Source organism: Halobacillus sp. K22, from assembly GCF_052246795.1.
Classification (GTDB): Bacteria; Bacillota; Bacilli; order Bacillales; family Halobacillaceae; genus Halobacillus.
This window is the reverse complement of the sequence record NZ_JBQQCN010000022.1, coordinates 1-56012: the sequence shown is the minus strand read 5'-3', so window position 1 is coordinate 56012 and position 56012 is coordinate 1. Positions and strand designations below refer to the sequence as shown.

The following is a 56012-nucleotide window of genomic DNA, read 5'->3' as shown; positions in this document are numbered from 1 at the left end:
GTTGTTGTTTTTCCATGTGCTTCATAACCTGCTGGACCCATGCCTGCCATGATTGGTAATTGTTGTTCAAATGAGATCACCCCCCTGGTTTATCTTTATGCACGATAAAATAGACTATGATATGGAAAGTGGAACAAGAGATGGACCTTCTGTTTCCGGAATCTCTACTGTTCCTTCTGCAGGCAGAGCAGCCGGCGCAGCAGTTTTAAAAGCTCCCGTATTATATAGATCAGCTTTGGCTTGAATGACTCCTGAACTGCCGATTTGAACGATCGATGAATTAGCCACAGTGCCAATACGCAGTACATGAATGCAGATAGACTGGTGAACGGTAATGTTCATGAAGCATCCTCCTAGGTATCGTTAATTAAGGATTGGTCAATGACTTCCTGATCATTTACATAGGTGTTGGAGCGGTTAATATCAATTTTTATTCCATTTCCTGTGTTGAATGATCCGCCGCCAGCAAATGTTTTTACCCAGGCCTGTGGGGCCATATTATACACGTCGCCAATGTTGAATATACTGGAACTGGATATGGACGTCACATTTACGGCTCCTACTTTTGCCGGCATCGAAAAACTCCTTTCTTTATTTTATGAAACGCAATTGTCTAAATAACAGAATAAAAGTAAAATAAAGCTATTAGGGGGAATAAACATGAAATCGAAGGCTTCGCCATTAGGTGAATCAGAACGATTAAACTGGATTGATGCTGCACGCGGACTTGCGATTTTAGGTATCTTTATGGTGAATGTGCCAGCCTTTAACGCTCCCTATTTCTTATACGGGGGAGCAGCTCAGGCCTGGGATTCATCACTGAGCCATACCGTACAGGCGGTCATTGATATCTTTTTCCAAGCAAGTTTTTATACATTGTTTTCTTTTATGTTTGGATTTGGCATGCAGATGATGAAGGATCGGCTGGATGAGAAAGATCTTGATTATCGTCCAATTATTTTTAAACGATTGATCGTTTTGATCGGCTTTGGCTTGATCCACGCCTTTTTAATCTGGCATGGAGACATTCTCCTTTCTTATGGGGTACTTGGACTTTCTTTGTTTGCTTTTTTCCATCTAACGAAAACCGGGCTCCTCTTCTTGGCTTATAGTATGCTTGCGTTTCTTGTCCTGCCATTTACTTTTGCCCTCTATTCAATACGCGGCCAGCTGCGGGGAATTGTAGAACAGCAATCAATCAACGAAGCTATAACAAACTACGGGACGGGAAGTTTATTCGATATATGGCAGCAGAATACTTCTGACTGGCTGTATGCCAACCATGTTGCTAATCTGCCATTTTTAGCACTTAGTCTGCTTCCCATGTTTTTATTGGGTTTATATGTGTGCCGCAAGCGCTGGCTCCATGAACCAACGGCTCACCTGGGGAGTATTAAAAAAGTGTGGCTCATGACAGGTGTCCTGTTTCTCATTTTTAAAGCAGGCCCCTATCTTTACGGGAATCCTGAGTGGTTTGGAGTCATGCAGGACAGCGTAGGAGGCACAGCCTCAGCCATATTTTATGTGCTGTCGGTTACGTTATTATTCCGGACAAAAGCTGGGGCAAGGCTTTTACATCCATTGACTTGGGTTGGAAGAATGTCTCTATCCAATTATATTCTTCAATCGCTTGTATGCTTTGTCCTTTTTTATTCGGTTGGGTTTGGTCTTTACGGACAGGTGCCGCCGATTATGAGCGTAATAATTGTAGTGGTGGTTTACACGTTGCAGATCTTCGCAAGTAAAGCATGGCTTAAGAGGTACCGTTATGGTCCGCTTGAATGGCTGTGGAGAACATTAACTTACGGGAGGAAACAACCGTTAAAACGTAAACAGCCAGCTGCTTCTTAAAAAGAGGGGGACACACCATGAAACGTGAAGAGCTCATCAAAGAAAGCAAGGAATGGGTAGAGGAACGCATTATATCTGAAGATCAAAGGGAACAGTTGCTGGAGCGTTATCCTGCCCGGCAGCATAAACCTCTGCTGCTGACGTTTGCGGCCATCTTTATAGGTCTTGGATTTCTAACATTTATCGCTTCCAATTGGTCCGCCATTTCGGATATCTTTCGAATGGCCATTATTATCGGGAGTTTACTTGCCTTCTATATTACAGGTGAGCAAACCTACAGGAAGCATTCTAAACGCTTAGGGGAAAGTCTGATGATCATTGCCCTCATCATATTTGGGGCCGGTATCTTTTTAACTGGGCAAATGTATCATTTTACTTCATTCAGTGCGCTGCCATTCTTTATCTGGTCCATCGCCGCCTTCAGCTTGTACCTCTTGTGTAAAGAAACATCTTTCTTTATAGCTGCGGTTGTTCTTACTACGGTGGGCCAGGTCTACAGTGGCGTCACTTATGGTGAATTTCACATTTGGACTGGATTACTTTTTATCCTTGGTCTAGGGTGGTTTACGGTACGTGGTCGAAGGACGGATTATTCGGTTTGGTTCGGAGCGGGTTACTTGATTCAAAGTCTCGTTTTTGTGCTTAGCAGCGGCTTTCCTTATTACTGGCTGATTAATTTGATCCTATTTCTATATTTATTTGATGAGGCAGCGGCTGGAAAAGGGAAGCTGCGCGTGCTTAAAACGTTCAGTGTCATTTCAGTCTTTTTGCTTCTGGTTTTTCAAGTCTTCTTTCTCGGTGAAGGTTTTGTAGAAGTAGAGACGGATTCTTCCTTCTATTTCTTCATCGTATGGGCCGTCTTTTTCGTAGGAGCTGTTGTCCGTTCCGCGATGAGCTCTACGAATTATTACTGGATTGATCTTTTATTATTCTTGCCGGTCTTTCGCTTTGATTTCGCTGATGGTCTGTCGCTCGGGATCTTGTTTGTCTATTCCTTATTATGGCTAGCATCAGGCTACCAGCAGAGTGTGGCACGCTGGGTAAACAAAGGAACAGCCGCGCTTCTGGCTACTACCTTTATAGCTTATTTCCAGCTCGCATGGGATTTCATGAGCCGCTCTCTTTTCTTTTTTATCGGAGGAATTCTGTTGTTTGCCCTCAGTTTCTTTCTTGAAAGGAAGCGAAGACGCATGAGTAAAGGAGAGGTAACGCCATGAAGCGCATTTGGTTTTATGTCATTGTCTTCTTGCAGGCTGTGTTTCTCATGCTGATGTCCATGTCTTACTATACAATGGACACGTGGGGAGAATCCATCCGGTTAAAAACGGCTCCTGTAGATCCGCGCGACCCTTTTTATGGTGATTATGTAACATTAACGTATGAAGTGGAACAGGTGCCTGAAGGTAAATGGAATGGTTCCGCAGATACAGGGTCTGGAGAAAAAGTTTATTTGCTTCTCGAACCTGGTGAAAATGACCTTTATACACTTGTTCAGGCCTCCGCTGAAAAGCCTGACGCGAGTGGGGAGGAGGTAGTTCTTCCAGCTCGTTACGAGTGGCATGATCCTCAAAGAGGAATATATATGGTGGATATTGGCTTGGACCGGTACTTTATTGAAGAAGGAACGGGACAGCAATATGAACAGAACAGAGAAGATATGATTGTTGAAGTCGTCCTTGCTCCCTGGGGCCAGAAAAAGATTGATTCGGTAACAACCTCAGAATAAACAATGAGCGCTTTTCCTAAATGGAAGAGCGCTTTTTTTAATCAGATATTAGGGTTAAATATGAAGCGTGCCAGGTGAATCTGACCAAAACCCAAAGATTTCAACAAGTCTCCATTAAGTATATGGCTTATTCAAGTATAGGGCCGTTTACTGTAAGACTCGAATTCGAGATATTGAGTTAGAGCGAAGGTCCTGCGGGGGACGATTCGCTTTCCGTGGGCATGTGGTAAGCTTCCTCCCGGGATCTTACCTATCATGTTCATCCCACAGGAGTCTTCATCGTCCCCCTCCGGACCTTGCGATAATTGTGTGTCTCGAACTTCTTTGGAGTAGAGCAATATTACGAGAAAGAGATAACATTCTGAACACATTGGTTTTGTTACGTTACCACGTGAATGACCCTGCTATAGAAGCATTTGAGGCAGATTTACCATGTCTTATTTTTCCTATAGAAGGGTCCGTTCGCCAGATATCGCTGGGTGGGTTGGGAAATGACGAGACTCCCGTGGGAGAAGGAGCTAGGCGAGACCCCACAGGGAGTGATAACGACTGAGGAGGCTTGCCAGTTCCCCCACAGGAAAGCGAGTTATTTCCCAACCCACCCCTAGCCTTCTTTCCATAACGGACCCAATATATCTCGAAACTGAGTCTTCCACAAACGGGAGCTTTACTGTAAGATTGAAAAGGAGATTTAATACAGCTAAGAAAAAAGCCTGCAGAGAAAATTTTCTCTGCAGGCTTTTGGGTTTTATTGACTAAGAACTTCTTTAATTTGCGTAATTGCCCAATCAAGATCCTCTTTTTCAATAATAAGAGGAGGCCCGAAACGAATGACGTTTTCGTGTGTTTCCTTGCAAAGCAGTCCCTTTTCTTTTAAATCTTCACAGTAGCCGCGAGCAGGTTCTGTCATTTCAACACCAATGAACAATCCTTTACCACGAACTTCTTTGATCTTAGGATTATCGATCGACTGCAGTTCTTTCTTCATGTATTCGCCGAGTTCCAGAGAGCGTTCGGCCAGTTTTTCTTCTTCAATAACATTCATTGAAGCGACAGATACAGCGCATGCTAAAGGATTTCCGCCAAAGGTAGAGCCGTGAGAGCCCGGGTTAAATACGCCCAGCACTTCTTTATTCGCGACTACACAGGAAATAGGGAATACTCCGCCTCCTAGTGCTTTGCCGAGAATTAGCATGTCAGGACTTACATCTTCCCAGTCGCAGGCAAACATTTTACCGCTTCGCCCAAGACCTGCCTGGATTTCATCAGCTATGAACAGGACATTGTTTTCCTGACAAACCTCATAAGCTTCTTTCAAAAATCCTTCTGGAGGGATAACAATACCCGCCTCACCCTGGATCGGTTCAAACAGGAATCCAGCTGTATTTTCAGTGATGGCTTCTTTAAGAGCTTCTACATCGCCGTAAGGAATTAATTTGATGCCTGGAAGCATCGGACCGAATCCTCGTTTGTATTCTTCTTCTGAAGAAAGGGATACGGCTGTCATCGTCCTTCCGTGGAAGTTCCCTGTACAGGCGATGATTTCGGCTTGATTGTCTTCCACTTTTTTAACATCGTACGCCCACCGTCTAGCTGCCTTAACAGCAGTTTCGACAGCTTCTGCTCCGGTATTCATCGGAAGAGCCATTTCCTTATTGGTAATTTTACAAATCTTCTCATACCAGGGTCCGAGCTGGTCATTGTGGAAGGCTCGGGAAGTTAAGGTTACAAGATCGGCCTGGTCTTTTAAGGCCTGAATAATTCGTGGATGGCGATGCCCCTGGTTCACTGCAGAGTAAGCGCTTAGCATATCCATATAGCGGTTACCTTCTGGATCCTCTACCCATACACCTTCCGCTTTCGATACAACGATCGGAAGTGGGTGATAGTTCTTGGCACCATATTCTTGTGTTTGATCAATGATTTCTTGACTGTTTACTGACATGATATCCCTCCAATTACATTTCAATCTTTTATTATTATAACAGGTTTAATTTATTATTCTCACCCTCCCAAGGTACTTATTGGTAGGAAATTTTGGCGAACTCGTGCTATTATATCCGTAGATTCATGTTAAAGGAGGAAGAACATTGGCACATCTACATATTACCTCATGGGTAATCGCATTTGCTTTAGTGGGACTTGTTACAACATTTGCCCGGAGCGGAAATGAAAAAGGGGCAAAAATATCCCATATGATTCTGCGGGCGGATTACTTATTGATCCTTTATTCAGGAGGGTCTCTCTTTGCAAGCTACGCTAACTATGGCGGACTGATTATTTTTAAGGTGCTTGTCGGCTTATGGACGATTGCGGCTATGGAAATGGCATGCGTGAAGTATAAGAAAAAGAAACCGGCTGCTGTCTGGTGGGCACAGCTGTTAATAGCAGGAGCCATTGCGATTATTCTAGGCTTTGGATTCCTTGGAGCAGGCATACTTCCTGCTTAATAAAAAAAGCGGCAAGCCTTGTACAGGCTTTGCCGCTTTTTTTGGGGGGATTTTCTACTGTCCTAGAATGAGCTCCGCTACTTGGGGGGGTAACGGCTGATATCCTTTATCAACTATAATGATAATCATTCTCACTTGTGTTGTCAAGCAGAACTTTTTAATAAGCGCGAAGCCTCTTTCATATAGTAAGTTATGATGTGTTTTTTCTGCGTCAGCTTACTCAAAAGGATGGTGAAGCTTAATGTGCGGCATTGTGGGTTGGATTGATGATAAAAATAAAGTGCAGAATAAAGCCCCTCTTTTGGAGCGGATGGCCGATACCATCCGGCACCGCGGTCCAGATGATTATCAAACGTGGCTGGATGGCCCGGCAGCTTTCGGACACCAGCGTCTAATTGTTGTGGACCCAAACGGCGGGAAACAGCCGATGGTTCGGGAGGCGCATGATGAAAAGTATGTGCTCTGCTATAACGGTGAGCTATATAATACGGATGAAGTGCGAGATACATTAAAAGCGAAAGGCTGGTCGTTCCGATCTCATTCGGATACGGAAGTTGTACTTGTCAGCTATATGGAGTGGGGCAGAGAATGCGTAGAGCGATTGAATGGCATCTTCGCTTTCAGTGTTTGGGAGAAAAAGAGAAAACGTCTGTTTTTAGCCAGAGACCGGCTCGGAGTTAAGCCATTGTTTATCCGTCATCAGCCGGATGGTTTGATGTTTGCTTCTGAGATGAAAGCCATCCTTGCGCATCCGGAAGTAGATTCAAGAGTTGGAGCGGAAGGGGTTCAGGAAATCCTGACACTTGGACCTTCGAGAACCCCGGGGCACGGAATTTTTGAAACGCTGCAGGAACTGCGTCCGGGTCACCGGGCCACTTGGGAAAAAGGAAAGCTTTCGATCGAACGCTACTGGAATGTGCAAAGTGCCGAGCATACGGACAATTGGGATGAAACGGTGGCACGCGTCCGGGAATTATTTATTGATGCCTCTGAACGCCAGCTCGTTTCTGATGTAACACTAGGTACCTTTTTATCGGGCGGAGTAGATTCAAGCGCCATTACGGCCGTAGCCGCTGAAAAATACAAGAATGAACAGAAAGGTGCCCTGCAGACTTTTTCGATTGATTATAAAGACCAGGAGAAATTCTTTAAGAAAAGCTCTTTTCAGCCGGATCGCGATGAAGCCTATATTAAGAAAGTCAGCAGTCAGCACCAGACCCGTCATTACGTGATGGAAGCGACCCCCGAAGATTTAATCACGCGGCTGAAACAGGCCGTCACGTTAAGGGATCTGCCAGGGATGGCCGATGTCGATTCATCATTATTGTGGTTCTGTGAAAAAATAAAAAATCATGTAACGGTTGCTCTATCAGGGGAATGTGCCGATGAAATCTTTGGAGGGTATCCCTGGTTTTATAGAAAAGAGGATCAGGAGCGGAAGGGGTTTCCGTGGATCCGCTCCTTAGATGAACGGATGCATTTAGTGAAAACGGATGTCAGTGAGAGCTTGGATATGGAAGCATACATGATGAAACGTTACCAGCAGACAATTGATGAAACACCGGTTCTTAAAGGGGAAGACGAAAAAGCAGTAAAACATAGACAGATGTCTTATTTGAATATGAACTGGTTCATGCAGACGCTGCTTGAGCGCAAGGACCGGATGAGTATGGGGGCAAGTCTTGAGGTCCGTGTGCCTTTCAGCGATCACCGTTTGGTTGAATATGCATGGAATGTTCCGTGGGACATGAAATTTCACGGGAATCAGGAAAAAGGTTTGCTGCGGGAAGCGTTACGCGGGATTCTGCCCGACGAAGTGTTATTCCGTAAGAAAAATCCATATCCAAAAACCTTTCATCCAGCCTACACGAAAGCTGTCTGCGCGTGGATGAATGATATATTGGCCGATGCGAATGCGCCACTATTTGACTTGTTTGACCGCAAGAAAGTCAGGAAGCTGAATGATTCAGAAGGCAAGGCGATTGGAGCCCCGTGGTTTGGTCAATTAATGACAGGTCCCCAGCTAATCGCCCATCTCTGTCAAATTAATTACTGGCTCAAAACCTATCACGTACGTTTGTAAAAAGCTACAAAATCTCAGAGTTGATCTTACAGTAAAACGCACGATACTGGAAGATGTGATTCGAGATATTGTTTATGTGGAAGGTCCTCCGGGAACGATTTCGCTTTCCGGCCCTGAACGACGCAGGGTCGTTCGACGTTGCCACACGATGTGGCGTTCTTAGTCGAACCTCCTCTTTCGTGGTAAGCTTCCTCGGGCTTAACAGCCCTGCGGGATCTTACCGATCATGTTCATCCCACAGGAGTCTACATCGTCCCCCTCCGGACCTTGCCAAATCAGCAATTCGAAACCACTTAAGATACCTTAATGATGCACAAAGAGGGGCATAGGAGCATGAGGCATTTTCATGCTATAAAGATGGGGAATAGGCTGTTATAGAAGCATTTAATACCAGCTCTTATGAAAGGGTCCGTTATTCTACTTGGGCTGGATTGGTGGGGAAATGGCGAGACTCCCATGGGAGAAGGAACTAGGTGAGATCCCGCAGGGAGTGAAACGAGCGAGGAAGCTCACCGTTCCCCCATAGGAAAGTGTTCAAATGTGCAATCACCCCGAAAGACACGACCAGCATAAGCCGAGCATCAAAAGGATGGAGGTTTTTCCGTCCGTTGATGAACGGCTTATGTCTCGAGTGGCTGGGTGATGGAACAAGACGAGTCATTTCCCCACCAATCCTATACCTATTAAGTAACGGACCATGATTTATCTCGAACCCGAGTCTTAAAGTAAACAGCCCGATGGTTGAATAATTCTTTTTTAAAATTTTATACAGACTCAAATTTTACAACCGCATGGCTTGAGCAGCCGTGCGGTTATTTGTGTGGAGATGCCTGTAAATGTGACCATTGTATGTATTATGGTGAATTGATGCCGAGTACAATTGACGGGGAAGGGCCGGAAAGGATAATCTAAGAGAGTTACCTTTATTAGAAAGAAAGGAGAGCGGCCATGAGAAAAGTAATAGCTGGGCTCCTGTTAATTCCGTTATTTCTCTTTTTCGCTTCTCAAGCTGGAGCAGCGGAAACAGAAGAACGTCAATGGCAGGATGAAAGCGTGTACTATATATCGATTGATCGATTTATGAATGGAGATAATTCCAACGACACGGTAGAAGAGGAAGCTTACCACGGCGGTGACCTGGAAGGAATTATTAAGCAGTTGGATTATATTAAGGAAATGGGTTTTACTGCAATTGAGATTTCGCCCATTATGGCTAATCAGGACGAGGGTTACCATGGGCAATGGATTAATGATTTTCAAGCTGTAGATGAACATTTCGGTACTATGGAGAAAGCCGAGGATCTGGTCGAAGCAGCACATGAGCTGGACCTTAAGGTGATGTTTGATTTTGTGGTTTCCCATACAGGCAGCGATCATCCCTGGAGAGAGGACCCGGATAAAAACGATTGGTATTCAGAAGCTGAAACATCCTATCCTGAAGCTTGGAGAGAGAACATGGCCTTACTAAATCTGGACAACCCTCAGGTTCAGGATTACCTTCTTGATACAGCGGAGTTCTGGGTCAAGGAAACAGGAGTAGATGCGTTTCATTTACATAGTGCTGTTCCTTTATCCAGTGAGTTCTATTCGAAGCTGGAAGAACGTGTGCAATCCGTACAAGACGGATTTAATTTGTTTACGGAAAGTGTAAAAGGCGACAACGATTCATCCGTTTCCTTTCAGACAGTAACGCGAGAGACATTTCAATCTTCCGGAACGAGCCTCGAAGACCTATATACGGTTTGGGAAGAAAATGTCGAACATAAAGCGGAACCGTACGAGACGCTTCGTTACATTGATGGACCTTCAACCGGACGCTTTACCCATCTGGCTGTAGAAGAGGGGCAGAACCCCATCACTCGCTGGAAGCTTGCCTTAACGTATCAGTTCACGATTCCAGGCATACCTGCCATGTATTTTGGTACGGAACTTCCCCTGGATGATGGCGGTGATCCGTCGACCATTAAAATGATGAACTTCAAAGCAGGGGACGAGCAGCTGAAACAGCGAATCGATAATTTAACCTCAATGAGAACGCAATTCCCTGCACTTAGACGCGGAGATTACGAAGAAATGTACAACGAAGATGGTCTGGCTATTTTTAAACGAAGCTATAAAGATCAGACGATGATCATTGCGATTAATAATGCGGAGGAAACGAAAGCCGCTGTACTGTCCGGTTTGCAAGACGGGCAGCAGCTGAGAGGTCTTTTGCATGATGGTATGGTACGACAGCAGGAGAATGGGGAATACCGGCTTGGGATGGAAAGAGAAACCGCAGACGTGTTTGTGGTAGAACGAGACGAGGGCTATAACTGGTTGTTTATTGGATTCGTCGGCGGCGTTCTTAGTTTGTTTGTAATTGCCGTAACAGTGATCAGCCTTAAAAATCGGAAAACAGAAAAATCTTAACCTCATCGCTCCTATTTTCCATGTGCAGGAAAATAGGGGCGATTTAATTTAGGATGTTGATTTCTTTCTTCTTCTTCTGATAAACCAAAATAGAAGAATCAGCCCGGCAAAAAGTACGAGAAATGGAGAGTAACCGAGGAGGAATACAACCAGCCAGGAGAAGAATTGCCCGACGTTGTGTATGGAGTTGGAAAATGCCAGCTTGGTTTCTTCCCAGATGCTTGTTGGAGAGGCATTCAGATTGGCTCCGGCTGCTGTTTCTTGAATGGACAACGTAATAGTAGAGAAATCGCTCTGATTCTCTAAATAGTTCATTTTCCCTGTTAATACTTCGATTTCTGATTGAACGCGCTCGAGGTCTTGCGATATCTTAATCAAATCTTCGGTGGCTTCAGCCTGGTCCATAAAGTTAAGCAGCCGCGACTCAATTTTTTCCTTAGCTTGCAGACGAGACTCTAAATCAACGTACTCCTCGGTTACATCGCGTCCGGATATATTTCTTGATAGAACTTCGCTGCTGATCTCCTCGAACCCCGCAAGCAGCGATTCAAAGTTCGGCTGCGGCACGCGGATACGAATATGACCCTGCCGTCTGCCCTGCTCATTTTTGTGAATATTGCTTTCTACCATATAAGCTTCCTGCTGGTCCATTTTTGTCTGAAGCTGCTGGTTAAACTGATCATAATCATTGGTCTCCACGTCCAATTGAGCTTCGTAGACCATCATGCTTTCCTCAGTATTTTGAGCAATACGGGCAGAATCGTTCTCCTCATTGTTTCCCCCTTGGGAAGGAGTTTCTGACAATCCATTGGACTTGCCAGAATCGGGACTGCCTTCATCTGATTGTTCTTCTGAGGTCTCCGCAAGATTATCCTCACTTTGACTGCAGGCTGCAGCAATAGCAAGAACAATCATCATGCTGAGTGCGATTTTGAATATCCTGATTATCATAAAAAAACCCCCTTTTTTAATGTAGTCGTTAAAAAAGGGGAAAGGTTACAAATAGTATTCTCTATTGAGGCGTATCATTTAAGAAAAACAAAGCAATGGTGCCGGGACCTGCATGAGCACCAACGGCAGAGCCGACCATTTCAAAACGGATATCTTCAGTTCCAAACTCGGAGCGGATCATATCCGCCAGCTGCTCAGCGGTTTCCAAGTCATCCCCATGGCTGATGCCGATGCGCTGATGTTTTAAATCCTTGCCGCGTTCCTTCATAAGTTCGATCATTCGTTTCCAGACTTTTTTGGAACCGCGAATTTTTTCAAGAGGTATAAGCTTACCATCTTCCATATGAAGCAGTGGTTTAATTTTAAGCAGGCTGCCGACAAATGCAGAGGCTTTGCTTACGCGCCCGCCGCGATATAAGTATTCCAGGTCCGCTACGGTAAAAACATGCTCCATGTGTGAAGCGTGATACTTTCCAGTTTCTAAAATATCGTCAAATGAATATCCATCTTCCGCAAGTTCAGCCGCTCTCATCGCCACGAGTCCACATCCCAGGGAGGCTGCTTTCGTATCGATTACTTCAAATTTAGCGTGAGGGTATTCGTCTTTAATTTCTTCCTCTACCATTTTTGCGGTTTGATATGTGCCGGATAGTTCCGATGAAAAAGCAAAATAAATAAAAGGCTGGTCCTTTTTCACATAATCAGTGAATGTTTCTCGAAAAGCCTGGGAGGTAACCTGTGATGTTTTGGGGGCATCTCCGTTCCGCATTTTTTCATAAACTTCACGGGGGGAGATGGTTTTTCCGTCTTCATATTCTTCTCCATTAATGGTCACTTTTAAAGGGACCATGGTTAACGAATAGCGTTCCAGAGTTTCAGGGGATAGATCACTGGCTGAATCACACATAATTTGTACGTTCATAAGATCACCTGCCGTTTTTATTCTTTCTTTAAGTTTAGGCATAATAGGAAAGATAGTCAAAGCAATTACTAGAAAACTTACGACGATTAAGGGTATATTTCGACGGAAACTTACACATCTTACTAATCTTTAACTTGATTTTGTCTCGTTACGGTGATAAAAAAGATAATAGACTACTCGTAGGAGGTTGCGGATTGTTCACAGTTGAGCTAAGAAGAATTATTATTGTGTTGTTAGGGGCAGTATTTAATGCTATTTCCCTGAACCTGTTTCTCATCGAAGCGAATGTTTACGCGAGCGGGTTCACCGGGGTTGCGCAGCTGCTTACCAGTATATTTAACGATTTTTTAGGTGTACCAGGAGTTAGTACAGGTCTTATTTTATTCATACTTAATATTCCAGTAGCGATTTTAGGCTGGTATAAAGTAGGGAAAGGTTTCACGGTGTATAGTGCTGTATCAGTAGCCTTCACCACTCTTTTTCTTGAACTAATACCAGTGCAGCAGCTTTCAGGGGATATAATCCTGAATGCCGTATTTGGCGGTGTCATCGGCGGCATGGGGGTTGGAATTACGCTCAAATGGGGTGCTTCAACAGGCGGTTTGGATATCGTCGCCATGGTGCTTTCTCGAATGAAGGACCGCCCGATTGGCATCTATTTCCTTGTGTTGAATAGTGCGATCATCGCGATTGCTGGTTTATTATATAAACCCGAAAACGCGCTGTACACATTATTGACGTTATATGTAACTACTCGTGTAATTGACGCTGTTCATACACGTCATGAAAAGCTTACGGCTATGATTATCACGTCAAAAGCAGCCGATCTGGAAAAAGCGATCCACTCCCAAATGGTTCGTGGTATTACAACCTTACCGGCCAGAGGTGCTTTTACACAGCAGGATAAAAATATGATGGTTATGGTTATTACTCGATATGAATTGTATGACCTGCAGCATATTATCCAGGATGTCGATCCTTCTGCCTTTACCAATATTGTGCAAACGACAGGTATTTTTGGTTTCTTCAGAAAAGATGACAAATAATTTGTAACATTTCTGTAATATGGTCGTCTAATCATGTAAATAGAAAAAAGGAGTGGCGTTATGAAACATATGTTAGCCATCTTAATGGGGATCATGATCATTACCATGACGGCCTGCGGAAATGAAGCAGAATCTGAATCGAAGGAAGCTAATGCAGAAGAACCAGAAACTGAGGAACAAGCAGAGGAAAAAGCGAAAGAGATCGAAGGATTCATTCAATCTTTGAATATGGAAGCGAACGTGGAGACATCAGGGGATACAGCCGAGTTTCAACTGTCTCTTGAAAACACGTCGGACGAGCCTGTAACTCTAGGGTTCACTTCCAGCCAGGAATATGAAATTCAGGTCACGAATACTGAAGGAGAAAGTGTTTATACCTTTTCAGCTGATAAAATGTTCACACAGGAAATGGTCAGTAAAGATCTAGCAGCGGGTGAATCTTTAACAGCTGAAGAAACTTGGACAGGCATTGAAGAACCAGGCGACTATGAGGCAACCGTAACGTACCTGGTGAATACAATCAATGAACAGCCTTTAGAGGCGGAACCTTTTCAAGTAACGAAATCATTTACCATCGAGAGCGTTGAGCAAGAAATAGATAGCAAACAGGAAGAAAAAGAAGCACCAGCTGAAGAATCAGAGGAAGAAACTCCGTTAGAGGCGGATCAAGAAAAAGAAACGAATGAGGAAGCAAAAACAGAAGAGAAGACAGTGAGTGCCGCGGAAGATGGTTTCCGTAATATCGAAGTGAGCGGCAAAGATGGAACGTACACGGTGACAGGGGAAGCCCTTGTTTCAAAAGGTTCATTTACTTACCAGGTTGAAGATGGTCATCATCTCCTAATCGAACCAGAAACAATGAAGGTAGGAAATGATTCCGAATGGGCACCTTTTACCCTGGAACTTTCCATTCCAAGAGAAGATTTACCTGATTTTGGAACGGTCACCCTTACACTTACAGCTAAGTCTGAAGGCACTGAAGATGAAACGAGTAAGAATATTGCCTTAGAAGAAATATCACAGAGTGAACTGGAAACTGAAACGGAAACAACGAAACGAGAGGTTAAGGTTGAGGGCGAAGCTTTCCGCAACGTAACGGTGGCTGGGGAGAATGGTACCTATACCATTGCAGGAGAAGCGCGTGTTCATGAGGGCAGCTTTAACTACACAGTGGAAGATGGCCATTTCGTATTGGTGGAACCTACATCTCTACAAGTAGCCGAGGGAGCACCTGCGTGGTCTTCATTTCAGATAGAGATTGATATTTCTAAGGAAGATCTGCCGGATTACGGCTCCTTGACTTTGACTGTATTTGAAGAAAGTGCCGAAGATGGAAGTCCTGAGCACGTGAATCATTTACTTCTTCAGAAATTTAATTAGAAAAGAGCCGTCACGAGCATCGTGGCGGCTTATTTTGATTAAACTCCTTAAAACTCTATCACTAATTTTTCATATAATGATTATTCAACTAAAGGGCCGTATACTTTAAGACTCAGTTTCGAGATATTTTGTAGAGATAGGGGCTCCAGGGAACGACTCGCTTTCCGCGGGCATGTGGTGAGCTTCCTCAGGCTTCGCCTTCCGGGATCTCACCGATCATGTTCATCCCGCAGGAGTCTTCGCCGTTCCCTTCCGCCCCTTTGCGATCATTGAGAGCTCAAAATTGTCTGCATAAACGCCTTCCAATGAACAAGGATCATCTATGATTCACATTGGTCTTTACGTGTGTTTAGCTGTAGAAACCCTGTTATATAAGCATTGGAAGCAGATGTGGCATGGCTTCTATCTCCTATAGCAGGGTCCGTTCACAAGAAATGGCTGGGTTGGTGGGGAAATAGCGAGACTCCCATGGGAGAAGGAACTAGGTGAGATCCCGCAGGGAGTGTAACGAGCGAGGAAGCTCACCGTTCCCCCATAGGAAAGCGAGTTATTTCCCCACCAGCCCTCTTCCAAATATAGTAACGGTCCCCATTTATCTCGAAACTGAGTCTTCCAGTAACGGGAGCTTATCTTTAACATTCAATGATTTAATTAGCCTCTCATTTGATGTAGAGGGCGGCTTGAGCTAATGGATCGCAGGGACCTATTCGACAGGGCCACGGCAGATCTCATCTCAAGCGTCCTCAATAAAAAAGTCCGCCACAATTTTATGTGGCGGACTTTTTAAAAAGCTATTAATACCCGTATTCAGCTAACAAACCTTCGACTTTAGGAGTCAATGATTCCCATTCAGCATTCGGCAATTTATTTACGGTAATAAAATTCTGGAAGCCGAACACGTTATCTACTCCATCAAAATTCATAAGATCGTTTAAAATTTTATGGTCACTTGTCTGTCCAGGCATAACAGATACACTGCCATCCCCTTGGAAAATCATTGAATCAGTCGTGAATTTACGAGCATTCGGATTTGGTGTTTCTTCTACTTTTACTGCCATTTCGCATCCTCCTCTATAACATCTTTACCTATTTTATCAGATATTCTTCAAACTCTAAACTCAAAGCTAATATTCCATTAATTTCATGAAAACTGTGTTACAATGAAAACACTTTTTAGGAGGTGTTTTATGGAAACGCGGCTCATTGACGTGTTGCAGCCCATTAAAGATAACGATTATCAACTGCCTGAAAATCAAAGTCTGCAGGAGTTAACGACGATGATGCTCCAGAAGATCGGTTCGGTTCATCCTGTACTGAGGGACGATCTGATCCATACCATTTTTACCACCTTTATTGCACGTGGGCACTATAGTCACGAACAATTAAAAAATATATTACAGTCCATTTTAAATAAAAACTACCTCTTTTACAGAATCGGTACATCTAAAAAAGAGGAAGATGCGGTGTTCAAACGAAGTTTTTCTGTGTTATTAATTCCTCCCATCATAGAAAAGCATCGGAAGACCCCATTTTTAAAAGAAGCAGAGGTCCACAGGGTTTGGCAAAACCTCAAAAAGTATATGCAGCAGGAATCGGATCACCGGGGATACGTAAAAGGGAAGGGCTGGGCGCATGCGATGGCCCATGCGGGCGATGCTCTCTATCATGTGGCTTCCTGTGATGAAATTACAAAAACGGAAATCCAAGAGATGCTGCCGATTATTCAAGCCCAGTTTCTGATTGATCACCCCTATTTATTTGACGAAGAAGAACGGATGGTTACTGCGGTAATGGTGATGTTTAAAAAAATCCAGCCTCAGGAGCGTGTCGAATGGCTGGAAACGCTTCTGTATGTACGAGAGAGCTGGCAGGACCCTAGGGAAGACATTATTATAAACAACAGCAAGCACTTCTTGAGAGCCCTTTATTTCCGTATGCTGGAAGGGGATCATCGGGAGCTTCGACAGGTTTTAGAAAACCTGCTCCGGGAACTTAGAAAACAAGAAGCGTATTAACGGATGTGGGGGAAGATGAATGATTCGCTGGGGATTTTGGATTGGTACGACTTCCGGACTCGTACTTGGTTTTTATATGTGGCTTGTCGAGTTAGTAACGGGTGAAAAAGTATATACCTTGCTTATGAATGTTGATTTTATTCCTGTGATTGGAAGTATTGAATGGCCGGTTGTCATTGAATGGCTCTTTCATTTAATTATTTCCTGGATCATTGGAGTGCTGTATGTTTATGCGTTTAGGCGCGTGCTGAAGGACACCAGTCGTAATCGCTGGTCGTTAGCTTTGATTTTAAGTGCCTTTGCGGCTACCAGTTATGTACCGCTTACGCTGCTTGCCATCAAGGAAACTCCGGCGTTAACGGATGGTGCTGCTATTTTTTATTGGCTAATCGGTCATGTGCTGTATGCTGTAGTTTTAAAAATGTCCTATCATCGTTCTTGATCCTTTTTAGAGCCCGGGAAATGAAGTTTCCGGGCTTTTTTCTATGAGTGAGGACTGATGAACCCTCGCTGAAGGTACATACCAGGAGCAGACGGAACTGAAGGAAATGTGAGAGGAGTAACGGCGCATGATCGATCAAGCGAAATGCCTGATTTTTGACATGGATGGCACCCTGAGGATACGGATCACTTCGAATACTACGCTCAGCTTCTGGAGCAGCGGGTATCGGCGCGTAATCGGCCTCACGTGAAACGGGAATATCGTAACGTTCTCAATGGGCGCCATCCTTTGCAAATTGGAAAGGTTTATGATCTCATAGAAGACGTGATTATAACTGTCGATCCCTTTTCTAATGAAGCGCAAAAGGTTGAAACATGGACGGGTGAGGTGTGGTCAAAAAGCCGCATGGAAAAAACATATCCTGAGCCGCTCACGTATGACTTTGAAAGACTTATTGCACTGGGAGACGGATGGTGGCTTCCTTATTCAATCGCGAGGCATTATGGGGTTTCAGGAGAACAAGCACGGGCATGTTATGACCAAACGAAAGATTATATGGTGTCTGAGCAGTTTTCGCTTACTAAAACTCAAGGTCTTAGAGAATCTTTACTTAAATGGAGGATAGAGAAGCGGTTGATTTTAATCACAAATAGTGAAGCTCACGATGTGGATCATATTTTAAATCGTATTGATTTGCGAGGTATTTTTCACGAACAGATTACTTCGTCTGAGAAACCGCACCGTACGATTGAACTGTTTCGAACCATTTTAAGAAACGTTGAATACTCGGCAGGTTCTATAGTATCAATAGGTGATAATTTCATGAATGAGATTGCACCAGCTCTTGAACTTGGGATGAAAGCCGTATGGATCCATCCAACTGAGTCTGAAATAAATCATAAGGATTTAAAAATCGTGAAAAGTTTAGAGGAGTGTACGGGCACATAAAAAAGATACAGCCATTCATCCATTGAAGCACGATTCAAAAGGAAGAATGGCTGTATCAAATTCAGAAAAAATTAGGGGGTACTTATAACATACCCCAATTTTTATGATTATAACTCCTGCTAAGGGCGGAGTTTTTAACATTTAAAGGGGGTAAAAAAGACCAGCCTGGAAATCCAGACTGGTCTTCATATGGTCTATCGCAAACTTTGATGGTGGTTCTCAAGCTGTTGTTCCAACTGCTGTAGCTCTTGTTTCTCTTGTTGAGAACATTGGCTATATGCAGATTGAATCGCTTGTTTAGCCGCTTGCATGTCTTCCTGGCTCATCTGTTGGTTACCATTGCCATCACGGTTTTGTGTGAAACGGTTAACGGCTTCACGTGCATTTTCAAAAAGGTTTCTGCCCATCATTTAAAACCCTCCTACCGTATGCTGATCAGATTCGATTTCTTTTCGTTTAGCGTCTGAAAGCCTTTTAGGCTCCATCTTGCTTTCGTCAAACTGACGAACTTCTGTCCAGCGTTCTTCGTTGCGATCTTTCTGTTTTTGCTGTTCCATGACAAGCCCTCCTGTCATAAAAAAAGCCTGAACGTTTTTCACGTTCAAGCTTAGTATGGAGAATTGCCTGTAATCTAACCTAGGAAAATGTTGACTTACATGGCTTTTTTATTAAGTTTTAAATATTCGGTCAGAAATTGTCCAATGCCATCTTCTTGATTGGAGTGCGTAACGTGCTTAGCCACACCTTTCAGTTCATCAATGGCGTTCCCCATAGCTACGCCGACACCAGCATAATCAATCATTTCAAGATCGTTGTCTTCATCCCCGAACGCAATGATACGATCCTTCGGAATATGGAAGTAGTGAGCGATCTTGTGGAGACCTACGGCTTTATTCAAACCAGCCCGGACGATCTCAATCACATGCCATGGAGCTCCCCATTTACGATGATCAATTAAAGAAGCGTGCACATCCAGTTCTTCACGGAGCATGCGAATCTTGTCTTCCTCCGGGTGGATTAATATGGAAGTAGGATCTTCTTTCAAATTCGACTGCAAACTTCCAATACTGATCGGGTTGTCATTTTTCGTTTGGAAAATGCTCATAATTTCTTCATCATGCTGATCCAGGTACACGTCATCCATGACCTCTGCCAAAATGTTTTTAACACCCAATTCTTGACAGGTAGCGATAATTTTATGGGCGGTTCTTATAGAAAGAGGGGAGTGAAGTGCATCCCACTTGTGATCAGTAGGGTGGTGGATTAAAGCGCCATTAAAGTTAACCATTGGCGTCTTAAGTCCTAATTCATGATAGAAATCGATGCTTGCTCGATGTGGACGCCCTGTCGCAATCACGACGATGTGTCCTTGATTGATAGCATCAAGCACCACTCGTTTTGTTTCAGGATTGATGATTTTATCATCGGTTAGGAGTGTGCCGTCCAGATCCAGTGCTATTAAATGTTGTTTGTCCATATCCTTCACCTCATTTGTATGTATAGTGTAGCGGTAAGGAAGGTGAGTTGTAAAGAATTCCCGCCTGTATCACCTAACACTTCCCAATTTAATTGGGCAGTGTTACGATTATACTATAACCCATAATTATTATAACTATTTAAATGGCACGTAAAGATTAGTTAGAAAGGAAACACGTTGATGATCGGAATTCAAAGGAAAACTTTAAAAGGCGTACCGACACTTACCGTTGTTGATTCAGCAAGACAGGACGAGCCGCTGCCTGTATTTATCTACTTCCACGGCTTTACATCAGCTAAAGAGCATAACCTTCCTCAGGCGTATTTACTGGCAGAAAGAGGCTACCGTGTCATTCTTCCGGACAGTGCCTACCACGGCGACCGTGATCAGGATCTGTCGAAGGATGAGCTGAACTTCAAGTTCTGGGATATTGTTTATCAAAATTTAAAAGAACTTCAAGATATAAAAGATGAACTTGATCGAGAAAACCTTATTAAGGACCGGCGGATCGGCGTCGGAGGTACATCCCTTGGAGGGATAACGACGAGTGCGGCTCTAACCATGTATCCGTGGATTCAGGCCAGCGCAGTCATGATGGGTTCTCCGAAACCAGTTGATTTTGCTAAGCAATTGGTGGATGAGATCGAGTACTTCGGGCTCCAGATTCCATTGTCACAGGAAAAAATGGATGAGCTTTTTGATTTTCTCGGAGCGATTGATCTTTCCAAACAAATGGACAAACTATATGGGAGACCTCTTTTCTTCTGGCATGGCGATGCTGATCCTGTAGTTCCATTTGAGCATTCATACGATTTCTATAACGAAGCGATCAAGTATTATAAAAATCCCGAGAACATCCGCTTCCTGAGAGAAGTCGGCCGGGACCATAAGGTAAGCCGCTTTGCGATCCTGGAAATGGTAAACTGGCTAGAATTAGTTCTATGATGGAATCGATTGGTTTATTCTGAGTCGATTTTTGTTTATAATAAAGTTTGAACACATGTGAAGGGGGAAAATTTATGAGTACAGCAACTGAAGAAAATGCGTTGGGTGCGCTTGAGAATGTCATTGACCCTGAACTCGGTATTGATATCGTGAATCTTGGACTTGTCTATGGCGTCGATATAGATCCAGACGGCAATGCGACCGTAACAATGACTTTAACAGCGATGGGCTGCCCGCTCGCCGCTCACATTGAGCAGGATGTCAAAGGCTGCTTAGCTGACCTGCCAGAGATCAATCAGGTAGCTGTTAATATTGTCTGGAATCCACCATGGACGAAAGACCGTATGAGCCGTTACGCTAAAATCGCATTAGGAATACCTGATTAATGAACTTGGCCCCTGCCGCATGATAGGCAGGGGTTTTTACATAAATAAGCAGAGGAGAGGGAACGACAATGAACCAGCAGATCCCAGTATTTCAAGTAGTAGGTTACAAAAACAGCGGAAAAACTTCCCTCTTATCTGATTTGATAGCCTATGGTGCTGAAAATGAAGAGCATGTTGCCGCTATTAAGCACCATGGCCATGATGTGCCTTTGAAGGTCATGCACCACGGAACAGACAGTTACCGGCTGCATGAGTCCGGTGCATTTATGACAGGAGTGGACAGTCCGGGGCGATTTCAACTGGAGCTTAACCACCCAGAAGGGTACCCGCTAGAAAAGCTTGTGTCCTTATATCGCTTTTTTAGTCCGGACTTAATCGTCGTGGAAGGATTTAAACAGGAAGCCTATCCAAAAGCGGTTATTATTAAAAGAGAAAAAGACTTAGATCTGCTCGAACTTGAAAATATCCGTCTGGTGGTTACGTGGGACAAGTCACTTACAAGTCATCTGGAGCTTCCGGTTTACAAGCTGGAGCAATGGAAGGAACAATTACCTGAAATCTACAAATTGGCGAAAGGAGCATGAAGCTTTGGGGAAACACTTTTGGATCTCAGACCAGCCTTTAGTAGTACAAGAAGTGGTGGATCTCGTAACCAGGAGAAACGCAGGGGCTATTAACACCTTCATTGGAACGGTAAGAGAATTTACTAAAGGAAAACGAACGCTTTATCTGGAATATGAAGCCTACAAGGCGATGGCGGAAAAGAAACTAGAAGAGATCGGTTATGAAATAAACGAAAGATGGCCGGAGGCAGAGACAGCCATCGCTCATCGAGTTGGCCGTCTTGAAATTACCGATATTGCCGTCATTATTGCTGTCTCCACGCCTCATCGTGCCGATTCTTATGAAGCAAGCCGATATGCGATCGAGCGGATTAAAGAAATCGTACCTATTTGGAAAAAGGAACATTGGGAAAATGGCGAGGAATGGATCGGCGATCAAAAAGAGACTAAACAGGGTATTCCTGCGAAGGGAGAAGCGGAGTAATGAATCAGATTTTATTTTTTGCAGGTCTTAGAGAACAGGCGGGGGAAGAGAGCATTGAGCTCGATGTAACTGGTCGTTCCATAGGAGAATTGAAAGAAACTTTATCGAGTCGTTATGCTATAGATAAAGTAAAAGAATCTATGGCAGCTGTGAATGAAGAGTTCGTTCAGGATGAAACGATCGTAGGAAAAGGAGATACCATTGCCTTTATTCCGCCGGTTAGTGGTGGATAAAAAAGTCAGCCCGCTACAGAAGCAGGGCTGACTTTTTTATCTTGTGAAAACGTTATGGCTGACTGTTCATAAACGACCTGGATAGTTGAAGACTCAGTTTCGAGATATTTTATGAGAGGAAAGGTCCTGCGGGGAATGATTCGCTTTCCGCGGGCATGTGCTGAGCCTCCTCGAGCTAACGCTCTCCGGGGTCTCACCGATCATGTTTATCCCGCAGGAGTCTTCATCATCCCCCTCCGGACCTTGCCAAATCAGAAGCTCGAAACGGCTTCAAACATCATATGCGTGATGAGGAATTAGACCGTGTGGTTTTCTACCCATTTTCAGGTGGAACTACCCACAATAGCCTGTCCTAAAAGCATTTAATCCAGATTAAGCAGGTGAATACTTCTCTTCTAGAAGGGTCCGTTCCCCCTAATAAAGCGAGTTAATTCCCCACCAGCCCTTCTCAATTTAATGCAACGGACCCAATTTATCTCGAAATTAAGTCTTCCACAAACGGGAGCTTAACTGTACAACCAAAAAGAGTTAAACAAAACCTTTTATTAAAACCATATGATGAGTAAGGTAATGCCGCCGACGATAAAGCAATAGAAGGCGAAATACTTCAGGTTTCCACGTGCCATAATGTTCATAAACCATTTTAAAGAAAGGTAGGAAGCGACAATAGAAGCAAGAAAAGCTGCAATGTAGCCAACCCACAAATTGTTTTGAGAAGCATCTGCGATGACTTCTTCCGCTGATAAAAGCATAGTGCCCAGACTTACGGGTATGTAAAGAAGGAAAGAAAATCGCAGGGCGGTTTCCTGTTTCATCCCGAGATACATGGCGGCCACAATAGTTGCGCCGGATCGGCTGATGCCTGGAATTAACGCAATAGCCTGAGCAAAACCTACAACGGCAGCATCCTTCCAGTTCAGCTGTCCATCCCCTTTTTGACCGCGCATATTTCTGATCAGCCATAAGGCCACACCGGTAATAATTAACGTAACTCCGACCGTTTGTGGTGTAGATAGTCCTTCAATAGCATCTCCCATCAAAATTCCTAAGACACCGGCTGGAATCGTCCCGATAATGAGATAAATGATAAAATCAAAATCATCTTTTTGTCGCTCATCTTTGGTAAGTACGTAGCCGATTCCGTTTTTGACTAATCGAACTAAGTCATTCCAATAAATAATAAAGACGGCAACTAAGGAGCCGAAATTCACAAGGACCTCGAAGTTTAATCCTTCAAAATCCATATCCAGGATGTTCTGTACTAGGACCAGATGTCCGCTTGATGAGATTGGAATAGGTTCTGTGAATCCTTGAAAAATCCCCAAAAATAAATATTTAATCAATAGCCAGATTGCTTCCATCATACTTCCTCCTTGATCCCTTTCCTTATAAAAAAGCTGTGTTAACCTTTGGTGCCTGAGTTTAATTAAACAGTTTGTCTGCTATAAAGCCTCATAGGCAAGGACTCGATTCCGGAATGTGGTGGGGAGAAAGGGTCTACGGTCAAATGACTCCATGCACCAGCCACCATCTCTTCCCATACAGAATCTTACCCAACCTGGGGTTTATATGAAAAAACACAGCCATAAAAGGAACTTCTCTACTATACGATTACTTGATTTCTATGTGCAATAAGACAAGTTATTCATTTAAGTACTGTTTATTTGCATGAAAAAACGCTGCTATCATTAGACAGCAACGTTCAATGATGACCTATCTTCAAGCTTCGTCTTTAATGAGTCCCTCTCCAAGTATCACTGCCGCACCAGTAAAGATAAGTGTCATAATGACTACTTGGAAGAAACCGAAACTTCCTCCAGCCATGTTACTGACAACATAGGCCGTCATGAAGCTCAATAGAAGGGCCCAGATTAATGTCCATACAAACTTCATTCAATACTCACCTCAATCATACACATTCTATCTTTATACTATCAGAACTTCCTAAAAAAAGAAATAAGTATTCCTTGCTGTTCATGATTCTAAGCAGTCTTGAATAAACTGAAATGATGAAGGAGGGACGATCAATGCTTATAACCGTACACCCATGTTTTCATTGGATCGGGTATCATATGAGCACCTGTTTTTTACAAGAAGGCAAGCAAGTCATTGGAATTGACCGCATGGACGCGTCTCTAAGTGAACATTTATATATGTACGTAGGAAGAAATAGTAATTTTCAACATTTTTATTCAAAAGACGACAAAGAAAAACACTCGCAACCCACGGATGACGAACTATTGATCGAATACGCAGATCAATATTTGAGCGTAGAGAAGAAACAAGAAGGCCGAAGCTTTGTACAAGTTGAATTACCTCAGCTGTATGGAGAATGGATGGATCTCAGTCATAAGGGCATCGAGCAGGAAGAAGAGCTCTTTGAGTGGGTCAGGCAGTCAAATGCTGTCTATATCAGCGATTTTCTAAGCGAATTCATACCTTATGTACTGACACTTGAAGATGAAAGAAAACCCGAGTTTTATGAGGAAGTGCGTAATCCAGAAGATACGAAAAAGCGGGTGGAGAGCGTATGGAAGGCTTACCGGACGATGAGAAACCTATATTTGTAACGAAACTTTAATACTTACACATTTACTTTATAGAGCCCCCCCATGTAAAATAGTAGGGAATATAAGTGGTTTTTACTAGGAGTGCTTATTGTGAAGTGGGTCTATTTAGGATGTGTACTTTTAATCCTCCTCACCGGATGTAATCATATTGCTGGAAAAACGGACCATGCAGGGATGCTGGTGGAAACAACGATTGATGATCAAGCCTGGGGAGAACAAGGCTACGAAGGTTTAAAAGCGGTAGAGAAAGAGTACGGTGTCCATATTTCTTATAAAGAAGGCATTAATAGTTATACTAAAACGGTTCAAGCTGTAGAAGACCTTGTTAATCAAGGGGTTACAGTCATATTTGGTCATAGCCATGTTTATGGTAATTATTTCCAACAGTTGCATAAGCAGTATCCTGATGTTCAATTTATTTATTTTAATGGAGCTTTTACGGCGGATAACGTGACCAGTCTGAATTTCAGTGCGCAGGCCATGGGCTTTTTTGGTGGTATGGCAGCTGGAAGGATGACAGAAAACGATAAAATTGGAATTATTGCTGCATTTGAATGGCAGCCGGAAGTAGAAGGGTTTTATGAAGGTGTAAAATATCAAAACCCGCAGGCTGAAGTCGAGATCACGTTTACGAACAGCTGGGAAGATACAGCCAAGGCTCTGCGCCAGTATGAGCGTTTAGAAAATCATGGAGTCGATGTATTTTATCCGGCCGGTGATGTATTTAATCAAGCGGTGATCAAACAGATTAAGCGGGATGATCACTACGCGGTTGGTTATGTGAATGATCAATCGGAGGTAGGCGGAAAGGCTGTACTCACCAGTACGATACAAAAAGTAGATGCCGTTTATAAAATTGCTATGGAAAAGTATTTAAACGATAACCTGCCCGGTCGTCCGTTAATGTTCGACTTTAAAGAAGGTGCCATTGAAATGGGACCTTACAGCCCCGATATGCCCAAGGAGTTTCAACGGGAGATTGACCGAGCTGTAAAGCAGTATATTGAAACAGGATATTTGCCCAACCACCAAAACTCTGAAGCTAGATAAGGCTTCAGAGTTTTTTTGAAGGTTTTCAGTGATCGGCTGGAAAGTAGAAAGGAATAAAGCAATATCACTACTTTTTAAATTTATTAACCATAGGTTTAATGATTGGATAGATCGACTTCCACGTTTTATTTACTTCTTCCCACATCGTGCCCCAGTCAGCCTCTGGCTGTTCTTCTTTTTTCTCTTCAACTGGTTCTTCCGCTTGTTTCCGATTGGGACCTTGCCAGAATTGGTCAAACGGAGATTGAGATTTTTTTGACATGACATTCACCCCCTTAAACCTACTGTATGTCAGGCAGGTTTTCTCTTTGTGGGCGGCTCTTTTTTGGAAAAGCTTCTACTTGCAGAAAGCAAAGAGATGAATTAAAATTAGTACCAAGTCATAAGAATTGATATAAGAAATTAGACTTTACCTTTAAGGGGATGAATATATGAACGCAGGTATATTGGGTGTAGGTCACTACGCTCCAGAAAAAGTCCTTACCAACCAAGATTTAGAGAAAATGGTGGATACAAGTGATGAATGGATCCGGTCCCGCACTGGAATAGAAGAACGCCGTATCGCGGCAGATGGGGAAGACACTTCCCATATGGCGGTAAATGCCGCAAGAAGTGCTCTTGAGGATGCCAACATGGATGCTGAAGAACTGGATATGATTTTAGTGGCTACTGTAACTCCTGATCAGCCGTTTCCGTCGGTTGCAACTATGCTGCAAGAGCAGCTTGGAGCTAGAAAAGTAGCGGCTATGGACCTAAGCGCGGCCTGTGCAGGATTTATGTACGGTGTCATTACAGCTAAGCAATTCATTGAAAGCGGCGGCTATAAGAATGTCCTGGTTGTCGGCGTTGAGAAATTATCCAAGATCACGAACTGGGAAGATCGAAACACATGCGTACTATTCGGAGACGGAGCAGGCGCAGCAGTCATCGGACCGGTCAGTGACGGTAAAGGGATTATGTCCTTTGAACTTGGATCTGATGGAAGCGGCGGACCACACTTGTACCAGGATGAAACCTTGTTCATGAACGGTAGAGAAGTGTTTAAATTTGCTGTAAGACAAATGCCTGAGTCTTCTGTGAACGTGGTTAAGAAAATTGGCCTGAAAGAAGAAGATGTGGATTATTTAATCCCGCATCAGGCTAACATAAGAATTATGGAAGCTGCACGCGAACGCCTGGGGATTTCAGAGGATAAGATGGCTACTTCTGTGAAACGATACGGAAATACATCTTCCGCATCGATCCCAATGGCTTTGTCAGAAGAAGTAAAAGCAGGTAAAATAAAAGATAACGATTTAGTAGTACTTGTCGGATTTGGTGGCGGACTCACCTGGGGCGCCGTAGCTCTCCGATGGGGTAAGTAACCGAGGAGGAATACATTTATGGATAAACGACGTGTCGTCATTACCGGTATGGGAGCAGTCACTCCTGTAGGTAATTCAGTAGAAGAAATGTGGAGCAGTATCAAAAGCGGCCGATCTGGTGTCGGTGAAATTACGAAAGTGAACAAAGATGATTATCCGGTCAGCGTCGCCGCTGAATTAAAAGACTTTGATCCTTCCAGCTATATTGACCGTAAAGATGCTCGCCGTATGGATCCATTTGTTCAATATGCTATGGTTGCTTCTCATATGGCCGTAGAGGATTCAGGCTTGAAAATTACAGATGAAATTGCCAATCGCACCGGTGTGTGGATCGGCTCAGGAATCGGTGGAATGGGGACATATGAATCCCAATTTGAAACCTTCCAGAAGAAAGGCTACCGCCGTGTGAGTCCATTCTTTATCCCAATGATGATCCCGGATATGGCAGCTGGACAGGTATCCATTTCGCTTGGAGCGAAAGGAATTAACTCCTGTACTGTAACGGCCTGCTCTTCCGGAGCAAACTCAATTGGTGATGCTTTTAAAGTCATTCAAAGAGGTGACGCAGACGTCATGATCGCAGGCGGAACCGAAGCACCGATGAACAAAATGTCCTTCGCTGGTTTTGCGTCCGCGCGAGCGCTTTCTCTTAACGAAGATCCTAATACGGCAAGCCGTCCATTTGATAAGGACCGTGATGGTTTTGTCATGGGCGAAGGGGCAGGTATTCTAATTCTTGAATCCCTGGAATCAGCTAAACAGCGCGGAGCTAAAATTTATGGTGAGCTCACAGGATACGGCTCGACAGGTGACGCCTATCATATTACTTCACCAGCCCCAGAAGGAGACGGAGCTTCACGTGCGATGAAGCAGGCTCTGCAAGATGCAGGAGTGGAGCCGGAAGCGATCGATTATTTGAATGCTCACGGAACATCTACAGAGTTGAACGATAAGTTCGAAACATACGCTGCCAAGACCGTGTTTAAGGATCATGCGAATAAACTAGCCATCTCTTCCACGAAGTCTATGACCGGACATTTACTTGGAGCGGCAGGGGCAGTTGAGTCTGTCATTTCATTAAAAGCGATTAATGAAGGAATTCTGCCTCCAACGATCAATTATGAAACTCCAGATCCAGAGTGCGATTTGGATTATGTACCGAATGAAGCGAGAAAACAGGAGATTAATGCTGTTATGAGTAACTCTCTAGGCTTTGGCGGCCACAACGCAACTCTTATATTCCAAAAATACAATGATTAATATAGAGGAAGCCCCCGGTGTCTAAAACAGACATCGGGGGCTTTCTTTGCAGTTATTTTTCCTGATTATGAAAGAATTCATCTAAGTCTTCACGAGTCTTCTCCCGGTCGTGATTTAGAACGAGCCCTATCGGGTACGGCTTCCGTTCATTCCACACGTTGTCGCTCATCGGAATCCTGATCGTTTCAAGCTTCTTGGGAGGGTGAAGGAAGTAATTTTTGGCGGCTTCCAAATAAATACGGCTTCCAGCGTCCGAATCCACGTATGGCTGAATAGAGCCAATCAATCTCGGCACTTTCCAGAGACCTTCGATGGAAAGAAGCTTCTCTTTGAGTAAAGCAATAACTTTCTGCTGCCGTTCCACACGTCCGAAGTCACCCTCGCTGTCACTTCTGAATCGTGAATAAGCGAGAAGTTCCTCTCCGTCCAGCTGCTGCACACCTTCTTTAAGGTCAATGATGGTGTCCCCGCCTTCGGATTGATAGTTTAAATCCTTCTCAATAGTAACTTCCAAGCCCCCGGGAGCAATCGTATCGGCAATATGACTAAAGCCGCTGAAATCCACCAGTGCATAATGCTCCAGCTGAATATCGAAGTTTTGAGATATGGTTTTTCTCATCAGCTCCGGGCCTCCCAGCGCATAAGCAGCATTAATCTTGTTGGTTCCGTGCCCTGGGATATCTACATATGTATCTCTCATAATGGAAGCAAGTTTCATGGTCTGCTTTTCCGGGTGGTATTTAAGAATCATGATTGTATCCGTTCGGCCGGTCTCTGTGTTCCTCTGATCTGTCCCTAAAAGGAGAAGAGATAAGGCGCCCTCAGGATCCGGTTCTCCGTGGAAAGGATAAGCGGCCTCCTTCTGATAATCGTCTATAGTTATGTCAGGATTAACAGGAGCATTGTTTTGCTGACTTAATGCCTTTTGTCTGCCTGATAAATATTCATAAGCAGTTAAACCGGCGGTGAAAAGAAAGCATAGCGATAAGACGGCCAGGCTTACTTTTAATCTTCGTCTTCTGGCATCAATCGATCGATTTGAACGGGTGGTACTCAAGAGACCATCAACCTTTCCTACTTACTGTTCCAATCCTCCCTTAATTTACCTTTAAATGGCAAAGAAGTAAAGAGGAAGAAGGAAGTACGAATCAAGGTCATGTCAGCAGGACAACCCTCATACTATAGAACAGGAGGACAGGCCGGGAGGTTGTCATATGTGGTGGATTGTATTTTTAACAGGGTTTGGATTTGCTGTAGCTGGAGGGACCGTGACGATTACGTATTTAAACCTCATACCCGCAGGTCTCAGTTGGTGGGAATTTCTCATATTGATTCAGACCAGAGTGGAATGTTACTTGTTTCCCTTAGGAATTTTGTTCATAACGACGGCCATTATATTTATGAAAGATTAGTTTAGTAAATAATGGATCTAAAGAATAAAATAGCCATTATTGGTCATAATGTAACCTAAAGAGATCACTGAATGAAAGTGAGGGGCCGATATGCTATACATGCACGACTTATGGGTAAATTGGTTTGAAGGTGAAGAGAATGGATACAATGTCTGTCGATTCCATGAGTGGAGGAAGGAAGACGGAATTGAACTAGTGGATCAAATCCCACTCCTGCTTGTAACAAATGAACTATTTACCTTTATTGAAAATGATTTGCAGGATCTGCCGTTGTCTTTATTACAGGACATCCATAGAAAGACGTACATGAAAAAGAATCAAGACAGACAGACGGTTGAATATGCGGCCGTGGTAACAAACGGTGAAGACGTCCTTGTATTTGACACCCTTGGCTATACCCTGCCTGTTAAGAAAAGCCGATTAATTCCAAGACAAGAGCGTCTCGTATTTGAGATGGTCCAGGGTAAGAAACCAGCTTCCTATTCAATAGAAGAAAATGTATTGAAAGAACACCACATTCTTTCTCTCGACCCTGCGAAAATGGCAGGCCTGACCCGAAGAGAGAGGCAGTTAAAACAATTACTTATGATGGCGCTCGACCAATTGAAGAATTCCGATCACCCAGAGGAAATCAGATATTGGCTTACCGAGTGGGACCCAGATCAATATCCATACTTGAAGCAGATGACGAATGACGAAGCATGGGACCTCTTATATGAAGGAACGTGCAAGGGATGGACTTCTCTTCATGAAGAACTCTGTGAAAAAATCGTCAAAGGGCAACCCTTTTTTGAAACCATATGGCAAGGAGAAAACCAGCACGTCTCCCACAAAATAAACAGCCAGAATTGAGCGAGAGCACTCAATTCTGGCTTTTCTTCTGAAAACATACTTATTTTTTCTTTCTCACGCGGCCAAGCCCCATGGCTTTCTTCGCTTTACGCAGCATTTTATTGGCTTCAAAAGAAGCATTTTCAGCTCCTTTATCTAAAATATCATCCAGCTCTTCGGATTCTATCAACTCATAATAACGGTCCTGAATAGGTTTCAGGGTTTCCACAACAGCGGCTCCAACGTCCTGTTTGAAGACTCCATATCCTTCGCCTTCATATTTAGCTTCCAGCTCTTCAATGCTTTTGCCAGAGCAGATCGAGTAAATAGTCAGCAGATTGGATACTCCCGGTTTATTTTCCTTATCGAATTTAACAATGCCTTCCGAGTCCGTTACGGCACTTTTTACCTTTTTCATTATCTTATTCTCATCATCAAGCATTGAAATAAAGCCTTTTTGGTTTTCGTCAGACTTACTCATTTTCTTAGTTGGATCCTGCAAAGACATAATTCTTGCCCCTGTTTTTGGAATGCGGACCTCAGGGACAGTAAAGATGTCATTATACTTATTATTAAAACGCTGAGCCAGATTCCTAGTCAGTTCAAGATGCTGCTTCTGGTCTTCACCTACAGGCACAATGTCTGTTTGATAGAGCAGAATATCCGAAGCCATGAGAGGAGGATACGTCAAAAGACCTGAAGTTACGCCTTCCTTACCTCCAGCTGATTTGTCTTTAAACTGGGTCATTCTCTCAAGTTCTCCTATATAACTGACACATTGGAGCATCCATCCGAGCTGCGTATGGGCCGGTACTTCTGACTGAATAAATAACGTGGATTTCTCAGTATCGATGCCTGAAGCTAAATACAAAGCAGCGAGAGAGCGGATGTTATCCCTGAGTTTCAAGCGGTCCTGAGGTACAGTAATCGCATGCTCATCCACGATACAGAAATAGCATTTTTGATCATGCTGCATGTCTACGAAGTGCTTCATCGCTCCTAAATAGTTCCCGAGTGTTAATGTGCCGCTCGGTTGAATTCCTGAAAAAATGGTTTTCATTAATTTCACCTCATCATAAGTTTTTGGCTATAAAAAAAGATCATTCATCTCCTCCAATATGGAAGGGACGAATGATCCGCGGTGCCACCCTGATTACTTTTAAAATTAAAAGTCAACTTCATGATCGGTAACGCTGATCCTGCGTCGATAGAAGCTCCTAAGGCCCACTTCCTCCCACTGATCCTGACTGTTCGCAGCTTCCACAGTCTCTCTGAAAAGATTACAATGCCGAGTACTTTTCCTTATTCATAGCCTTTAGTTTTATATTGTAAGAATTAATATTATATCCGATAATTTTTTAATGTGCAACTAGCTAGAGATTATAGTAAAGTGCCAGTAAAGCCAGTAAACCTGCCGTTAACATTCCCCCATGAAAAAGGAAGAACTTCAGCCACGTACTTTCAATGGTCTGCGACGGAAGCGGCTTCTCTTTCCAGTCATCAAGATAATCCTTCTGTTTCGAAACGCGGTTGTAAAACCTTCTCATACTATACGTAATGGCATCGAAGAATCCTCCCCGGATCACCCATAGAAGAATCCCGACAAACAAATAGAAATAGGCAATATAGAAAAGCTGGTTAATAAAATGGAATAAATCATAGACAGGAGCCAAAAGGGCAAAAAGCAAGCCGACAAGCAGAAGATTGCCTGCGACACCCATCCATTTATTTCTTAGCACATTCACTGAATGTCACACCTTTCATAAAAACTCGTACATATTATACCACGACTTTACCTATGAAGGAATTGTAAATGGGATTAATAAACAGAAAATTCTGGGTTGAACAAATATTGAATGATATATTCACTTACTTTAACGTACAGCCGCATTAAACAAGGATTCTCTTTCCTTTGAGGTTCTTTTTTATACAAAAAAGCTTATAATTTATTAAATTCGACAACATAATATTGTAAAATAAACTAGGTAAAAAGTCACATTTTATGTTACAGAAAAGTAATAATGATGGGCTTCATACTATTTTTCAGAAAAAAAGGTAATGCAAAATAGTTAGAAAACTTGTATAATTCGTATTGTGGACAAAGCGCCACGATACTTTTAGAAAAATTAGGGGAGGTCTTTTCTACATGAAAAAGACAAATTGGTTATTGCTGGTACTAGCATTAGTACTAAGCATGTTCCTGGCTGCATGTTCAGGAGGAGGAAATGAATCCGGAGGAGATTCAGGTTCTTCTGAAAACGGCGGGGATTCAGAGAATACTGAAGAACAATCTTCAGGAGATAGCGAACAAGTACTTAACATTACGGACAGTGCAGAGATCCCAACAATGGATCCAGCACTTGCTACAGACGCAGTAGCTTTCCAATTCCTTGGTTCCACAATGGACGGGCTTTATCGTCTAGGTGAAGGTGGAAAACCAGAACCAGCAATTGCGAAAGACCACGAAGTAAGTGAAGATGCCCTTACTTGGACATTTAACCTGCGTGAAGATGCAACATGGTCAAACGGTGAGCCTGTTACAGCGAACGACTTCGTTTACGCTTGGCAGCGCGCTGTTAACCCAGATACAGGATCTGAATATGGTCCTTACATGATGGGTGGAGTTATTAAAAATGCAACTGCTATCGCTGACGGCGAAACACCTCCAGAAGAACTGGGAGTAAAAGCAGTAGATGATTATACGCTTGAAATTACGCTTGAAAAACCGATTCCTTATTTTGAATCATTAACTACTTTCGGTACATTCCTTCCATTGAACCAGAAGTTCGTTGAAGAGCAAGGAGAAGAATTCGCTCTTGAAGCTAATACTCTAGTTTCAAACGGTCCTTTCACAATGACTGAATGGAACCACGGCGAAGGCTGGACTCTTGAGAAGAACGAAGATTACTGGGATGCTGAAGCAGTTAAACTTGATAAAATTAATGTAAGTGTTGTTAAAGAAACTTCTACTGGCGTAAACCTTTACCAAAGCGGTGACATTGACCGTACGACTCTGTCAGCAGAATTCGTTGACCAGTACCGCTCTAATGAAGACTTCCAAGTTGAGAAAGAACCTACTTTGTTCTACTTGAAGTTCAACCAGGAGAACGAAATCCTTGGAAACGTTAAAGCTCGTAAAGCTATGCAAATGATCATTAACCGCGAAGACATGGTTAACGTTATCTTGAACAACGGATCTATCCCTGCTGTAGGTGATATTCCTGAAGATTTCGTTAAACACCCTGAAAGCGGCGAAGACTTCCGTGAAATCAACGGAGATCTTGTAGAAACTAATAAAGAAGAAGCTCAACAACTTTGGTCTGAAGCTAAACAGGAACTAGGTATTGAGAATGCTGAAATCGGCTACCTTGGCGGCGACAGTGACGTTGCTAAGAACCTTGATGCTTACCTTAAAGATCAGCTTGAAGAACTTGAAGGATTGACAGTCAACGTCCAGGCTGTTCCATTTAAAGAGCGTATTGACCGCGACAAGAACATGGAATATGATATCCAGAATGCTGGATGGGGACCTGACTATATCGACCCGAATACTTTCTTGAACATGTGGGTAACCGACGGTGGAAACAACCACACTGGTTATGCTGACGAAGAGTACGATGCAATGATTGAAAAAGCTAACAACGAGCTTGCTCAAGAGCCAGTTAAACGCTTTGAAACATTCCTTGAAGCAGAGAAGAAACTAATTGAAGAGGACGCTGTACTTGCTCCACTTTATCAGCGTGCATCTGCTAAGCTAGTTAAACCATATGTTAAAGGTGTCATTACTAACCCTATGGGACCTGACTACATCTACAAGTACGCTTATATTGAAGGTAAATAATAGGAATAACTATTCTAACCATATATAGGCTAGCTAATAAGGGAGAGAGTATATGTCCAAAAAGTTGGCGTATGCTCTCTTTTTCCCTGTAAAGAAAGTATTCTAATTATAGACAACTTTCAGTCTATTCAATAAAATTAAGTATAGTAGGTTTTAAATTCACAGGAGGTGTTCATATGACACGTTATATACTTCAACGACTAGGATACATGATTATAACGATGTTCTTGATCGCTACCTTTACGTTCTTCCTGATGAAATTTTTACCAGGTACTCCCCTAAGTGCTGCAGATAAATTATCAGAAGAGCAACAAGCGGTAGTGTTAGAAAAGTACGGATTGGATGATCCAGTTCCTGTACAATATTTCAATTATATGGTCAATCTTACACAAGGTGACCTGGGTATTTCTTTCCAGTTTGATAACAGGGAAGTAACCACGATTATCATGGAGCGTATTGGTCCGTCTATGACATTAGGTGTTCAAGCCATGATTGTTGGTACCATTTTAGGGGTGCTGCTAGGATTAGTGTCAGCAATTTATCATAATGGATTTTTGGATTATGGTTCGACATTCGTTGCCGTACTCGGAAAATCCATTCCATCATTCGTATTTGCAGGGATTCTGCAATATTACGTTGGTGTTAAGTTAGGCTGGTTCCCAGTTGCGTTATGGGGAACTTGGCAACATACCATAATGCCTACGATCGCCCTTGCGATCTTCCCGCTCGCCATCGCCGCTCGTTTTATGAGAACGGAAATGCTTGAGGTGTTAGGATCCGACTATATTACAACGGCCCGTGCAAAAGGAGTTAACAAGTTCGGTGTTGTTTTCAAACATGGTCTGCGAAATGCTTTAATTCCATTGGTTACTGTACTTGGACCACTAGCAATCGCTTTAGTGACGGGAACACTTGTAATTGAAAATATTTTCGCCGTACCTGGGATTGGTGAACAGTTTGTTAAAGCGATTAACACAAATGACTTTCCGATTATAATGGGTACCACGTTACTAATCGCGTTCCTTTTCATTTTCATCATCCTTGTCATTGATCTCCTTTATGGAATCATTGATCCTAGAATCCGACTGGCTGAAGGAGAGTAGTAACTTATGGATAACCACAAACCATCGAAAGAATTATTTGTACCCGTAGAACGACAGGAAAATGAAGGTGAAAAAATAGCCAGACCGAGTCTTTCTTTCTGGCAGGATTCTTTCATGAGACTGCGTAAAAACGTGGGGGCCATGATAGGTCTTGCAACATTAATTATTTTAATGCTTATGGCTATTTTCGGTCCTTACATGAATCAGTACGGAGAATTCGAACAGGATCTTGGACGAGCTAAAATGCCTCCAAAAGTTGAAGGTCTTGGCTGGCTCGGAATGGATGGAACCTTGTCCGCAACCATGTCAGGTGAAACCGTAGAAGAAGCGACCACAAATGCGAATATGCGTTTTAATAATGATGAAGAATTCATCAAAACATCTGTAGTCAGTGACGGTTCCAATGGAGAACCCGCACAGGTTAAAGCGGTATATGATGTGTATGCCGCAAAAGATATGAATGATCAGTCATTCTGGTTCGGTACAGACGGGCTTGGGCGTGACTTATGGACACGTACTTGGAAAGGTACTCGTATTTCCTTGTACATTGCATTATTAGCTGCAGCTATTGATATGGTCATTGGTGTAGCTTACGGAGGAATTTCTGCTTATTACGGAGGCCGTGTCGATAACTACATGCAGCGTATTATCGAAATTCTCATGGGTATCCCTAACTTGGTTGTTGTTATTCTCATGATCCTGATTCTGGATCCGGGGATATTATCGATTACCATTGCCTTGACGATAACCGGCTGGATATCGATGGCCCGAATTGTCAGAGGACAAATCCTCAAGTTGAAAAACCAGGAATTCGTATTGGCATCCAGAACCCTCGGTGCACCGGACAACCGTATATTGAGGAAGCATTTAGTGCCTAACGTTACGGGCTTAATTGTAATTAACACTATGTTTACGATTCCAAGTGCCATATTCTTCGAGGCTTTCTTGAGCTTTATCGGACTAGGGCTGCCTACTCCAATTGCCTCATTAGGTACCTTAATCGATGATGGATTTAAATCATTACAAATTTATCCACATATCTTATTGTTCCCGGCAATTGTAATTTCACTAATCATGATTGCCTTTAATGTCTTAGCAGACGGTCTTCGTGATGCATTCGATCCGAAGATGCGTGAATAGGAGGTAGGTGTAACAATGGACAAACTACTAGAAGTAAATAACATGCATGTATCCTTTGACACCTACGGCGGTGAAGTTAAAGCTGTACGTGGGGTTACTTTCGATCTGAAAAAAGGAGAAACTCTGGCTATAGTAGGTGAGTCAGGTTCTGGTAAATCAGTTACAACGAAAGCTCTGATGCAGCTGATCCCTAAACCGCCTGGCCGAATAAAAGAAGGAGAGATCCTTTTTGAAGGCAGAGATTTAACCAAGATGAGTGAAAAACAGATGCAGAAGATTCGCGGAAAAGAAATGGCAATGATTTTCCAGGATCCGATGACGTCCTTAAACCCTACGATGAAAGTAGGAAACCAGATCATGGAAGGGCTGATCAAGCACCAGAAAATGGACCGCGCACAAGCTCGCAAGCGTGTTGTCGAATTATTGGAGCTTGTAGGTATTCCTGATCCTGAAAGCCGTTTGAAACAGTATCCTCACCAGTTCTCCGGCGGAATGAGACAGCGTGTGGTTGTAGCCATAGCTCTTGCTTGTAATCCTAAATTATTGATTGCTGACGAGCCGACTACAGCTCTTGATGTAACAATTCAAGCTCAAATCCTTGAACTGATGAAGGATATTCAAAAGAAAACCGATTCGGCTACTATCTTTATTACTCACGATCTCGGAGTGGTAGCAAACGTGGCTGACCGTGTAGCGGTTATGTATGCAGGAAAAATCGTTGAAATTGGAACGGTAGATGATATTTTCTATAATCCTAAACATCCTTATACGTGGGGATTACTTGGTTCCATGCCATCTCTGGACAGTGCGGATGAGGAATTATACGCCATTCCAGGCTCACCGCCGGATTTGTTAGACCCTCCAAAAGGAGATGCGTTTGCACCTCGTAATGAGTACGCAATGCAAATTGACCTGGAGCAAGAGCCTCCGATGTTTAAGGTTTCTGAGACTCATTATGCAGCTACATGGTTGTTACATGAGAATGCCCCGAACATTGAGCCTCCTGCATCGATTAAGAAACGTATGGAGGGGATGGCTAAATCATCCTCAAGCAGTGAGAAAGGTGATCGCATATGAGTCAAGAAAAGCTGGTAGAGATTAAAAACCTAAAACAACATTTTAAGACAGGCCGCCACAGCGTGGTTAAAGCTGTAGATGGCTTAAACTTTGATATCTTTAAAGGTGAAACATTTGGTCTTGTGGGCGAGTCCGGTTGTGGAAAATCGACGACAGGACGTACCATCATTCGTCTTTATAATGCGACTGACGGAGAAGTCATCTTTAATGGTGAAAATGTTCACGGCAAAAAAAACCGTGAAGATTTGAAAAAGTTCAACCGTGAAATGCAAATGATTTTCCAGGACCCTTATGCTTCCTTAAATCCTCGTATGAAGGTAGAGGATATTATTGCAGAAGGTATGGATATCCATGGTCTGGCTAAAAACGATAAAGAGCGTAAAGCAAAAGTTCATGAACTTTTAGAAACGGTTGGTCTGAATAAAGAACACGCGAACCGCTATCCTCACGAATTCAGTGGCGGACAGCGCCAGCGTATTGGAATCGCCCGTGCCCTGGCTGTAGATCCGAGCTTTATCATTGCGGATGAGCCGATTTCTGCTTTGGACGTATCTATTCAAGCTCAAGTCGTAAACCTTTTGAAAAAGCTTCAGCAGGAAAAGGGACTGACGTATCTATTTATCGCCCACGATCTGTCCATGGTTAAATATATTAGTGATCGAATTGGAGTTATGTACTTCGGTAAATTGGTGGAAGTTGCCGATGCAGATGATTTATACAATCACCCGATTCATCCTTATACTCAATCTTTATTGTCAGCGATTCCGCTGCCTGACCCTGACTATGAACGTTCTCGTGAACGTTTTACGTATAATCCAAACAATCACGATACGAGTGAAGAACCAGAATTCCGTGAAGTACGTCCAGGTCACTGGGTGCTTTGCACAACCAAGGAGTTCGACTTCTACAAAAAAGAACATGCGACCAAAACGAAATAAGTGTTCTGAAAGAGAGATCTTGTCTATTAAGACAAGGTCTCTTTTTATTGATTAAGAGATGCAAAATATTCACATAGATCTTCCAGAAAAGCTCCCATTACTTGAAGACTCAGTTTCGAGATATTGGTTATGAGGAAGGTCCTGAGGGGGACGATTTCGCTTTCCGGCCCTGCACGACGCAGGGTCGTTCGATGTTGCCACACGACGTGGCGTTCTTAGTCGAACCTCCTCTTCTGTGGTAAGATCCCGGAAGGCTTCGCCTTCCGGGATCTTACCGATCATGTTCATCCCACAGGAGTCTTCATCCTCCCCCTCCGGACCTTGCGATATATGAAGCTCGAAATCATGCTTGTAACGCCCCAGATTATGATGGTGGAGATAAACTTAAAACCATGAGCGTGTATGTGTGGCTACTTCCCGCTATAGAAGCATTTGAGCCGGATCATACACCCCAATCGCATATAGAAAGGGTCCGTTCACTCTTCAATCATAGGGTGGCGAAGGAAACAAGGAGACTCCCGCGGGAGAAGGAGCTAGGCGAGACCCCACAGGGAGTGAAGCGACCGAGGAGGCTTGCCAGTTCCCCCGCAGGAAAGCGAGTTGTTTCCGTAGCCAGCCCCTCTCCATATTAGCAACGGACCAAAGATATCTCGAATTCGAGTCTTCAAATATCCGGCCCTATAGTTGAATAATATTTTCAAGAAATTAATAATAAAAATTAATTCAAATTTATATCTTATTCAACATTTATAAAAAAATCCGATAGTAAATAGAGAGTTAAAGAATATTTACATAAATTTCAATTAAGGGCTATTCTTAACAACTAACCTCTTATATAATGAATAGAGACTAAAATTTTAAATAGGAGCAGGATCAAATGGGGAAAACACGGAAATGGATGTTAATTGTTGCTAGTCTTTTACTAATCTCTTGTACTGTACCACTACATAATGTTGATGCTGCAGATGATGAAAAGAAAGAAGCCCTTATGCTTACGAAAAAGGAACTAGGTTTAAAGAAGCTGGATACCTCACAGACAGCTGCACGTTTTGTTTATAATTCCGGGCTCACGTTTGAATATCCGGATGCTGTAAGAGGCATATATGTAACCGGGCCTTCCGCCGGCGGAAAGAAAATGAGTGAATTAACGAAGCTGGTAGAGAACTCGGACTTAAATGCCATGGTAATTGATATTAAGGAAGATCACGGAAATATCACCTTTCAACCAGAAGAAGGCTCGCCGTATGCAGACATTGCTGAACCATTTATCGATGATCCCAAAAAAATGCTGAAAACACTAGAGGAGAAAGGGATTTATCCTATCGCCCGTGTAGTAGTGTTTAAGGATTCGATGCTTGCTGAAAAAAGACCGGACTTGTCCTATACGAAAAATGGTAAGGTATGGGTGAATGGAAGAGGAGAAGCCTTTGTTAACCCATTTTTAAAAGAAGTATGGGAATATAACCTGGATATTGCGAAACAGGCAGCTGAAATGGGCTTCCAGGAAATCCAGTTTGACTATGTGCGTTTTCCAGAAGGATTCGGAAATCGTGATGACAGCCTGGAATACGATCAGGGAGAATATGCTGATCTGGAAATGGAAGCCGTACAGAAGCGTGTGAAAGCTGTAACTGATTTTGTAGCTTTTGCTAATAAAGAGCTATCTCATTACGACGTTGATGTGTCTGTGGATATCTTTGGATACTCGGCTACAATACCAGAAGCTCCAAACATTGGACAGAACTTCTCTAAGATTTCTGAAAACGTCGATGTTATATCATCTATGATTTATCCGAGTCACTGGGGGCCGTATTTCGGGATATCCAAACCAGATACAGAACCTTATCGAGTCATTGATGAGTATGCTAAAGTAGAGAATGAAGTATTAAGTAAACTGGAGAATAAGCCGACTTCCAGACCCTGGCTGCAGGATTTTGAAGCTCCCTGGCTTTACTCAGGAGCGACTAAGCAGTATGGAAAAGCTGAAGTAGAAGCCCAAATCAAAGCTCTTGAAGAAAATGGGATCCATGAATATCTTTTATGGAATGCTACAAACAACTACACCTCAAATGTTGATTATACACCTATGAATTAATAAGGAAGAGTGCTGGATATCGGCACTCTTCGTTTATTTTTAAAAGATGCAGGGAAGCTTAATAAGTGGAGGATTTCCACGGATTTAACAATAGTCACAAACTTCTGTATAATGAAAGTAATTAATGAAAAGGGAGTAGATCAATGAATTGGTATGAAAAGCTGAATAAGTATTTTCCGGTAGAGGAAATGAAATCAAAAGAACACATGGAAGCACTGCTCAAAGAAAAAAGCGATATCTACTATAAGGATGAAAGTGATAAGCACGTATTAATGTATGCAGAATTCGATTCTTTCATTTTTATTGATTATGTATACGTTTCCACCGCAGCTCGCGGCCAAGGTCTTGGGCATAAACTTATTGAGAAAATGAAGGCTAAAAATAAACCGATTATTTTGGAAGTGGAGCCTGTAGACTATGATGAGACGGATTCCGAGAAGCGCCTTCGCTTCTACCAAAGAGAAGGCTTCAAACATGCTCAGTCCATAGGATACACGAGGCGCTCCCTCGCCACCAACGAAGTTAACCAGATGGAAATCCTTTATTGGTCCCCTGAAAATGCTTCAGAAGAAGAAATTTATGAACAAATGAAACGTATGTATACGGAAGTTCATACCTACAGAGATGAGGAGTTCTATGGTAAATCTTATCAACATGTAGATGAAGTTCTTCAAATGGATGAAAACCGTGGAATTGAAGATATTTTAGACGAACTTGATAAGTCTAAAAATTCTTAGATTTCATTACCCACCGATATACAGGTGGGTTTTTTCAATAAATGTTCACAATTGAAAAAAACTATATTTTTTTATGGATAATGTGGTTTAGAATATTGCAACCAGTGGTACATATTAGTTCAAGATGAAATAAGACGTTACAGGCTATGTTCCGATTTAGATAGAGATATGAAACAGTTGACACATGTGTTATAGTTGAAGTAGGTCAGATTATATTGATTGTAATTTAATAAGCAGTTCAAATTTTTACCATATTAAAAATATTGAGGAGTGAAGTTTCTGTATGGTCACACTTTATACCTCACCAAGTTGTACATCTTGCCGTAAAGCAAAGGCTTGGCTTGAAGAGCACGATATCCCTTATACGGAGAGGAACATCTTTTCTGAACCTCTTACTCTAGATGAGATTAAACAGATCCTTAGAATGACGGAAGACGGAACCGAAGAGATTATCTCTACACGTTCTAAAGTATTCCAAAAGTTGAAAGTTGATTTTGATCAACTGCCAATGCAGGATTTATTTGATCTTATTCAGGAAAATCCTGGATTGCTTCGCCGCCCAATCATTATTGATGATAAGCGTCTGCAAGTAGGATATAACGAAGATGAGATTCGTCGCTTCCTTCCACGCAGTGTACGTACGTTCCAATTGAAAGAAGCACAGAAATTAGTTAATTAAATAAACGTTAAAACTGTGGTCCCGAGGGTCACAGTTTTTGTTTTACTTATGTCCTTTCCTTTCGTTTATTGATAAGATAACCTGTAAACGTGACGGCGATTACAGCCAGGACAGGCATCCATGACTTTACGCCGGGATAGTTCATAATAAGGTCGGAAACCGAGTGATCCTCTATAATCATTTCGGCTGCCGTATAGGCAAGCAATCCTGCTCCGAAGTAGATGAGCAGGGGGAACTTGTCCATAAGCAGAAGAATAACCCGACTTCCCCAGATGATGATGGGAACGGAAATTAATAATCCAAATACCACAAGCGCAATATTGTTGTGAGAAGCCCCGGCAATAGCGATCACATTATCAAACCCCATGACGATATCAGCAAGAACGATGGTTTTGACAGCGGTCATTAAGTTATCTCCTGCATGTATATCCTGGTCATCATGAGTATCTGTTAATAATTGCATAGCAATGTAAAAAAGAAACAGTCCACCGACTAATTGAAGGTAGGGAATTTGGAGAAGATAAAGAGCAACAGCTGTAAGTAAGATACGAGCTGCGATGGCAAGGCCTGTCCCAAGAAAAATTGCCTTATTCCTTTGGTGCTTGGGCAGATTTCGACTGGCAAGGGCTATTACGATGGCGTTATCCCCGCCTAAAATGATATCAATACTGATAATAATTAAAATTGGTTCAAGCAATTCCCAGTTCATAGTAAATCCTCCCGCTTGTAGTGACAAAGCATGCAGAATAAGCTAAAATAGTAACCCAACCTCATGTAAATGAAGGGCCTTAAAAAAAGATATTCATTTTGGGTATGGTTATATGCTGAATTGAAGCAATTTGTTTTCCATTTGCCTTACACTGTCATACAATAGAAGTACATCAATCCTTCGTGCTACACAATTTGAAGGTTGAGGCTTTGACCTAACGGGTAAGGTTTTATAAGCATTAAAAAAAGGGTGAGTATTCCCTTCCCCCTTAATACTTGTTAAGAAGGGAGAGAAATTTCATGGAAATAGAACGTATTAATGAAAACACGGTTAAGTTTTATGTTACGTATCAGGACGTAGAACAGCGTGGGTTCGACAGAGAAGAAATTTGGTATAACCGGGAACGAAGCGAGCAGCTTTTCTGGGAAATGATGGATGAAGTGAATGATCAGGAAAACTTCCAGGCTGACGGTCCATTGTGGATTCAAGTTCAAGCCATGGATAAAGGTTTAGAAGTGATCGTTACGAAAGCACAAGTATCCCAAGATGGTCAAAAGCTCGAGCTCCCTAGTGACGAAGAAAATGCTATTGATGTACCGGTTGATGAAAAACTGGAATCTTTGCTTGACGATAAATTTACTAAATCTGATCAAAGTGATCAGAATGAAGAACAGGATACAGAGGACAAAGAACACCATGATGAACCGTTGACATTCACATTAAAATTCAATGAGTTTGAAGACGTCATTCAACTAAGCCACTACATGTCTCCTGAGGATTCCATGGATCAGCGTCTTTTCCATTTCGAAGACAACTATTATTTATATATTCAGTTCATTGATGAAAATATGAGTGATGAAGAACAAGAAAATATGTTGAGCCAAGTAATGGAATTCGGACATGAGTCTCCTGTTACGATTTATCGTTTAGAGGAATATGGCAAAACCATATTTGATGAACAAGCTTTGACTAAAGTTAAAGAATATTTTCCAGCTGATTAACGTTTAAAAGCACACCCTTACAAGTGTGCTTATTTTTTTTGTACATAAAGGAAAATTGTGGATGAATGTCGAATAATAGAGGAGGAGGTGAACTATTGTTTTACGCCGAGGATTCCTCAGGAACATTACAAACACTATTACACTTATCCCCACAACAGCTGCAGGCACCCCGAACCGATACCTACTATTGCCCTCATTGTAAAGAAGCGCTTTTGATCCGATCTGGGACAAAAGTAAAACCACATTTTGCGCATTTTCCAAGAAGTGAATGTGTTGCTAATCGTGGAGAGAGTGAAGGTCATGAAAAAGGAAAATGGGCTTTATATGAATGGCTCGTCCAACATAACTACGAAGCTAAATTAGAATACCCTTTACATGGTCTCGCTCAACGTCCGGATGTTTTTGTAACTATTGGCTCCAAACAAATAGCCGTGGAATATCAATGTACCCGAATTTCTAAAGAGGAAATGGTGAGGCGGACCACTCAGTATAAAGACCATGATATTTTTCCTTTCTGGATCGCAGGAAGCAAGCACCTGAGGCGATCGGGGAGCAGCGTTATCCACATGACCGAATTTCTTCGCAACTTACTTTATTCGTTTAACCACCACTATCACCTTTACTTTTTTGACTCCATGACTAACCGCATAACAATTGCTTCCAACTTGAGGAGCATCACCCAGCGAAAGATCTTAGCTGATCTTCAGTCCTATCCCCTTTCAAATATTCGATTTCCCCAACTGTTTCAAACCCCTCTATCCTCCTCTTTGCATGACTTCCTTCCCATGTGGGAAAAACTATTATATGGGTATCGAACTGTCTATCATCCACATGTGAGCAGACAAGAGCAGTCGTTTCGGGATGATTTATACAAACGAGGGTTACATTTTTCGCTGCTTCCGACACTTGCCTTCCTGCCTTCTAGGGGAGAAGTTTCTGGAACGGACGCGTCTTATATATGGCAGACAAATTTCCTGGTGAACCATTTCAGGGACCTTGAAATAGGATTACCAGTATTTTTTCCTGAACAGGCTGCTCTTTCCACGATTAATGGATATCAGCCGGATTTAATGAAAGAATATTCCTATCTGCTTGAAAGTCTGGGCTATATCGAGAAGACGGAGAATAGAGGGTGGATTAAGAAAAAACAAGTCGTATTTCATCATCATATGAGGAAGGCTCTCGAGGATGATCGAAAGACAATCGCTGCATTAAAAAAACTGGAAAGAATTAATATTTAAGAAGGGATTCACACCTGAATCGAGAATTGGTTAGGGTGACGAACTATCTGAAGGAGGATCACGATGGCTGCAACTAAACAATTACCAAAAAGAGAAGAGGTACCTGTAGAAAAAACGTGGGACCTTGAAGCTATTTTTGCTACTGACGAAGAATGGTATAAAGAGCTTAAAGAAGCAGAGGAGCTGCTGCCTGAATTGGATCAATATCGGGGAAAAGTGGGCGAATCTGCCGAGCAGCTTTATAATCTTCTCGATTTTCAAGATAAGATTTCCAATAAAATCGGGCTGCTTTTTACCTATGCTCATATGCGCAAAGACCAGGATACTACGAACTCCTATTACCAGGAGATGAATGCAAAAGCAGAAAGCTTATATACAAAAATCGCATCCGCAATGAGTTTTATTGTGCCGGAAATAATAGCTCTCCCGGAAGGAAAGGTTAAAGGCTTTATAAAGGAACATGAACCTCTGCAATTGTATGAACATACATTGGATGAGATTACCCGCCAGAAGGAGCATGTACTTAGCGAGAAGGAAGAAAAACTGCTGGCCGGTTTTTCCGAGATTGGAGCCAATCCATCGCAGACATTTGGAGCTTTAAATAATGCGGATCTTACTTTTCCAACGATCAAGAATGAAGAAGGGGAAGAGGTAGATCTAACGCATGGACGTTACGTCGGTTTTCTTAAATCAGATGACCGTGAAGTACGAAAGTCTGCTTTTGAAGCGATGTATGATACGTTTGGTTCTTTCAAAAATACCTTCGCATCAACATTGGGCGGCCATGTGAAGAAAAATAACTTTAATGCTCAAGTTAGAAATTACGAGCGCGCCCGTGAAGCGAAATTAAATAATAATAACATACCGGAAACGGTGTACGATAATTTAATTGAAGCCGTCAATGAGCGCTTGCCATTACTTCATCGCTATATTGAACTTAGAAAAGAAGTACTCGGATTAGATGAAGTCCATATGTACGATATTTATACGCCGCTCGTTAAAGATGCTGAAATGAAGGTATCTTATGAGGAAGCCAAGGAACTTGTGCTGAAAGGACTTGAGCCGCTCGGGGAGGAATATGTCAGCACAGTGGAAGAAGGCTTTGAGAACCGCTGGATTGACGTTGAAGAGAATAAAGGTAAACGGAGCGGTGCCTATTCCTCTGGTCACTATGGAACAAATCCTTATATTTTAATGAACTGGCAGGATAATGTGAATAATTTATTCACACTGGCTCATGAATTGGGACATTCCCTGCACAGCTATTATACGCATGCGAATCAGCCGTACCGTTACGGGAACTATTCCATTTTTGTGGCCGAAGTCGCTTCTACGTGTAATGAGGCATTGCTGAATGATCACATGCTGAAGAATACAAAGAGTGAAAAAGAGAAGCTATATTTATTGAATAACTTCCTGGAAGGTTTCCGCGGTACAGTATTCAGACAAACGATGTTTGCTGAATTCGAACATGAGATTCATATGCAGGCTCAAAATGGTGAAGCTTTGACAGCAGATAAGCTGACAGAGATTTACTATGATCTCAATAAGAAATACTTTGGGGACAATATTGTGATTGATGACCATATCGGCCTTGAATGGGCGCGTATTCCTCACTTTTACATGGGGTATTATGTTTATCAATACGCAACCGGCTATGCGGCAGCGACTGCTTTAGCCGATCAGATCCTTTCTGAAGGTGAGCCGGCAGTTGAACGTTATAAGAGCTTCCTGAAAGCAGGAAGCAGCGACTATCCGATTGAAGTGTTAAAGCAGGCGGGTGTGGATATGACCTCAAAAGATCCAATACTCTCTGCCCTTGATGTGTTTGAAGAAAAGTTGAATGAAATGGAAGAACTTCTTAAAAAATAAACCTATGAAAAACCCGCGTGATTCCAACAGGCACGCGGGTTTTCTAATGAAATCCTTTAAAAGTTTTTCTGTGATAAATAAAGGAGATGCAAAGATAAATGGTAATAAATAGAAGGGGGGAGGTAATGTACAAAGGATATAAACGCATTAACCCGAATAAGTGAAAACTGCCCAATAATAAGATGACAAAGCAGCAGGCAATGATTTTCCAAACTTTCATAGCTCTTCCTCCTTTGTTTATATGTATGACAGTTCTTAGCCGGGCTATGCTCACCGGGATAGTTTAGCTGAAAAGAAAAACCCTTAGATCCATAGGAATCTAAGAGTTATTAGGAGGATTCTTATGATCTAAACGCTCTTTTTTCCTCAGCTCAATAATTAAAGCAATGAAGCTAATAAAACCACCGATCGCAAACAAGTAAGAAAATATTAAATGATTAAAAACGGGTTCGCTTGTAAGTATACTGTTTACGCCCCAAAAACATACGATAAGGTTTCCAATTAAACCGGCCCCTATTCTTAGTTTACTCATTTTTGTCTCCTTCCTCATGATTCATTCCTATCAAGTAAGATTCTTATCCATTTAAAGATCGATTCATAAATAGAAAGCTGATGACAGCAAGCAGCAACCGTTTATTTTTTAACGAGAGCTCGTTCGATAACTCTACGATGTCGTTATCAACGTCACGGAATAACTTCGTGTATTCATGAGGGAAGCGGCCATTATAAAAATGCGCCCAGCGATGGCCATCTTCATCCGATAAGGAAAAATCACCGCTTGTTCCTGAGGCCTTTACGGAAAGAACGGACAGGTTTTTCTCGTCTTTAATTTCCCCTTTAACCTTAAAAAGACTTCTAAATTCTTCTTGTATATAAGTGCCTAAGTGATTTCCTTCCTTGTCATAAATGGTAACATTCGTTTCCTTAAATCCGTTTCGCCGAAAGGAAAAAAGTTTCTCACCTTCCTGTGTATAAAAGCTGTATGTACTCGGGATGAACGATAAGATAGATTTTTGGAAAAACACAATCGGGTGGCTCCACCATGGCAGTTTTTCCATTTTCAGCATGCCAAAATAGGCTCCGTTTTTTTCGAAAGCTAACAGCCGAGGAAGGCTGACTGCATCGGACTTCCATATGACGTGGTCGGACTCCATTAGTGAACCAGATGCTTCCGGTATCGACAGGGCTTTCACTTTATTATATTTGTGACGGCTGGATCCCGCAATCATCACCATAAAAATAACAGGGACAAGCAGGACAACTGCTTCCAGCCATTCTTGACTGGTTTCTGGAAGATTCCATACCAAATATCCTGCCATAACTAGTATAAGAACTCCAGTAAGGGAGTAGGCAAGTTTTTCTCTTCGTTTGTACATGTCAGCAATCATTGTTAATCCTTCTTTCTTCGCTTTTGTCGGGAGTATTCTCTACGTCATCTACCATCTGCTTGGCGTGGACTAAAGACAAATTGTGGGTTTGTCTCAATTTTTTTACACTTTTCAATTTCGAATGGAACAAAACAAAGATAGACAGACATATGTGAAAGATTTATCACTAAGGCATTCTATCTCGCGCATAAATCCCCATTTCATATTATTGCATTACGTTCATTCGCTGGAAAGGTTTCAAGAGAATTACAACCTGAGAGAAAGGATTTGCGTTTGACCACTAAGCTATTGGGGAGCAGACAGTGCAGTGGAGGCAAAGAACGGGTCAAACTATCATGAACATTCCCCAGTCCAATGACGCATTAAAAAAACGATACCGAAATCGTTAGACACACATCTAACCATTTCGGTATCGTTTAGAGCTGCTTGCTTATTACATGCCAAGATATTCCCAGAAAGCTCCGTGCTTCACTGGCACTTCGCGCGCTTTCTGCTTCAGCACTAATTTTTTCATTTCTCTCTTAGCCTGCTGCTCCGTCCAGTCATAGACAACCGCAATCTCTTTATTCGCTACAAATCGGTAATAATGCAAAAAATCTTCCAGAGCTGGCTTAATGGCAGGGGTTGGATCCTTTTGCAACATTTCCTTAAGGACTTTTACATACACTTCGTAGGAATACAAGCCGGTAATTTTAAGTCCCGCATCTTCTTCGGATTCATTGAAAATAACAATGGTAGGCGTTGATTCAACTTCCATTTCATGCGTCAGTTTTAAGTCACAGTTCAAGGCGTTGCGGGCTGCATCGGAATGAAGATCTTTTTTAAATTCCTCTACATCCAGACGACTTTTGCTGGCACATTCGATCAATACATCTTCGTCAGATATATTCTGCTTTTCAAGGAAAACATACTCCTGAATTTTTCTTAGAAAACGCATGCCTGCTTTTTTCCCTTGCAGTTCGGCTGCTTTTACAGCAAGAGAGGCTGCGAAGGGGGAGGAAACCGGATTTTCAATCCAAACATCACCATCACAGCACATGCCGGTCCGGGAAGTGGTGCTGTCCCATGCTTTTTTCAGATTTTCAGGTTTCTTGACTTTATTTTGCTGAAAGGAAGTTAACTTCCCGCTGATAATGGGACGGATAGTAAAGAAGCGGCCATACTCGATAGTGAGTTTCTTTAAGAATGGTTCAAGTGACCAGCATTCAGGACAGAGCGGATCGATAAACACATAAATTTCTATGGGCCGCTTTAATAAATTGAAAAAACCGCTGGCTGTTCCTTGGGTGTCATTATTGCTGCTCAAGCTTTTCCAACTCACTTCGATTCTCCTTTCTTCTCTTCTGGTGTGTTCATCATGTGGTTTGCTGTCATGGTTAATCGTTCGAAAATAGCGGATCGATAAGGTTCTTCAATATGAACCTCGTTTAAAGCGCCTGACATACATGACAGCCAGGCGTCTCTTCGAGTTGGTGTAATTTCAAAAGGCAGATGTCTTGCTCGCAGCATCGGATGACCGTGCTCTTCAATGTAAAGAGGAGGGCCGCCGAAGAACTGAGTCAAAAACTGTTTCTGCTTCCGGGCGGTTTCTGTTAGATCTTCAGGGAAGATCGGTATTAAATCCGGATGGCTGCTTACACGGCTGTAAAAAGCTTCGACAAGCTCTGATATTTTTTCTTCACCAATCGCCTCATAAATCGTTCCAGGTCGCTGTACCATAAAATCCCTTCCTGTCTGTTAATCCATTTTAGCAATGGGCGTGTACTACGGCAACTATTCTGATTCTTGCCGGGCTTTATAAAAGCGCTTGATCTTATTATCTGTTTCCCGTTCAGGAATATTGCACTGATTTAAAATTTGCATAAAAACGTTTTTTCCTTGTTCTTTAGACTTGGCTTCGAGTTCAAGTTCAAAATCCTCTTTGTCATAATAGAGGCTGTGATCAAGGACGAGAAGGGTATCTTTATACTCGATTTCTTTTCTTCTCGTTGTAAGAGAACCAAGGAATACTAAGTCTTCCAATGAAACCCCCAGCTCATCCAATTGTTTACCTACATTCGGTTTCTCCACCATACGGTTTTGAATCCAGAAATCTGCCTCGTTTTCAGAGAGCGGGTCATGCGTTTCAAGCAGACCTTCTGGATGAGGCTGTTTCAAGGTCAGCATCCATTGATCATTCTTTTTCCTGATGCGGAGTGCAGCACCCTGACTGCGGAGTTTTAAATCATCTGTTTCAAAATAATAGTTGGTTTGCTCTACGAATTCAACTGATTCGAATGGGTATAATTGGTGGACACGGTCGTACTCATCCTTTGTCAGCAAGTTCTTAAATTCAATTTCTATTTCTTGGGACATATGGGAGTACCTCCTTTATCATTTCTGATGTGACTTAACTTTATGATACAATGAATGCAGGAGAAAACGCACATATTTACTATACAGATTGGATACATAAAGGTGGGCGCAAGATGAATTGGGATATATTTATAGCACCTTATGGACAAGTAGTTGATGAATTAAAAGTAAAACTAAAGGGAATGCGGCAGCAGTTTGAATATGAGATGGAGCATTCCCCAATTGAATTTGTCACGGGTCGCGTAAAACCAAGATCAAGTATCATTGAAAAAGCTAGACGAAAAGCAATCAATCCTGAAAACATTGAAAAAGAACTGCAGGATATAGCGGGTGTGCGTGTAGTCTGTCAATTTGTAGATGACATTTATGCAGTCGTAGATATGATGAAAAACCGTCACGACTTCAAGATCGTCGAAGAGAAGGATTACATCTCCCGGAAAAAAGAGAGCGGTTACAGATCCTACCACGTAATCATTGAGTATCCAGTCGAGACCATTCATGGAGAAAAGATTGTGTTAGCAGAAATTCAAATCCGTACGCTGGCAATGAATTTCTGGGCGACCAATGAACACTCCTTAAATTATAAATATGCAGGGAAAATACCATCGGAAATTAAGAACCGGTTAAAACGAGCCGGAGAAGCAGCTTTCCGCCTGGATGAAGAAATGTCCAAGATTAAAAGTGAGATCCAGGAAGCCCAGAAAGTATTTTTGCGTAAAGAAGACCAGAAAAACCATACTAAAAAGAAGTAGAGGAGTGGGCAGCAGATGAAATTCTCGATCCTTTCTAAAGGCGACCAGAAATCTAACGAAATACGATCCAAAATCAAAAATTATTTAACTGAATTCCAGCTGGAGTACAATGAGGACGAGCCTGATCTTGCTATCTCTGTAGGAGGCGACGGCACGTTATTAGAAGCTTTTCACACGTATGTGCACCGTCTGGATCAAACGGCGTTTATCGGGATTCACACCGGCCACTTAGGCTTCTATGCCGACTGGATGCCGGAAGAGCTTGAGAAGCTGATTATCGAAATCGCGCGTACGCCATTCCAGGTGGTTGAATACCCGCTTCTTGAAGTAACCATCCGCCCGAAAGACGGCGAAGAGGAAGACCGTTATCTAGCGCTAAATGAATGTACCATTAAGACTTCAGAGGGGTCGGTGGTTTTTGATATCGAAATTAAAGGCGACCATTTTGAAACCTTCCGTGGAGATGGACTTTGTATTTCCACGCCTTCTGGCAGTACAGCTTATAACAAAGCACTCGGCGGCGCTATACTTCACCCTTCCCTTGAAGCGATTCAGATTGCAGAGATGGCTTCTATCAACAATAGGGTGTTCCGTACCATTGGTTCTCCACTTATTTTACCGAGCCATCATACGTGCTTATTAAAACCATTGAACGACAGAAGCTTTCTGATTACGATGGATCATATTACTCGTACTTACAAGGACGTGAAATCCATCCAGTGCCGCGTGGCAACAGAAAAAGTCCGGTTTGCCCGCTTCCGTCCGTTTCCGTTCTGGAGACGTGTGCATGATTCCTTCGTATCCGATGAGTATTCTAATTCTAAATCGTGAGTGCTGTTACAAAAAGCTGGCGCGTCCCTCAAGAGGCGTCGGGTCAGAGCGTAAGGGATTTCTTGCAAAAACGAGCTTATTTCTCCCGTCAGCTGATCAAACGGGTCAAGGCAGCCGGACGTATTGATATCAATCGACAGCCCGCTTCTCTTAAACAGAACGTGGCGTGTGATGAACAGGTTACCGTTCATTTTCCCGATGAAGTCGCGGGAGATAATTTGCGTCCTGAAGAAGGGCCGCTCACGATTTGTTATGAAGACGAGGATGTGATCGTGATTGATAAGCCATCATCGGTCCCTGTCGTTCCATCACCCCATCACCGGGACTCGTCTATCGCGAGCCGGCTGCTTCATCATTATGAGAAGCACGGTCTTTCGAACACGGTTCATATTGTAACGAGGCTTGACCGGGAGACGTCAGGGCTGATGATTGCTGCGAAGCACGCATACAGCCACCGGCTGCTGACGCTTGAGCAGAGGAAGATTGAGCGTTTTTATACGGCACTGATTAAAGGAAAGCTGAAACAGGAGGAAGGGGTAATCGAAACACCTATTGCGCGGAAGGCAGGATCGATTGTGGAACGTACTACCTGTTTAGATGGAAAGCCATCGAAAACGCTATACGAGGTTCAGGAACGGCATGAAGAGACTACGCTCGTCAGACTGAAGCTTGAGACCGGGCGGACCCATCAAATTCGTGTCCACATGGCCTCCATCGGCCATCCGCTTGTGGGAGATACATTATACGGAGAAGCAGAAGATCTTGCCTGGAGCGGTCAGGCTCTTCACTGTCATCAACTGGCCTTCGATCATCCCTGGACTGGAAAGCCAATGTCCTTTACATCTGCCATCCCCGATGAGTGGAGCCGCTATACGAATGAAGGTTGATAGTAAAAAATCAGACCCCATTGGAGTCTGATTTTTTTAGCGAACCGTTAGGTTTGTGCTCTTAGGAATCCCCCTACTTCAAGGAGCGTCAGCGAGTAAGTGGGGGTAGTTCAATATCTGAACTTCTCTTCAACGAGCGGCATTGAGGAAGGGACGCTGACCAGTTCTTCTTCCGGGAGGCGGAACGCAGTCAGTTGCCCTCCAAATACGCAGCCAGTGTCAATATTCACAGTTTTGTTGACGAAGCGCGGTTCACGTACAGGAGTGTGACCATAAACCACCCATAAGTCGCCGTCATAATGCTGGGCCCAGTCTCTTCGAACAGGACGCCCGTCCGGAAGCTTTTCTCCTGTAATATCTCCGTACAATACGAACGTCTTCACTTTTTTATTATTTTTTCCGATATCTTCTCTCCGGATACCGGCATGGGCGATCACGGCGTCCGCTTCTTCCAGCACGTGATAAAGAGGGGATTCCTCCACCAGTGTCATGAACTGTTTACGCACCTTTTTTTGTTCACGGTTGGATAAGCTCCGGTATTCGTCTGCGGTTGTTTCTAAGCCATGCGTCTCCTCTACAGGATTACCGAGGAAAAAACGGTACAGTTTATTGCAATGGTTGCCAGGTACGTAGAGCGCCATTTTTTCTTCCAATACTAACTGGCAGACAAAGCGGATGCACTCCACCGAAGCAGGACCGCGGTCGGTAATGTCACCGACAAAGATCGGGGTTCGTCCATCGGGGTGAAAAGGAAGGCCGCTTTTCCACTCGTAGCCTAGCTCCGTGAATAGCTGCTTTAATTCGTCCAGGCAGCCATGAACGTCACCAATTACATCAATTTTCATCATTATTCTCCTTCCAATGAATCTTTATAAGATAGGTTAGATCCTTGTGTTGATTTTATAGTTAAGCTCCAGTGTGTTTAAGATTCAGTTTCGAGATATCTAGTGAGAGAGTTAGGTCCTGCGGGGAACGACTCGCTTTCCGTGGCCCTGCACGACGCAGGGTCGTTCGACGTTGCCACACGACGTGGTGTTCTTAGTCGAACTTCCACTTCGCTGAGCCTCCTCGAGCTACGCTCTCCGGGGTCTCACCGATCATGTTTATCCCACAGGAGTCTCCTCGTTCCCCTCCGGACCTGGCCGAATCAGAAACTCGAAACCACTTAATAAACTGTTCACTAATCATGAATTAAAGAGGTGGAAATCGGAGGAATCTTATTCCGTCTTTTTTCTAAGGGACATGCTTAATTAATCTATAAAAAAAGGTGGGAAGTCTTTTAGAAAGCTTCTCCACCTTTTGTTTACCTTATTCAAACATGTAAGATCTCGTACGGGATTTGACGTTCAGCACGAGGCCGATTGCGAGCATATAAGCGAGAGTCGAACTTCCTCCATAACTGAGAAATGGAAGAGGAAGCCCCGTGATCGGGAGCAGCTGAATGGACATACCGATATTTTGAAAAACCTGAAAGGCGATCATAGCAACGACCCCAACGATTAAATAGCTTCCAAACGCATCGTTACTTTCGAGAGCAATTTGAATCATCCGGTAGACCAGCAGGAAAAACAGGGTAACTACTATGCTTGAGCCGACAAAACCAAACTGCTCGGACACCGCAGTGAAGATCATATCGGTATGGCGTTCCGGCACCATGACTTCAAAATTGCCTGAGCCTTTCCCGGTCAGCTGACCGGAGCCGATCGCCGTTATGGCTTTGATCAGCTGCAGACCAGCGCCAAGCTCATATTTTTCAGGCTGCAGCCATCCGTAGAAGCGGGAGTCGACGTGCGCAAACACCGATTCTTCAAAGAATGTGGTCACTCTTGTAATATTAAATAAGAACGTGGTGGCCACGGCTGCTATAACGATCAGTACAGAAGAGACAATCGAGAGCAGAATTCTCCATTGAATACCGGATACTAAAATCATAAAGGTCGTGATGGATACTAATACAAGGAATGTCCCTAGATCCGGCTGAACCGCAATAAGTCCCATGGGAATAACGGAAAGAAGCATCAGCTTGCCGAGCAGCATCATATCCGTTTTAACGGTTTTCATCCGGGTTTTTTCATTATGTTTAACTATGACATGAGCAAGTGTGACGATCAGGAAAACCTTCATAAATTCTGAAGGCTGGATGGTACCGATGCCAGGTAATTTAAACCAGCTCCAGGCACCGCCTGAATAGTGGACGAGACCCGGGGGGAATTTAAAGAACAGCATGAGCAAGGCCGTTAACCCAAAGCCGTAAAGACCCCAGACAATTTGATGAAGGCGGTCATAATCCAGGATCATAGCTACGGCTGCAACCATGCTTCCCAGTATGTACCAGACGATTTGTTTCATATAAGAACCTTGGTCTCCAGCACCTAAGTAAGGATCTACGGTGTAAAGGGTGTAGCAGCTGATGACTCCAAAGGTCAGGACAATAAATATAATGGTGAAATCAATCGGTGAAGTTTGCTGATTATCATTCATGAATGTTCCCTTTCTATCAAGCAATCTGTTAAACTACGGTTATAATTGTAAGTGTACATGATTCTTCCAGTAATTTTAAGTCAA

General features: G+C 42.9%; 61 protein-coding genes and 1 other annotated feature (1 of these 62 running past the window's edge). Of the genes, 36 read left to right on the top strand and 25 right to left on the bottom strand.

Annotated features, from left to right (window positions below; all coding sequences use genetic code 11):
• The 3 genes in view from gerPC to ACTWPM_RS15255 are tightly spaced (at most 44 nt apart) and all read right to left on the bottom strand, a layout consistent with a single transcriptional unit that may run on beyond the window.
• On the bottom strand, positions 1 to 70 hold the 5' end (the start) of the coding sequence (gene gerPC, locus ACTWPM_RS15265; RefSeq protein WP_443133890.1) for a spore germination protein GerPC. It extends 482 nt beyond the left edge of the window; the window shows 70 of its 552 coding nt (coding positions 1–70); its start codon is at positions 68 to 70; its stop codon lies beyond the left edge, outside the window.
• Between the two features lie 44 nt (positions 71 to 114).
• Positions 115 to 342: a spore germination protein GerPB gene (locus ACTWPM_RS15260; protein WP_443133889.1), complete on the bottom strand. Its 228-nt coding sequence runs from the start codon at positions 340 to 342 to the stop codon at positions 115 to 117.
• Between the two features lie 11 nt (positions 343 to 353).
• Entirely contained in the window at positions 354 to 575 is a 222-nt protein-coding gene (locus ACTWPM_RS15255; protein ID WP_443133888.1) for a spore germination protein, read from the bottom strand.
• Between the two features lie 85 nt (positions 576 to 660).
• Here ACTWPM_RS15255 and ACTWPM_RS15250 point away from each other — a divergent pair, with 85 nt between their 5' ends.
• From ACTWPM_RS15250 to ACTWPM_RS15240, 3 genes are read left to right on the top strand one after another with little or no spacing between them, the layout of a single operon-like run.
• The gene (locus ACTWPM_RS15250) at positions 661 to 1851 is read left to right on the top strand and encodes a DUF418 domain-containing protein (protein ID WP_443133887.1); all 1191 of its coding nucleotides are present in this window, start codon (positions 661 to 663) and stop codon (positions 1849 to 1851) included.
• Between the two features lie 17 nt (positions 1852 to 1868).
• Positions 1869 to 3068, top strand: coding sequence for a DUF2157 domain-containing protein (locus ACTWPM_RS15245; protein WP_443133886.1), 1200 nt, complete (start codon positions 1869 to 1871; stop codon positions 3066 to 3068).
• Entirely contained in the window at positions 3065 to 3577 is a 513-nt protein-coding gene (locus ACTWPM_RS15240) for a GDYXXLXY domain-containing protein (protein WP_443133885.1), read from the top strand. The genes ACTWPM_RS15245 and ACTWPM_RS15240 overlap by 4 nt, the downstream gene beginning before the upstream one ends.
• A gap of 748 nt (positions 3578 to 4325) precedes the next feature.
• Here ACTWPM_RS15240 and ACTWPM_RS15235 read toward each other — a convergent pair.
• On the bottom strand, positions 4326 to 5522 hold the full coding sequence (locus ACTWPM_RS15235; RefSeq protein ID WP_443133884.1) for an ornithine--oxo-acid transaminase: 1197 nt from the start codon (positions 5520 to 5522) through the stop codon (positions 4326 to 4328).
• 145 nt (positions 5523 to 5667) lie between these two features.
• On the opposite strand from ACTWPM_RS15235, the gene ACTWPM_RS15230 reads away from it, so the two are divergent.
• The 3 genes from ACTWPM_RS15230 to ACTWPM_RS15220 all read left to right on the top strand — a co-directional run bounded on the left by ACTWPM_RS15230 (position 5668) and on the right by ACTWPM_RS15220 (position 10522).
• Positions 5668 to 6027 carry a YisL family protein gene (locus ACTWPM_RS15230; RefSeq protein WP_443133883.1) on the top strand — a complete coding sequence of 120 codons (360 nt, stop codon included), beginning with the start codon at positions 5668 to 5670 and terminating at the stop codon, positions 6025 to 6027.
• A 241-nt stretch (positions 6028 to 6268) separates the two neighbouring features.
• Positions 6269 to 8110, top strand: a complete 1842-nt coding sequence (asnB, locus tag ACTWPM_RS15225) for an asparagine synthase (glutamine-hydrolyzing) (RefSeq protein ID WP_443133882.1) — start codon at positions 6269 to 6271, stop codon at positions 8108 to 8110.
• Between the two features lie 948 nt (positions 8111 to 9058).
• Entirely contained in the window at positions 9059 to 10522 is a 1464-nt protein-coding gene (locus tag ACTWPM_RS15220) for an alpha-amylase family glycosyl hydrolase (RefSeq protein ID WP_443133881.1), read from the top strand.
• Between the two features lie 48 nt (positions 10523 to 10570).
• Here ACTWPM_RS15220 and ACTWPM_RS15215 read toward each other — a convergent pair whose 3' ends face one another.
• Together ACTWPM_RS15215 and ACTWPM_RS15210 are read right to left on the bottom strand one after the other, a co-directional pair.
• Positions 10571 to 11473, bottom strand: a complete 903-nt coding sequence (locus ACTWPM_RS15215; protein ID WP_443133880.1) for a DUF4349 domain-containing protein — start codon at positions 11471 to 11473, stop codon at positions 10571 to 10573.
• Positions 11474 to 11534: 61 nt separating this feature from the next.
• Positions 11535 to 12395, bottom strand: coding sequence for a DegV family protein (locus ACTWPM_RS15210; RefSeq protein WP_443133879.1), 861 nt, complete (start codon positions 12393 to 12395; stop codon positions 11535 to 11537).
• 194 nt (positions 12396 to 12589) lie between these two features.
• Here ACTWPM_RS15210 and ACTWPM_RS15205 point away from each other — a divergent pair, with 194 nt between their 5' ends.
• Entirely contained in the window at positions 12590 to 13441 is an 852-nt protein-coding gene (locus ACTWPM_RS15205; protein WP_443133878.1) for a YitT family protein, read from the top strand.
• A 60-nt stretch (positions 13442 to 13501) separates the two neighbouring features.
• Positions 13502 to 14821, top strand: coding sequence for a BsuPI-related putative proteinase inhibitor (locus ACTWPM_RS15200; protein WP_443133877.1), 1320 nt, complete (start codon positions 13502 to 13504; stop codon positions 14819 to 14821).
• A 794-nt stretch (positions 14822 to 15615) separates the two neighbouring features.
• Here ACTWPM_RS15200 and ACTWPM_RS15195 read toward each other — a convergent pair.
• Entirely contained in the window at positions 15616 to 15879 is a 264-nt protein-coding gene (locus tag ACTWPM_RS15195; protein ID WP_443133876.1) for a NifU N-terminal domain-containing protein, read from the bottom strand.
• A gap of 129 nt (positions 15880 to 16008) precedes the next feature.
• On the opposite strand from ACTWPM_RS15195, the gene ACTWPM_RS15190 reads away from it, so the two are divergent.
• From ACTWPM_RS15190 to ACTWPM_RS15180, 3 genes are all read left to right on the top strand, one after another.
• Positions 16009 to 16836, top strand: coding sequence for a DUF2785 domain-containing protein (locus tag ACTWPM_RS15190; RefSeq protein ID WP_443133875.1), 828 nt, complete (start codon positions 16009 to 16011; stop codon positions 16834 to 16836).
• 19 nt (positions 16837 to 16855) lie between these two features.
• Positions 16856 to 17278, top strand: a complete 423-nt coding sequence (locus ACTWPM_RS15185; protein WP_443133874.1) for a hypothetical protein — start codon at positions 16856 to 16858, stop codon at positions 17276 to 17278.
• A 288-nt stretch (positions 17279 to 17566) separates the two neighbouring features.
• On the top strand, positions 17567 to 18226 hold the full coding sequence (locus ACTWPM_RS15180) for an HAD family hydrolase (RefSeq protein ID WP_443133873.1): 660 nt from the start codon (positions 17567 to 17569) through the stop codon (positions 18224 to 18226).
• Between the two features lie 194 nt (positions 18227 to 18420).
• On the opposite strand, the gene ACTWPM_RS15175 is transcribed toward ACTWPM_RS15180, so the two are convergent.
• The 3 genes from ACTWPM_RS15175 to ACTWPM_RS15165 all read right to left on the bottom strand — a co-directional run bounded on the left by ACTWPM_RS15175 (position 18421) and on the right by ACTWPM_RS15165 (position 19703).
• Positions 18421 to 18636, bottom strand: a complete 216-nt coding sequence (locus ACTWPM_RS15175) for a DUF3813 domain-containing protein (protein WP_443133872.1) — start codon at positions 18634 to 18636, stop codon at positions 18421 to 18423.
• Positions 18637 to 18783 (bottom strand): hypothetical protein, encoded by a 147-nt coding sequence (locus ACTWPM_RS15170; protein ID WP_014642533.1) that lies wholly within the window; start codon positions 18781 to 18783, stop codon positions 18637 to 18639.
• A gap of 95 nt (positions 18784 to 18878) precedes the next feature.
• Positions 18879 to 19703: a Cof-type HAD-IIB family hydrolase gene (locus ACTWPM_RS15165; RefSeq protein ID WP_443133871.1), complete on the bottom strand. Its 825-nt coding sequence runs from the start codon at positions 19701 to 19703 to the stop codon at positions 18879 to 18881.
• A 180-nt stretch (positions 19704 to 19883) separates the two neighbouring features.
• Here ACTWPM_RS15165 and ACTWPM_RS15160 point away from each other — a divergent pair, with 180 nt between their 5' ends.
• The 5 genes from ACTWPM_RS15160 (at position 19884) to moaD (ending at position 22314) form a co-directional block, all read left to right on the top strand.
• Positions 19884 to 20648 carry an alpha/beta fold hydrolase gene (locus ACTWPM_RS15160; RefSeq protein ID WP_443133870.1) on the top strand — a complete coding sequence of 255 codons (765 nt, stop codon included), beginning with the start codon at positions 19884 to 19886 and terminating at the stop codon, positions 20646 to 20648.
• A gap of 74 nt (positions 20649 to 20722) precedes the next feature.
• Positions 20723 to 21034 (top strand): metal-sulfur cluster assembly factor, encoded by a 312-nt coding sequence (locus ACTWPM_RS15155; protein ID WP_014642536.1) that lies wholly within the window; start codon positions 20723 to 20725, stop codon positions 21032 to 21034.
• Between the two features lie 68 nt (positions 21035 to 21102).
• A complete protein-coding gene (gene mobB / locus ACTWPM_RS15150) occupies positions 21103 to 21618 on the top strand; it encodes a molybdopterin-guanine dinucleotide biosynthesis protein B (protein WP_443133869.1) in 516 nt (171 codons plus the stop codon).
• Between the two features lie 4 nt (positions 21619 to 21622).
• The gene (locus ACTWPM_RS15145; RefSeq protein WP_443133868.1) at positions 21623 to 22081 is read left to right on the top strand and encodes a molybdenum cofactor biosynthesis protein MoaE; all 459 of its coding nucleotides are present in this window, start codon (positions 21623 to 21625) and stop codon (positions 22079 to 22081) included.
• Positions 22081 to 22314, top strand: a complete 234-nt coding sequence (moaD, locus tag ACTWPM_RS15140; protein ID WP_443133867.1) for a molybdopterin converting factor subunit 1 — start codon at positions 22081 to 22083, stop codon at positions 22312 to 22314. The genes ACTWPM_RS15145 and moaD overlap by 1 nt, the downstream gene beginning before the upstream one ends.
• A 545-nt stretch (positions 22315 to 22859) precedes the next feature.
• Here the strand turns inward: moaD and ACTWPM_RS15135 are convergent.
• Together ACTWPM_RS15135 and ACTWPM_RS15130 are read right to left on the bottom strand one after the other, a co-directional pair.
• Positions 22860 to 23675, bottom strand: a complete 816-nt coding sequence (locus ACTWPM_RS15135) for an undecaprenyl-diphosphate phosphatase (RefSeq protein ID WP_443133866.1) — start codon at positions 23673 to 23675, stop codon at positions 22860 to 22862.
• Between the two features lie 358 nt (positions 23676 to 24033).
• Entirely contained in the window at positions 24034 to 24207 is a 174-nt protein-coding gene (locus ACTWPM_RS15130) for a YjzD family protein (protein WP_443133865.1), read from the bottom strand.
• 134 nt (positions 24208 to 24341) lie between these two features.
• Between ACTWPM_RS15130 and ACTWPM_RS15125 the strand changes: the two genes are divergently transcribed.
• Together ACTWPM_RS15125 and ACTWPM_RS15120 are read left to right on the top strand one after the other, a co-directional pair.
• Positions 24342 to 24884 carry a hypothetical protein gene (locus tag ACTWPM_RS15125; protein WP_443133864.1) on the top strand — a complete coding sequence of 181 codons (543 nt, stop codon included), beginning with the start codon at positions 24342 to 24344 and terminating at the stop codon, positions 24882 to 24884.
• Positions 24885 to 24974: 90 nt separating this feature from the next.
• Positions 24975 to 25934, top strand: coding sequence for a BMP family ABC transporter substrate-binding protein (locus tag ACTWPM_RS15120; protein ID WP_443133863.1), 960 nt, complete (start codon positions 24975 to 24977; stop codon positions 25932 to 25934).
• Positions 25935 to 26001: 67 nt separating this feature from the next.
• Here ACTWPM_RS15120 and ACTWPM_RS15115 read toward each other — a convergent pair whose 3' ends face one another.
• Positions 26002 to 26196 (bottom strand): hypothetical protein, encoded by a 195-nt coding sequence (locus ACTWPM_RS15115; protein WP_443133862.1) that lies wholly within the window; start codon positions 26194 to 26196, stop codon positions 26002 to 26004.
• Positions 26197 to 26365: 169 nt separating this feature from the next.
• On the opposite strand from ACTWPM_RS15115, the gene ACTWPM_RS15110 reads away from it, so the two are divergent.
• Positions 26366 to 27298, top strand: coding sequence for a beta-ketoacyl-ACP synthase III (locus tag ACTWPM_RS15110; protein ID WP_443133861.1), 933 nt, complete (start codon positions 26366 to 26368; stop codon positions 27296 to 27298).
• 18 nt (positions 27299 to 27316) lie between these two features.
• Complete coding sequence (fabF, locus tag ACTWPM_RS15105; RefSeq protein WP_443133860.1) at positions 27317 to 28558, top strand: beta-ketoacyl-ACP synthase II; 1242 nt, start codon at positions 27317 to 27319, stop codon at positions 28556 to 28558.
• Between the two features lie 52 nt (positions 28559 to 28610).
• On the opposite strand, the gene ACTWPM_RS15100 is transcribed toward fabF, so the two are convergent.
• A complete protein-coding gene (locus ACTWPM_RS15100; RefSeq protein ID WP_443133859.1) occupies positions 28611 to 29615 on the bottom strand; it encodes an LCP family protein in 1005 nt (334 codons plus the stop codon).
• A gap of 157 nt (positions 29616 to 29772) precedes the next feature.
• Between ACTWPM_RS15100 and ACTWPM_RS15095 the strand changes: the two genes are divergently transcribed.
• Together ACTWPM_RS15095 and ACTWPM_RS15090 are read left to right on the top strand one after the other, a co-directional pair.
• Positions 29773 to 29970 carry a hypothetical protein gene (locus ACTWPM_RS15095; RefSeq protein WP_443133858.1) on the top strand — a complete coding sequence of 66 codons (198 nt, stop codon included), beginning with the start codon at positions 29773 to 29775 and terminating at the stop codon, positions 29968 to 29970.
• Between the two features lie 90 nt (positions 29971 to 30060).
• Positions 30061 to 30822: a YjbA family protein gene (locus ACTWPM_RS15090; RefSeq protein ID WP_443133857.1), complete on the top strand. Its 762-nt coding sequence runs from the start codon at positions 30061 to 30063 to the stop codon at positions 30820 to 30822.
• Between the two features lie 40 nt (positions 30823 to 30862).
• On the opposite strand, the gene trpS is transcribed toward ACTWPM_RS15090, so the two are convergent.
• Both trpS and ACTWPM_RS15080 read right to left on the bottom strand, forming a co-directional pair.
• Positions 30863 to 31861 carry a tryptophan--tRNA ligase gene (gene trpS, locus ACTWPM_RS15085; RefSeq protein WP_443133856.1) on the bottom strand — a complete coding sequence of 333 codons (999 nt, stop codon included), beginning with the start codon at positions 31859 to 31861 and terminating at the stop codon, positions 30863 to 30865.
• 60 nt (positions 31862 to 31921) lie between these two features.
• Positions 31922 to 32120 (bottom strand) — a binding site (T-box leader).
• Between the two features lie 54 nt (positions 32121 to 32174).
• Positions 32175 to 32546 carry a DUF3899 domain-containing protein gene (locus tag ACTWPM_RS15080; protein ID WP_443133855.1) on the bottom strand — a complete coding sequence of 124 codons (372 nt, stop codon included), beginning with the start codon at positions 32544 to 32546 and terminating at the stop codon, positions 32175 to 32177.
• Positions 32547 to 32947: 401 nt separating this feature from the next.
• Here ACTWPM_RS15080 and ACTWPM_RS15075 point away from each other — a divergent pair, with 401 nt between their 5' ends.
• From ACTWPM_RS15075 to spxA, 8 genes are all read left to right on the top strand, one after another.
• On the top strand, positions 32948 to 34642 hold the full coding sequence (locus ACTWPM_RS15075; RefSeq protein ID WP_443133854.1) for a peptide ABC transporter substrate-binding protein: 1695 nt from the start codon (positions 32948 to 32950) through the stop codon (positions 34640 to 34642).
• 176 nt (positions 34643 to 34818) lie between these two features.
• The gene (gene opp3b / locus ACTWPM_RS15070) at positions 34819 to 35745 is read left to right on the top strand and encodes an oligopeptide ABC transporter permease (protein ID WP_443133853.1); all 927 of its coding nucleotides are present in this window, start codon (positions 34819 to 34821) and stop codon (positions 35743 to 35745) included.
• Positions 35746 to 35751: 6 nt separating this feature from the next.
• On the top strand, positions 35752 to 36885 hold the full coding sequence (gene opp3C, locus ACTWPM_RS15065; RefSeq protein WP_443133852.1) for an oligopeptide ABC transporter permease: 1134 nt from the start codon (positions 35752 to 35754) through the stop codon (positions 36883 to 36885).
• Positions 36886 to 36900: 15 nt separating this feature from the next.
• Entirely contained in the window at positions 36901 to 37962 is a 1062-nt protein-coding gene (locus ACTWPM_RS15060; protein WP_443133851.1) for an ABC transporter ATP-binding protein, read from the top strand.
• Positions 37959 to 38900 (top strand): ABC transporter ATP-binding protein, encoded by a 942-nt coding sequence (locus ACTWPM_RS15055; RefSeq protein WP_443133850.1) that lies wholly within the window; start codon positions 37959 to 37961, stop codon positions 38898 to 38900. The genes ACTWPM_RS15060 and ACTWPM_RS15055 overlap by 4 nt, the downstream gene beginning before the upstream one ends.
• Before the next feature lie 877 nt (positions 38901 to 39777).
• On the top strand, positions 39778 to 40995 hold the full coding sequence (locus ACTWPM_RS15050) for a putative glycoside hydrolase (RefSeq protein WP_443133849.1): 1218 nt from the start codon (positions 39778 to 39780) through the stop codon (positions 40993 to 40995).
• Positions 40996 to 41138: 143 nt separating this feature from the next.
• On the top strand, positions 41139 to 41732 hold the full coding sequence (locus ACTWPM_RS15045) for a GNAT family N-acetyltransferase (protein ID WP_443133848.1): 594 nt from the start codon (positions 41139 to 41141) through the stop codon (positions 41730 to 41732).
• A 283-nt stretch (positions 41733 to 42015) separates the two neighbouring features.
• Positions 42016 to 42411, top strand: a complete 396-nt coding sequence (gene spxA, locus ACTWPM_RS15040; RefSeq protein WP_014642562.1) for a transcriptional regulator SpxA — start codon at positions 42016 to 42018, stop codon at positions 42409 to 42411.
• A gap of 46 nt (positions 42412 to 42457) precedes the next feature.
• Here spxA and ACTWPM_RS15035 read toward each other — a convergent pair whose 3' ends face one another.
• A complete protein-coding gene (locus ACTWPM_RS15035; RefSeq protein ID WP_443133847.1) occupies positions 42458 to 43120 on the bottom strand; it encodes a TerC family protein in 663 nt (220 codons plus the stop codon).
• 299 nt (positions 43121 to 43419) lie between these two features.
• Here ACTWPM_RS15035 and mecA point away from each other — a divergent pair, with 299 nt between their 5' ends.
• The 3 genes from mecA (at position 43420) to pepF (ending at position 47234) form a co-directional block, all read left to right on the top strand.
• Positions 43420 to 44121: an adaptor protein MecA gene (gene mecA, locus ACTWPM_RS15030; RefSeq protein ID WP_443133846.1), complete on the top strand. Its 702-nt coding sequence runs from the start codon at positions 43420 to 43422 to the stop codon at positions 44119 to 44121.
• Positions 44122 to 44216: 95 nt separating this feature from the next.
• Positions 44217 to 45362 carry a competence protein CoiA gene (locus tag ACTWPM_RS15025; RefSeq protein WP_443133845.1) on the top strand — a complete coding sequence of 382 codons (1146 nt, stop codon included), beginning with the start codon at positions 44217 to 44219 and terminating at the stop codon, positions 45360 to 45362.
• Positions 45363 to 45425: 63 nt separating this feature from the next.
• The gene (gene pepF / locus ACTWPM_RS15020) at positions 45426 to 47234 is read left to right on the top strand and encodes an oligoendopeptidase F (RefSeq protein ID WP_443133844.1); all 1809 of its coding nucleotides are present in this window, start codon (positions 45426 to 45428) and stop codon (positions 47232 to 47234) included.
• 43 nt (positions 47235 to 47277) lie between these two features.
• Here pepF and ACTWPM_RS15015 read toward each other — a convergent pair whose 3' ends face one another.
• The 6 genes from ACTWPM_RS15015 to ACTWPM_RS14990 all read right to left on the bottom strand — a co-directional run bounded on the left by ACTWPM_RS15015 (position 47278) and on the right by ACTWPM_RS14990 (position 50977).
• Positions 47278 to 47454 (bottom strand): hypothetical protein, encoded by a 177-nt coding sequence (locus ACTWPM_RS15015; protein ID WP_443133843.1) that lies wholly within the window; start codon positions 47452 to 47454, stop codon positions 47278 to 47280.
• A 99-nt stretch (positions 47455 to 47553) separates the two neighbouring features.
• On the bottom strand, positions 47554 to 47766 hold the full coding sequence (locus tag ACTWPM_RS15010) for a hypothetical protein (RefSeq protein WP_443133842.1): 213 nt from the start codon (positions 47764 to 47766) through the stop codon (positions 47554 to 47556).
• Positions 47767 to 47809: 43 nt separating this feature from the next.
• Positions 47810 to 48622 (bottom strand): hypothetical protein, encoded by an 813-nt coding sequence (locus ACTWPM_RS15005; RefSeq protein WP_443133841.1) that lies wholly within the window; start codon positions 48620 to 48622, stop codon positions 47810 to 47812.
• 433 nt (positions 48623 to 49055) lie between these two features.
• Positions 49056 to 49943, bottom strand: a complete 888-nt coding sequence (locus ACTWPM_RS15000) for a ClpXP adapter SpxH family protein (protein ID WP_443133840.1) — start codon at positions 49941 to 49943, stop codon at positions 49056 to 49058.
• Positions 49940 to 50341, bottom strand: coding sequence for a globin domain-containing protein (locus tag ACTWPM_RS14995; RefSeq protein ID WP_443133839.1), 402 nt, complete (start codon positions 50339 to 50341; stop codon positions 49940 to 49942). The genes ACTWPM_RS15000 and ACTWPM_RS14995 overlap by 4 nt, the downstream gene beginning before the upstream one ends.
• Positions 50342 to 50395: 54 nt before the next feature.
• Complete coding sequence (locus ACTWPM_RS14990) at positions 50396 to 50977, bottom strand: CYTH domain-containing protein (protein WP_443133838.1); 582 nt, start codon at positions 50975 to 50977, stop codon at positions 50396 to 50398.
• A 113-nt stretch (positions 50978 to 51090) separates the two neighbouring features.
• Between ACTWPM_RS14990 and ACTWPM_RS14985 the strand changes: the two genes are divergently transcribed.
• From ACTWPM_RS14985 to ACTWPM_RS14975, 3 genes are read left to right on the top strand one after another with little or no spacing between them, the layout of a single operon-like run.
• Positions 51091 to 51729, top strand: coding sequence for a GTP pyrophosphokinase (locus tag ACTWPM_RS14985; RefSeq protein ID WP_443133837.1), 639 nt, complete (start codon positions 51091 to 51093; stop codon positions 51727 to 51729).
• 15 nt (positions 51730 to 51744) lie between these two features.
• The gene (locus tag ACTWPM_RS14980; protein WP_443133836.1) at positions 51745 to 52560 is read left to right on the top strand and encodes an NAD kinase; all 816 of its coding nucleotides are present in this window, start codon (positions 51745 to 51747) and stop codon (positions 52558 to 52560) included.
• Positions 52557 to 53447, top strand: a complete 891-nt coding sequence (locus ACTWPM_RS14975; protein WP_443133835.1) for an RluA family pseudouridine synthase — start codon at positions 52557 to 52559, stop codon at positions 53445 to 53447. The genes ACTWPM_RS14980 and ACTWPM_RS14975 overlap by 4 nt, the downstream gene beginning before the upstream one ends.
• 110 nt (positions 53448 to 53557) lie before the next feature.
• On the opposite strand, the gene prpE is transcribed toward ACTWPM_RS14975, so the two are convergent.
• Positions 53558 to 54292, bottom strand: coding sequence for a bis(5'-nucleosyl)-tetraphosphatase PrpE (prpE, locus tag ACTWPM_RS14970; RefSeq protein ID WP_443133834.1), 735 nt, complete (start codon positions 54290 to 54292; stop codon positions 53558 to 53560).
• Between the two features lie 463 nt (positions 54293 to 54755).
• Complete coding sequence (locus ACTWPM_RS14965) at positions 54756 to 55928, bottom strand: FtsW/RodA/SpoVE family cell cycle protein (protein ID WP_443133833.1); 1173 nt, start codon at positions 55926 to 55928, stop codon at positions 54756 to 54758.
• Positions 55929 to 56012: the final 84 nt, after the last annotated feature.

What these genes read in the sequence shown, in the direction of transcription:
- ACTWPM_RS15115 (WP_443133862.1), bottom strand. Translation starts at nt 26,196, where the DNA reads ATGTCAAAAAAATCTCAATCTCCGTTTGACCAATTCTGGCAAGGTCCC.
- ACTWPM_RS14985 (WP_443133837.1), top strand. Translation starts at nt 51,091, where the DNA reads ATGAATTGGGATATATTTATAGCACCTTATGGACAAGTAGTTGATGAA.
- ACTWPM_RS15255 (WP_443133888.1), bottom strand. Translation starts at nt 575, where the DNA reads ATGCCGGCAAAAGTAGGAGCCGTAAATGTGACGTCCATATCCAGTTCC.
- ACTWPM_RS15125 (WP_443133864.1), top strand. Translation starts at nt 24,342, where the DNA reads ATGCTTATAACCGTACACCCATGTTTTCATTGGATCGGGTATCATATG.
- fabF (WP_443133860.1), top strand. Translation starts at nt 27,317, where the DNA reads ATGGATAAACGACGTGTCGTCATTACCGGTATGGGAGCAGTCACTCCT.
- ACTWPM_RS15050 (WP_443133849.1), top strand. Translation starts at nt 39,778, where the DNA reads ATGGGGAAAACACGGAAATGGATGTTAATTGTTGCTAGTCTTTTACTA.
- ACTWPM_RS14990 (WP_443133838.1), bottom strand. Translation starts at nt 50,977, where the DNA reads ATGTCCCAAGAAATAGAAATTGAATTTAAGAACTTGCTGACAAAGGAT.
- ACTWPM_RS15075 (WP_443133854.1), top strand. Translation starts at nt 32,948, where the DNA reads ATGAAAAAGACAAATTGGTTATTGCTGGTACTAGCATTAGTACTAAGC.
- opp3b (WP_443133853.1), top strand. Translation starts at nt 34,819, where the DNA reads ATGACACGTTATATACTTCAACGACTAGGATACATGATTATAACGATG.
- mobB (WP_443133869.1), top strand. Translation starts at nt 21,103, where the DNA reads ATGAACCAGCAGATCCCAGTATTTCAAGTAGTAGGTTACAAAAACAGC.
- ACTWPM_RS15210 (WP_443133879.1), bottom strand. Translation starts at nt 12,395, where the DNA reads ATGAACGTACAAATTATGTGTGATTCAGCCAGTGATCTATCCCCTGAA.
- ACTWPM_RS15045 (WP_443133848.1), top strand. Translation starts at nt 41,139, where the DNA reads ATGAATTGGTATGAAAAGCTGAATAAGTATTTTCCGGTAGAGGAAATG.
- ACTWPM_RS14980 (WP_443133836.1), top strand. Translation starts at nt 51,745, where the DNA reads ATGAAATTCTCGATCCTTTCTAAAGGCGACCAGAAATCTAACGAAATA.
- ACTWPM_RS15170 (WP_014642533.1), bottom strand. Translation starts at nt 18,783, where the DNA reads ATGGAACAGCAAAAACAGAAAGATCGCAACGAAGAACGCTGGACAGAA.
- trpS (WP_443133856.1), bottom strand. Translation starts at nt 31,861, where the DNA reads ATGAAAACCATTTTTTCAGGAATTCAACCGAGCGGCACATTAACACTC.
- pepF (WP_443133844.1), top strand. Translation starts at nt 45,426, where the DNA reads ATGGCTGCAACTAAACAATTACCAAAAAGAGAAGAGGTACCTGTAGAA.
- moaD (WP_443133867.1), top strand. Translation starts at nt 22,081, where the DNA reads ATGAATCAGATTTTATTTTTTGCAGGTCTTAGAGAACAGGCGGGGGAA.
- ACTWPM_RS15240 (WP_443133885.1), top strand. Translation starts at nt 3,065, where the DNA reads ATGAAGCGCATTTGGTTTTATGTCATTGTCTTCTTGCAGGCTGTGTTT.
- ACTWPM_RS15060 (WP_443133851.1), top strand. Translation starts at nt 36,901, where the DNA reads ATGGACAAACTACTAGAAGTAAATAACATGCATGTATCCTTTGACACC.
- mecA (WP_443133846.1), top strand. Translation starts at nt 43,420, where the DNA reads ATGGAAATAGAACGTATTAATGAAAACACGGTTAAGTTTTATGTTACG.
- ACTWPM_RS15185 (WP_443133874.1), top strand. Translation starts at nt 16,856, where the DNA reads ATGATTCGCTGGGGATTTTGGATTGGTACGACTTCCGGACTCGTACTT.
- ACTWPM_RS15195 (WP_443133876.1), bottom strand. Translation starts at nt 15,879, where the DNA reads ATGGCAGTAAAAGTAGAAGAAACACCAAATCCGAATGCTCGTAAATTC.
- ACTWPM_RS15245 (WP_443133886.1), top strand. Translation starts at nt 1,869, where the DNA reads ATGAAACGTGAAGAGCTCATCAAAGAAAGCAAGGAATGGGTAGAGGAA.
- ACTWPM_RS15130 (WP_443133865.1), bottom strand. Translation starts at nt 24,207, where the DNA reads ATGAAGTTTGTATGGACATTAATCTGGGCCCTTCTATTGAGCTTCATG.
- opp3C (WP_443133852.1), top strand. Translation starts at nt 35,752, where the DNA reads ATGGATAACCACAAACCATCGAAAGAATTATTTGTACCCGTAGAACGA.
- spxA (WP_014642562.1), top strand. Translation starts at nt 42,016, where the DNA reads ATGGTCACACTTTATACCTCACCAAGTTGTACATCTTGCCGTAAAGCA.
- ACTWPM_RS15155 (WP_014642536.1), top strand. Translation starts at nt 20,723, where the DNA reads ATGAGTACAGCAACTGAAGAAAATGCGTTGGGTGCGCTTGAGAATGTC.
- ACTWPM_RS15220 (WP_443133881.1), top strand. Translation starts at nt 9,059, where the DNA reads ATGAGAAAAGTAATAGCTGGGCTCCTGTTAATTCCGTTATTTCTCTTT.
- ACTWPM_RS14965 (WP_443133833.1), bottom strand. Translation starts at nt 55,928, where the DNA reads ATGAATGATAATCAGCAAACTTCACCGATTGATTTCACCATTATATTT.
- ACTWPM_RS15235 (WP_443133884.1), bottom strand. Translation starts at nt 5,522, where the DNA reads ATGTCAGTAAACAGTCAAGAAATCATTGATCAAACACAAGAATATGGT.
- ACTWPM_RS15215 (WP_443133880.1), bottom strand. Translation starts at nt 11,473, where the DNA reads ATGATAATCAGGATATTCAAAATCGCACTCAGCATGATGATTGTTCTT.
- ACTWPM_RS15095 (WP_443133858.1), top strand. Translation starts at nt 29,773, where the DNA reads ATGTGGTGGATTGTATTTTTAACAGGGTTTGGATTTGCTGTAGCTGGA.
- ACTWPM_RS15160 (WP_443133870.1), top strand. Translation starts at nt 19,884, where the DNA reads ATGATCGGAATTCAAAGGAAAACTTTAAAAGGCGTACCGACACTTACC.
- ACTWPM_RS15090 (WP_443133857.1), top strand. Translation starts at nt 30,061, where the DNA reads ATGCTATACATGCACGACTTATGGGTAAATTGGTTTGAAGGTGAAGAG.
- ACTWPM_RS15165 (WP_443133871.1), bottom strand. Translation starts at nt 19,703, where the DNA reads ATGGACAAACAACATTTAATAGCACTGGATCTGGACGGCACACTCCTA.
- ACTWPM_RS15015 (WP_443133843.1), bottom strand. Translation starts at nt 47,454, where the DNA reads ATGAAAGTTTGGAAAATCATTGCCTGCTGCTTTGTCATCTTATTATTG.
- ACTWPM_RS15035 (WP_443133847.1), bottom strand. Translation starts at nt 43,120, where the DNA reads ATGAACTGGGAATTGCTTGAACCAATTTTAATTATTATCAGTATTGAT.
- ACTWPM_RS15190 (WP_443133875.1), top strand. Translation starts at nt 16,009, where the DNA reads ATGGAAACGCGGCTCATTGACGTGTTGCAGCCCATTAAAGATAACGAT.
- ACTWPM_RS15010 (WP_443133842.1), bottom strand. Translation starts at nt 47,766, where the DNA reads ATGAGTAAACTAAGAATAGGGGCCGGTTTAATTGGAAACCTTATCGTA.
- ACTWPM_RS14995 (WP_443133839.1), bottom strand. Translation starts at nt 50,341, where the DNA reads ATGGTACAGCGACCTGGAACGATTTATGAGGCGATTGGTGAAGAAAAA.
- ACTWPM_RS15055 (WP_443133850.1), top strand. Translation starts at nt 37,959, where the DNA reads ATGAGTCAAGAAAAGCTGGTAGAGATTAAAAACCTAAAACAACATTTT.
- ACTWPM_RS15005 (WP_443133841.1), bottom strand. Translation starts at nt 48,622, where the DNA reads ATGATTGCTGACATGTACAAACGAAGAGAAAAACTTGCCTACTCCCTT.
- ACTWPM_RS15260 (WP_443133889.1), bottom strand. Translation starts at nt 342, where the DNA reads ATGAACATTACCGTTCACCAGTCTATCTGCATTCATGTACTGCGTATT.
- ACTWPM_RS15110 (WP_443133861.1), top strand. Translation starts at nt 26,366, where the DNA reads ATGAACGCAGGTATATTGGGTGTAGGTCACTACGCTCCAGAAAAAGTC.
- asnB (WP_443133882.1), top strand. Translation starts at nt 6,269, where the DNA reads ATGTGCGGCATTGTGGGTTGGATTGATGATAAAAATAAAGTGCAGAAT.
- ACTWPM_RS15175 (WP_443133872.1), bottom strand. Translation starts at nt 18,636, where the DNA reads ATGATGGGCAGAAACCTTTTTGAAAATGCACGTGAAGCCGTTAACCGT.
- ACTWPM_RS15200 (WP_443133877.1), top strand. Translation starts at nt 13,502, where the DNA reads ATGAAACATATGTTAGCCATCTTAATGGGGATCATGATCATTACCATG.
- ACTWPM_RS15135 (WP_443133866.1), bottom strand. Translation starts at nt 23,675, where the DNA reads ATGGAAGCAATCTGGCTATTGATTAAATATTTATTTTTGGGGATTTTT.
- prpE (WP_443133834.1), bottom strand. Translation starts at nt 54,292, where the DNA reads ATGAAAATTGATGTAATTGGTGACGTTCATGGCTGCCTGGACGAATTA.
- ACTWPM_RS15250 (WP_443133887.1), top strand. Translation starts at nt 661, where the DNA reads ATGAAATCGAAGGCTTCGCCATTAGGTGAATCAGAACGATTAAACTGG.